This window comes from Exiguobacterium sp. s125, assembly GCF_018618605.1.
GTDB classification, from domain to species: domain Bacteria; phylum Bacillota; class Bacilli; order Exiguobacteriales; family Exiguobacteriaceae; genus Exiguobacterium_A; species Exiguobacterium_A oxidotolerans.
In genome coordinates this window covers 173,014-224,564 of sequence record NZ_JACSMI010000004.1, presented here as the reverse complement: position 1 = coordinate 224,564, position 51,551 = coordinate 173,014, and the positions used below count along the sequence as shown (strand labels likewise).

The window sequence follows — 51,551 nt, the reverse complement described above, 5'->3', positions numbered from 1 at the left end:
AAAGTCACGTTGACGAAGCTTGCGCTTCATTCATTGTTTGTATCCGAAGATACGTTTTTTGCCTCATCGTTCAGTTTTCAAAGTTCGTCGTGTCGTGTTAGCGACTTTAATAAGATATCATGGAATAACTTAACCGTCAATCCTTTTTCTTATTTTTTTAATTTGTTTTCGTCGTTCAGAGCGTGTCGCCCTGTCGACATGTATTAATATACTATCTCAAAATAGTAACGTCAACAGATTTTAATAAAAAACTTTTAATTATTTTTTTCTTCTATATATAGTATTTTCGATTCGCGATAAAAAACATATGAACCAATCGTTTAAACGACTGGTTCATATGTTACGAGTTCCACGCCCGTACCTTTTGTTTGACGATAAGAGATGCGAATTAACCCTTTACGCATAAAGAAATCGACTAAACTACCTAAATCAACCTTCAGTTCCTGCAATCGTTCATTTTCCATTAGTTCATACATCGTCCACGGGATTGTTCTTTCACGCATCACTTCAAACAAATACTTTCCACCGGATAATACTTTCGATTGAAGTAGATGTTCCAGACCAATCAAAGCTAAATGGATTCGCAATTCAAGTGTTTCTTCACTTAATAGTAATTGCTGGTATAACTTGTACACTTCCGGATCATCCATGCGAGCTTGTTCCCAAACGACAATTTCAGGATGTGCTCCTTTTTCAAGAACGGAAAGCCGTGCTAAATGATGTAAAGCATGATGCACGTGCGTGTAAGCATCATAGTAGTTACCGCGACTAAAGAGATTACGCCCGTCTTGAAAACGACGTAGTAGTTTCGCAAAAGACAGTGACATTTGCAGGCAACGTTCTGCTTCCGGGAAATTCAACAGCCTTTTTTTCATATCAGTTAAATAATCATTGCGTTCAAAAATAATTGTTCCTTCGGATATCCAATGGACAGCTCGCCGATTCGCGTTCAGTACAATCCATCGTGACAGTACATCTTCATGGACGACATGAAGTGACACCTTGAGTGTATCTAGGCGGTAGTGTTTGATTGTCCATTCAATAGAGGAGTCCCGTGTAACAACTAGTAACAGTATATCAAATTGGTCCGTCAATGAATCCTTCGGTTGCTGTTTTTCAACAGCGATGATCCCTTGCGTTTCTTGATAGGCAGCATATTCGGAATAAATTGTTCTTGTGACTTGTTCCATTCAATTCTCACCCTTCTTCACTCATACTCATCCGTTACCATTTTCGACAAAAATTCATTGTTTCCTTCTTCAGGACATAAGCTACAATATGCTAGACTGTCGTTAGGGGGAATTCAATTGAAAAAACAACGCAAGAATAAAATAAACCGCGCCCGTAACTTGGCGATGTTCCTCGTTTTTGGTGGAATGCTCGTTATGTATGGCGGTCTTCTATTAAAACAATTTGAAATCATCATGGTTATTTTAATGCTACTCGGTTTTGTCATGGTCTTAGCGAGTACTGCCTTATATTTCTTGATTGGTTTAACTTCAACGAAAGCAGCCGTCGCCACTTGTCCGAACTGTGGAAAAGAAACAAAAGTCCTCGGTCGCGTCGATTTATGTATGCATTGCGATGAGCCACTCACGATGGACCAAGAACTTGAAGGAAAAGAATTCGATGAAAAATACAATAAACACAATAAACGAGCTCCCCGTTAAAGGAAGCTCGTTTTTATTGTACGTTTGATTGGCATTCAGGACACGTCCCGTATACTTCGAGACGATGACGATCTACTTTAAATCCAGTCAAATGTGCAGCGACCGTCTCGACATCATCGAGAACCGGATAATTGAAGTCGACGATTTTACCGCACCCTTCACATATCATATGATAATGACGTGTCGTAACGAAATCGAATCGGCTCGAAGCGTCTCCATAGTTCATCTCTTCAACGATTCCTTTTTCACGGAAAACACGTAAATTATTATAAACTGTCGCCACACTCATATTTGGAAAACGATGTTCGAGCGCACGATAGATATCATCTGCCGTCGGATGCGTATGTCCTGTCGTCAAGTATTCCAAGATTGCGTGACGTTGTGGTGTCATGCGAACGCCCGAGTCCCGTAAAGATCGTACTGCGTCATCTAGCATTTCGTTAGCCACGTCCATCCCCTCATTTCTATCTTTCATTGATTATTAGATTGTAATCTTTATAATTAGTCTACCTACATTATTCCCGTCCGTCAACGGCTCTGCTTCTGATTTGACGTCCGTGATACAATCATATCGTGATATTTTTCACGAATCAACGATTGGAGGAATCATCCATGTCAACCCATTCTACACGCCCGACATCCGAGGCGTTATACGACGTTGCCCAAAAATGTATCGTCGGAGGTGTCAACAGTCCATCCCGCTCTTTTAAGGCCGTCGGAGGAGGCGCCCCCGTTTATATGGAACGTGGAGAAGGTGCTTACTTTTACGATGTCGATGGCAATCGTTATATCGATTACTTAGCCGCTTACGGTCCAATCATCACCGGGCACGGGCATCCACATATTACGGAAGCGATTACGCATGCGGCGCAAAATGGTCTCCTATATGGTACGCCTCACCGTCTAGAAATCGACTTCGCACATAAGCTTCAACAAGCGATTCCGTCTTTAGAAAAAGTTCGCTTTACGAATTCAGGAACCGAGGCGGTCATGACGACGATACGAGTCGCGCGTGCCTACACGGGTCGTGAACTCGTCGTGAAATTCAGCGGCTGTTACCACGGACATTCTGATTTAATGTTGATTGCAGCAGGAAGTGGTCCAGCAACACTCGGTTCACCGGACTCTGCCGGTGTAACGAAAGCAACAGCGAAAGAAGTCTTGACGACACCGTTCAATGATGTTGAAGCCTATCGTCAAATCATGGCTGAATGGGGCGATCAAGTTGCCTGTGTCCTCGTCGAACCGATCGTTGGGAACTTCGGGATTGTCGAACCGCATCCTGGATTCCTCGAAGCCATCAATGAGATTACTCATGAGCACGGCGCACTCGTCATCTACGATGAAGTCATCACGGCGTTCCGCTTCACATACGGCAGTACTCAAGAACTATTGAATATCCGTCCTGATATGACGGCACTCGGCAAGATCATCGGTGGTGGTCTTCCGATCGGTGCATACGGTGGTCGTAAAGACATCATGGAACACGTTGCTCCGCTCGGTCCTGCTTATCAAGCTGGAACGATGGCTGGAAATCCGGCATCGATGGCAGCAGGTATCGCTTGCCTAGAGTTACTTGAACAGCCTGGTGTCTACGAAGAATTCGAACGTCTCGGTGCGAAGCTCGAACAAGGGATTCTCGAGGCTGCTGCTACTCATGACGTCACGATTACAATCAATCGTCTAAAAGGAGCTTTGACGGTCTACTTCACGGATGAGACGGTCACTGACTACCTCGGTGCGGAGCGCGCAAATAGCGAGATGTTCGGTCGTTTCTTCAAATTGATGCTCGAGCAAGGCATTAATCTTGCCCCTTCAAAATATGAGGCGTGGTTCTTGACGACGGCTCACACGGACGCAGACATCGATGAGACGATTGCTGCCGTCAACCGTGCGTTCGCACAATTGTAAGCTGTTCATTCTTTATACAAAAAGGCTATTCCGAAAAAAACGGAATAGCCTTTTTTCATTCGACGAGCTCGAGGTTCTGAATCGCGTACAGTTCAAAATATGCGCCACGTTTACGCATCAACTCTTCATGACGACCGAGTTCCGTGATTTGACCATTTTCAATCACGACAATCTTATCGGCATCCGTAATCGTCGACAGACGGTGGGCGACAGTAAACGTCGTCCGTCCTTTCGCGAGACGCGCAAGCGAATCTTGAATCATCGATTCACTTTCTAGATCTAGCGCACTTGTTGCTTCATCCAGAATGAGAATCGGTGGGTTCTTCAAGAAGACACGGGCAATCGCCAAGCGTTGCTTTTGTCCCCCTGACAGTTTAACGCCTCGTTCTCCGACCGCCGTCTTGTACCCTTGCGGCAGCCGTTCAATGAACTCGTGTGCATTCGCCGCCTTCGCAGCAGCAATTACTTCTTCATCCGTCGCTTCCGGGTTCCCCATCTTGATGTTCATTTCGACCGATTCACTAAAGAGAATCGATTCTTGCATGACCATTCCGATTTGGTCGCGTAAGCCACGCAATTTCAAGTTTCGGATGTCGACACCGTCAAGCGTAATCCGTCCAGACGAAACATCATAAAAACGAGGAATCAGACTGACGAGCGTCGATTTCCCGCCTCCCGACATTCCGACGAAGGCGATTCGTTCCCCCGCCTGGACGTCGAGCGTCAACCGGTTGATCGCAAGTTCGCCATCTTCTTCATACGAGAAGCTGATGTCTTCGAACTGGACGTTTCCTTTAACAGCGACCGGATCTTTCGCATGTGCTTTTTCCGTAATATCATACGGTTCGTCTAAAAATTCAAACATCCGGTCCATCGAAGCAATCGATTGTGTCAACGTAGTGGACGAGTTGACGAGGCGACCGAGCGGTGCATACAGACGGTCGATGTAGCCGATGAAAGCGACCATCGTCCCGATTGTTACTTGTCCGTTCAAGACGAAAAAGGCAGCCGTACCAAAAATCAAAATCGGTGCAAAGTCGGTAATCGTCGAAACGACGACGTAGGTCCGTGCATTCCAGTTCGTCTGACGAAGTGCCGCTTTTAAGAAACCATCATTTTGACCTTTGAACGCTTTGTTTTCATGTGGTTCAAGGGCGAAACTGCGGATAACTGCCATTCCGTTGACCCGCTCCGTCAAATGTCCTTGGAGTTCCGCAAGTGCTGCTGAGCGATCGCGCGTCAAACTGCGGAGCCGCCCATAAAAGAACTTCACGGCAAAGGCATAAAACGGCAATGGGATGATTGCGACGAGCGTCAATTTCGGATTGATCGTCCACATGATGGCAATTGCGATAAAAATCGTAATCATATCGAGCCATAAGTTCATCAAACCCGTTACAACAAAATCTTTTGTTTGTTCGACATCGTTGATGATTCGGGAGATGACTTCCCCGGTTTTCGTATTTGAATAAAACCGAAGTGATAATTTCTGAACATGATCAAACAAATTATTCCGTACGTCGAACAAAATTTTCGACGCCGACCACTGTGCTAAATACTGACGGACGAATTCAAGTGGTGGTTTGACGACGAGGAAGACGAAGAAGCCCGCTCCAATCAAATACGCCAGTTCCTTACTCCGCTCTGCAAGCGGTACCGTATTATCGGTCAGGAGGTTATCGATGATGTACTTATACAGTAACGGTAATCCTAACGGAATCGAAAACTTGATGATCCCGACGAACACCGTCAAAAAGATTTGTTTTTTGTACGGCTTGACGAACTGCATGTAGCGACGAATCGAACCTGGCGCCTTATTTTTCTGTTGTTGAGTTTCCTTACCCATGATGATTCACTTCCTTCAATTAAAAAAAGACGATGGCGAACCATCATCTCCGATATCTTGTTTCATATTCACGATACCACGTTTCAACGAATGCCGGATTGAACGGACCTTTCCGACTTCGAATCCACTGGATTAAAATCTGGACGTTGTCCTTCAGGATACGATCAATCGCTTTCGGATAATTCATTTCCCGGCGATGTTTCTCGTACTCATCCTCATCCAAAATCATATACGACATGTCCGGATACACCTTAATGTCTAAATCATAATCAATGTACTTGACTGCTCGATCCTTTTCATCAAACGTCGAAGGTGACCCTAGGTTACAGTAATAGTAGATTCCATCCTCTCGAATCATACAGATTACGTTAAACCAGAGTTCTGTCGAAAAATAACAAATCGCGGGTTCGCGTGTCCGCCACTGACGACCATCCGATTCACTGACCATGATTCGATCATTGAATCCAATCAATTCTTCTTCCGTCGATTTAAGCACGAGCGTTTCTTCCCAAACTCTGTGTAAGCTGCCATTATGTTTGAAACTTTGAATCTCAATCTTGCTACCTTCTTTTGGGAATCGACTCATGTGCTACTCCTTTCTGAAGCTTTTTTATTCAATTTTTCTATACTCTCGTGCTTATTATACCCATTTTCAGAACACATGAAAAACGAAAGGGTACTTTTTCAGAAAAATGACTGTGATTTATTAACTAAAGTAGTCTAAAATCGCGCGTTTCCGTTGATTGAACATCGGTTTGAGAATCAGTAGATCGACAATCATTTTCGGAAAATAAGATTTATAGAGTAATTCATCAATCATGTAGACCCCGTCCGGACGCTGTTCGACACGGTGGAGATGACACCAAGCAGCGAACGGGAACGGGACCTTGACCCCTACATCAACGAAAGCATGTTGACCGACAATCGGAATTAGTGACTCCCACTCGACGAAAATGGGCGGAAGACCGACTTTAAGCTGAATCGTGTTTCCGGCGATTGTCCGCGTATCACCAATCGTTTTCACTTTCGGGAAAACCGTCATTCCCGTTAATGCTTTCGCATCGCCTAAAAACGTCCAAGCCTGCTCTAACGTCGCTGTTACTTTCGTTTCCGTACGAAATGTATTCATGTAGTCTCCTCCTTTAATAGACGATCGATTTTCATTTGTGCGACTGATATCGGCTGCTTGACGTACGTTGCTTCATCCATCAGTACCGTTCCTTCAGGTTGCGTCGCGACACGGTAAATACTGACTTCCCAAATCCGGTGTGAAAAGATATGTTTAATCTTCCCGACATACGTTCCGGGTACGGTTTCCGTCGATTCGACTAACGGATATTGCCACATACCCGCGAGCAGTCCCGTATCCGGTCGCTGTTCGATTGCAACTTTTCCTGCTTCTTCGTAGACGAGAGCGTCGTATTGAATCGTCTGCGTTTTTCCTTTTTTCGTTTTGACCGGTAACTCACCTTGGGCATTTCGCTCGTACGCAAAACAGACGTCATTGACGGGACATAACCCACACATCGGAGACTTCGGTGTACAGACGATTGCCCCGAGCTCCATCAATCCTTGGTTGAAGCTCGACGGATCAAGCGGATCAATCAGTTCATGGACCGCTGCCTCGAACAGTTTCCGTGTTTTCGGTGCGGCGATGTCTTCATAAATCCCAAGCACCCGCGATAAGACGCGCATGACATTTCCATCGACTGCCGGTTCCGCCTGACCATAAGCAATTGACAGGACTGCTCCCGTCGTATACGGTCCGACACCACGTAAGCTTTCAAAAATTTCTTTTTCGTCAGGAACAATTCCACCATATTTTTCAACAACTTCTTGAACGGCGATTTGAAGATTCTTAACACGGGAATAGTATCCTAAGCCTTCCCAGTATTTTAAGACTTCGCTTTGCTCTGCCGCCGCTAAATCGTGCGGCGTCGGAAAACGGTCCGTGAAGCGATTATAATAAGGGATGACGGTATCGACACGCGTCTGTTGTAACATGATTTCACTAATCCAGATGTGGTAAGGATTTTTAGTTTCTCGCCATGGTAACTGGCGTTGTTCACGTAAAAACCATGCGACCAATTCGGTTGTGAACGTTCGTTTGTTAAAGTTTATGAAATATTCTTGAACGGGGATCAAATGTCTACCTCTTTTCTACAAAAATACGTTATAGTGAATGAAAATTACCCGGAACGCTTACACTTGTTTGTTTATCCGTACCATTACTACTTTTAGAGGAGCGAATTCGCATTGGATACTGGTACACATATCGGAATGGGACTTTGTCTCGCCGCCATCGCAACACTTGAACCGGATGTCGCAGCAAGCGCAACACTCTTTGCTGCCGTCACGACCACTGCCTTAGTCGGATCGCACGCCCCCGACTTTGACACGGTTTTTAAATTTAAAGGGAACGGTGCTTACTTGACGCAACACCGTGGAAAATCCCATGGATTGATTGCCCTACTCGCTTGGCCGTTACTCTTATCAATCGTCATCGGTACCTTATTCGGCGTACCACCTACTTCATTATGGCTGATGGCGCAGATCGCTGTCGCCCTTCATGTCTTCGTCGATCTGTTTAACGCCTATGGTACACAAGCTCTGCACCCCTTCAAACAGACCTGGATTGGTTGGGGTGTCATCAATACGTTTGATCCGTATTTATTTACGATGTATTACGGCGCTTTCGGGATCTGGGTCCTGACACGCGCGACCATCGTTATTTTCCCGATTTTAATCGTCATCGTCGCGATTTATTACGCCGTGCAGTTTAAACTCCGAAATGATGCCCTGGCGACGGCAGCCCGTTACTATGGCGGGGCCCACAAGTTATTCATCTCACCCGGAATGAAGTGGGACGAGTGGCACGTCGCAGCACGACTGCGCGACGACTATTCCGTCGTCAAAATCAACTCTGGTGTCGTCGTCGAATGCGGAAACTTCCGCATCAAAGAGGAACCGCATGGGGATGTACTCTATGAAGTCGTCAAACAAAATGAGGACTTGAAAGCTTTCCTCGCCTTCTCAAAAATCCACACGTATACGGTATCCCGAAAAGACGGCATCGTCGAATATCGTTTCACGAACTTACGGTACTTCACAAAAGATGTCTACCCATTCGTTGCCGTCGTCCGAATCGATGAGGCGTCCCAACAAATCGTCAGTTCCTATACGGGTTGGGTCTTTAGCGAACGGACGCTGCAAAAGAAACTGATTATCCCTGCTTTATAAACAAAGACTCCGTGTCCGTGGTCAACCGACCAAGACAGGGAGTCTTTTTCTGTTCATTTACTGGACGTCGCGTCCGAGCATCAAGTGCTTAAACTTTTCATTCGATGTATTGAAGCGGTGCAACATCGCGCCATGTTGTTTGATTTGTTGCTCGACGAACCGGACGGCGACAGCCTCACCTTGATATTTTTCGCCTGCCCGGGCAAGCGTCGCCTCGAAATCTTCCCAAAGGACTTCGACCCATGTCAATGCCTCGATTGGCGTTAATACCGGATTGACGGCTTGTAATTCTCCTGCTAGTTGCTCTAGTGCCGCTGTGCGGTTTTCTTCCATCATACACCCTCCTCAGAATGAATCAGCGCAAGCGGAATCGCGACTTCATTGACGGTTCCTTCAAAATGCCCCCAACCCATGACGCCGTTGACGAAATGTAATTCGAATACCGCCTCTTCCCCTTCGACTTGGTAAAGTTGTCCGGTTTCGAACTGACTTGCATCGACGAGATAACTTTGTGCCATCGCGATTTTCCGAATGACGACTTCGACTTCACTCATGTTCCCATGCTGCTCCGCTTTTCTTTTTTGCTCGTTTAGTTTCGTGACGAGCATTTCTAATTCGTATTTCGATAATTGACTCATCCGTGTTTCCATCAAAAAACTCCCCCTCTTCGTCATTAGTATATACGAAAAGGAGGAGTCATATCATGGTGTTAGCTCGATTTCAGCTCAAGATTCCGTTTGCTTTGAAGGGCGTACATCTTCGCGTAAATCCCTTTTTCCGACAAGAGCACGTCATGTGTACCACGCTCCATGATTTGACCGTGATCGAGGACGATGATTTCATCGGCATCTTTAATCGTCGACAACCGGTGCGCGATGATGAAGGTCGTCCGTCCTTTCGTCAACGTCAGCAAGGCTTCTTGAATCATCGCTTCCGTCTCAGAATCGACACTTGCCGTCGCTTCGTCAAGAACGAGAATCGCGGGATCAAAGGCAAGCGCACGGGCAAAACTGATTAATTGCCGTTCCCCCGCAGACAAGGTCGCACCTTTTTCGATGACCGGTTCGTCTAAGCCATGCGGAAGTCGATCGATGAAGCGGTCTGCTCCGACGGCAACGATTGCCTGGCGGACACGTTCTTCCGAAATCGATGGATTATCCAGTGTAATGTTCGAACGAATCGTTCCTGTAAACAAGAACGGATCTTGTAAGACGATTCCCATGTGGTCACGGACCGCTTGTTTCGGTAACGTCGTAACATCTTGTCCGTCAATCAGGAGATAACCGGACGAAGGATCATAAAAACGCATCAACAGGTTCATGATTGAGCTTTTCCCACTCCCCGTATGCCCGACGAGGGCGATGGTCGCACCAGGACGTGCCTCAATCTCGATTTGACGTAAAACCGGATACCCCTCTTCATAGCTGAATCCGACGTCTTTAAACTCGACGCGCCCTGCGAAACGGGGAATCCGACCTTGTTCGACCGGTTCACCTTTTTCGTCGAGCAACTGGAACATCCGGTCGGCCGAGACGAGTGCTTGTTGGAGCGGTGACAGTTGATTCATGATTTGTGTGACCGGTTCGAACAGACGCGACACGTAATCAATGTAGGCATAGAGAATTCCGAGTGATAAAAATGTCCCGTTCGTTAAACTTTGACCGGCAACGACCCAAATCAATAAGGCGAGCGTCAAGTTTTTTAAGAAATACGATAAGTTGTGTGACATCAATGCATCGAGCCGTAACAATTTCGCACGGGTTTGATAGTTTTCTTCATTTTTCTGTTCGAATTCAGCGAGCACTTCTGCTTCACGGGCGTACGACTGAATGATCGGCATCGTCTGGATGTTTTCATTCAATTGTCCGTTCATATCCGCGACGAGTGCCCGGACTTTAAAGTTGTTTTCCGTCGCAAACTTTTGGAACAGTTGAATCCAAAAATAGACGATCGGGATAATGGCTAAGGAAACGAGACCCAGCCGGACATCCAGGAAGAACATCGCGACGAGAATCCCTGCCATCGTGATGATGCCTGAGAACACACGCGCCAGGACACCGAGGTAGAGATCCCGGATCGTCTCCGTATCGTTCGTGACACGACTGACGATTTTACCAATCGGTGTCTGATCGAAGTAACGGACCGGCAAGCGTTGTAGATGTGAAAAGACATCAAGCCGCATCCGTTTAACGATTTTATGCGCTGAGCGTTGCAATAAGATTTGTTGGACCCAGTTCAGGCCCGCTGCGATCAACAGCAAAATGATATAAAAGAACGATAACCAACCAATCGCCTTTAAGTCCGAGGCATAAAAATCATAGACTTGTCCTTGCGTGAGCTTTTCGACACCGGCGTACCGAAACGTTTCCTCTCCTCGCGTGACAGTTAACGTGTCCCCCGCGACTTGACGTTCGCCACCACTGACGACTTGTTCCGGAACGAAATAATACCCCGCCTTCGACTGGACGATCGAGATCGGACCGATGACCGCCGACTTCGGAACGTCTTGCGACTTCGCAAAACGTCGTCCGTCATAACCGACCGTCCCCCCCGATTCGACTTCCACCCAGTCTTTTTCGATTGCGACGATGTGTTCGTCGATGATGATTTTTGCGATATACGGTCCTGTCAGTTCAGCTCCGACCGCTAAAATAAGCAAGAAAAGCCCGAGAAAGATTGCGCGTTTCTCATGCATCGCATAGCGGACGAGTGAACGAATCGTCGTTTTCCGTCTGACGGGATCGAGTAAATAATTTTCTTGTTCAGTCAATTTCAGCACCTCCTGCCTTACGTTTCTTCACTTTGTCGTTCGAATTGTTCTGCATACCAGCCACGTCGTTCCATCAGCTGTTCATGCGTTCCCCGCTCACTGATCACGCCGTCTTGTAAGACGAGAATTTCATCCGCATGCGCGACGGCAGACAACCGGTGCGCAACGATCAATGTCGTTGACTGATGACGGTTCGTCCGGATCGCGTCGATGATTTGTGATTCCGTTTTCGCATCAACGGCTGACAACGAGTCGTCGAGCAACAGCAACTCCGGTTTCTTCAACATCGCCCGGGCAATCGACAAGCGTTGTTTCTGTCCACCGGAAAGCGTGACTCCCCGTTCTCCGACCATCGTTTGTAACCCTTGGTCAAGCGTCTCGACATCCGTCGTAAAGGCCGCTAAACGAATCGCTTCTTGCAACTCAGCTTCTGTTGCCTCACCCGCCCCGAACAAAATGTTATCGCGTACGGATTTTGAGAAGAGTAGATGCTCTTGCGAGACATAGCCCGTCCACCCGCGGACGGTCTCCAGTGCGACGTCTTCATAGGGGGTTCCATTTACTTTCAACATGTCTCGTCCAATCGGATACTCCCGTAAAAATTGGCGTAAGAGCGTTGTTTTCCCAGATCCAGTCGGACCGACGATTCCAATCGTCTGTCCGTGTTTGATCGTCAAATCAATCCCGTGTAACGACGGATGATTCATCTCTGGATACGTAAACGTCAAGTTAGCCAGAGTAATCATTTCCGGTCGCACAACTTCGACTTTCGGTGTCGATGTGATCAGCGGTTTGACACGCATCGTCGCTTCTAAGCGATCGAGACTCGCCGTCCCGCGCTGGATGACGTTGATGAGCTCACCGAAGGCATACATCGGCCAAATCAACATCCCGAGGTAAATATTGAAAGCGACGAGCTGACCGAGCGTAATATCGTTCGTAAAGACAAGGTACGTCCCGAACGATAGACCAATTAAATAGCTGACACCGACCAATAACTTGATGATCGGTTCGAATAAGACGTCAATTTTTGCGACATGCATGTTTTTTTCGAAGACATCCGTCGTCGTGTCATCGAATTTTTTGACATCAATCTCTTCTTGGACGAACGAGCGGATGACACGAAGTCCGGAAATCGATTCGACGACCTGGTCATTCATCGTTCCAAACGCATCTTGGGCGACGATGAAGCGGCCGTGAATTTGACTTCCGAGCTTGTTCATCGCATACGCGAGGAGCGGCATCGGAAGGAGTGCCGCGAGCGTCAGTTTCCAATCAATCGCGACCCCCATCACGACGAGGGTAATCGCCGTCATATTCAACGAATCGACAAGCGTCAACACACCGAATCCGGCTGTTCGTTCGACCGCTTTTAAGTCATTCGTCGCAAGCGCCATCAAATCTCCTGTTCGGTTCTTTTGATAAAATGTCGGCGTCAATTTCAGTAAATGTGTAAAGAATCGGCTTCGTAATGTCCGTTCGAGTAAAAATGCCGTCCCGAACAATTTCGCGAGCCATAGATACGTCAAAATAAACGAAGCGATCGAAATTACGAGCAGTCCGACGACATATTGAATCAGTGTCGTCCGGTCCATCGACCCGGACCGTAACCCGTCAATCACTTTTCCAATCAGCCACGGCGGCGTTAAATCAATAAAACCCGTGATAATTAAGAGTACGACGGCAATCAGATAAGATGTTTTGTGTTCTTTTAGAAACCAACTGAGTTGGCGAAATAATCGCACGATGGTTCCCCCCTTTGTGTCATGTTATGGTGTTCCTTTTTTCCGAACGCACAAAAAAGGCATACTGATTTCCGGAAGCAGTCCGAGAATCAATATGCCTTGAAAAGACGATATGAATCAAAAATATGGTCTGCGCGCTCGGGGAACGGATTCCCTGTCAATCGCACACTAAAATGAGTGTTTATACGAGTTCGAGAGTCTCCGTCATATTCAACTGTCCAATAGTAGATGCGATAACAAGTTGCTTTTTCATGTGACGGTTCCTCCTTTTCTTAATCTGAGCGTAGAATAGCACAATTGTCGGACAATTGTCAATTTTCCATCTTGCTATTTAGGAGAATGAGTTTTCAATTTTTTCAAAAGGAAAGACGCTTGTTAGATTCCTTCTTCTTCTTGCTTGACCTGTTCGATGACTGTTGCCACGATTGCATATGGGAACCCTTTTCGAACGAGTGCTTGTTTCGTTTTTTGTTCTCGGGCAAATGGCTCCAGTTTATGATATTTCGGATAATATTTACGCGCTTGATAGAGCGCCGCCTCTTCTTCCGCGTCGACTTCGACTTCCTCAAAGACGATTTGAAACCCTTGTTGCGTCACTTCTGACGAAAAACCACGTTGCATCAGAGTTTGTTGCAGTTTCTGTTTCAATTCCCGGACCGAACGCCGCGCTAATTCCTTTTGTTTTTGGCGCAAGAACTTGACGACCTTCTCAAGCTCTTCTTCTTCCGTAAACTGTCGTAACGCTTCATCGATAAACTCTTTTTTTACCTTCAATGCTGCTAAATCACGCCGGATTCGTCCCGGACCTTGGGGAGTCGTCGCTTTTTTCGTCGCCGTATAGGCAAGGGCAAACTGCTGGTCATCGATATACTTTTGTTCCGTCAGGCGCTGAATCGCATGTTTGATTGCGTGTTCCGGCGTTTCCTTTTCGATCAAATGCGTTTCGACTTCGCTCGTCGCCCGCATCCGGTAAGACAAATGGTTCAACGACAACCGGTAAGCTTTTTGTTCTTCTTCCGCCGTCAACACTTCCTTGACGAAGTCGTCATCGATTTCCTTATCACGCTCAAGGTTATATTTAATTAAGATGTCAACATCGACGGCAAACGCATACTCTTCTTTTCCGTCCCGTTCGATATAGATATTAAACCGTTCATTATTTTTCTTTTGGGTTGAAATCCGTTTAATCTTCAAGGGGGTATCCTCCTATATGAAACTGAATACTTAACGATAACATGCTTCCTCATGTTTGAGTGAAACTGACAAACGGGAACATATGTACAAGATTGTTGAAAGGGATGATACAGATGAAGATTGCGATTACAGGTGGGACAGGAATGATTGGGCAGGCGCTCTCGAAACGATTGATTGCGGAGGGGCATCATGTCTATATTTTGACCCGGTCCGTACAAGACAACACAGAACACACTACTTACGTTGAGTGGTTGACGTCGTCCGCCGCTCCAGAACAGCAGCTTGAAGGTATCGATGCCTTTATCCACCTGGCTGGCGCTTCCATCAATGATGGTCGCTGGACGGAAGAACGGAAACAAACGATTCTGCAAAGCCGGATCGATTCGACGAAAGAGTTAGTCCGCATCAACCAGGCATTAACAACGAAACCGGCTGTCGTCCTCTCCGCTTCCGCTGTCGGCATCTATGGACAGGACCGGCACCAGACATTCACGGAGGAACAGCCACTCCCGCCGACAAGTGACTTCCTCAGTCAAGTCTGCGTCAAGTGGGAAGCGTTAGCCCAACCAATCGCTGACCTCGGGATTCGGCTCGTCCATCCGCGGATCGGTGTCGTCCTTAGTAAAGAAGGCGGAGCCTATCCATTGATGCGCCTCCCCTACAAGCTTTTCGGCGGCGGGACGATGGGCGACGGAAAGCAATGGGTCTCTTGGGTTCATATCGACGACCTCGTTGAATTATTCATCTTTGCCCTTAAAACAAATCAACTCACTGGTCCGCTTAACATTACGGCACCGCATCCGGAAACGATGCGTCAGTTCGGAAAAACAATCGGAAAAACGTTACAGCGCCCCCACTGGTTACCGGCTCCGCGCTTTGCTCTCGAACTCGCACTCGGTGAAAAAAGCGTCATCGTCCTCGAAGGAGCACGCGTCATTCCGAAAAAAGCACTCGAAAATGGGTTCAAGTTTCGGTATGCTGAATTAAAGGATGCACTAAGCAACTTAGAGCAGACAAACTAATACAGGGGCTGACGAAACGTTGAACGTATTAATACGCAATGCACACATTTTCCCGATCACAGCAGATAGTTTTTATGGTGATATTCGCATCAAGGATGGCAAAATCCACGAAATCCACGAGTTACTTGACGTTCAAGACAACGAACGTGTCATCGAAGCCGAAGGACGCTTTTTATTGCCGGGCTTCATCGACGCCCATACCCATCTCGGGCTTTATGACGAAGGAACGGGAACGGTCGGAAATGACGCCAACGAAACGATTTTCGCAATGACACCACACCTGCGTGCGATTGACGGCGTCTATCCGCTAGATGAAGGATTCAAAGAAGCGATAGAACATGGTGTCACGACCGTCCAAGTCATGCCGGGCAGCATGAACATCATCGGTGGTGTGACGAGTGTCATCAAAACGCACGGACGCTTTATCGACGATATGATTTTACGGAAATATGCCGGTCTGAAGATTGCGCTTGGTGAAAACCCGAAACGTGTCCACAGTGCCGGACGTGCAGGAGAATTGACGCGGATGGGCATCATGGGCATGCTCCGTGAAGCGTTCCTCGAAGTGAAGATGCAACGGACGGCAGATACGTTCGCTCACCGAATGATTGAACGCGTCCTGAATAAAGAGATGCCACTTCGCGTCCATGCACACCGGGCGGATGATATCCTGTCTGCCATCCGCTTCGCTGAAGAATTTAATCTCGATGTCCGGATCGAACACTGCACGGAAGGTCATCTCGTCGCAAAAGAATTACAACAATTGCCGATTGAACACGTCACCGTCGGACCGACCTTCACCCGCAAATCAAAAATCGAGCTTAAAAATAAGACATGGGAGACGTATCGCGTTCTCCACGAACATGGTCTCGAAGTCTCGATCACGACCGATCATCCGTACACGCCTGTTCAGTACTTGAACTTGTGCGCAGGACTCGCCGCTCGTGAAGGCTTACCCGTCGACATTGCCCTCCGCGCCATCACGATCAATCCAGCTCGTTCGCTTGGCGTATCGGATCATGTCGGATCGATTGAAGTCGGAAAAGATGCTGACTTAGTGTTATGGAGCCATTTCCCACTTGATTATTTAGCAAAACCGCTCATGACGATGATTGACGGAAACGTCATTTTTGAACACACGCATTTAACCTCGATGTCTTAAAAAATCAGCCTTTGATTTTAACGCTAAAACGTTGAAAATCAAAGGCTTTTTTCTTTGTGAAAAACAGTCATTTTCATTTGCAAAATTTGTCTTGTTTTTGTATGTTTTTTCACAAAAATTATTTACTTGCATTTTTAAAAAAAGAAGGTAATATTATCTTATCCGACAACTGAAGAAGGCATACCATGCGCGGTTCAAACGAGTCAGACAGGTAGCTTTCGACAATCATTCTAGCGGTCTTAAGAAGGAGGAATGGAAGTATGCTCAAGCAACGGGAGCTGAGCGACTGCGCTGATTTGTTCGAACTGATGCAGCATCAAGACGTATATCCGTACGTCCGCCAAAAAACACAGTACTTTGATGAATTTCTGTTTACTACAAAGCAGGCAATCGAAGAGGAAGAACGTGGTGAACTTGTCTCACGTACAATCCTGGATGAATTCGATCAACCAATCGGTACAATCAGTTTACTCGATATCGAAGGACATTATGGTTTTCTCGGTACATGGTTAGGTAAACCGTATCATGGAAAAGGCTATAACAACCTTGCAAAAGAAGCATTCTTTTCCGAGCTGTTTTTCGAACTCGGTTTCGAGAGTGTCTTTATGAAGATACGCCAGACGAATATCCGTTCACAAAAAGCAGCTGAAAAATTGCCTTATGCCTTTTGTGCGGATGAACTCCGTCCAACGTTACTCGAACAATTGAATACAGGCGAGACCCAGTTCACGCTGTATGAAGTATCAAAGTCGAGTTTCCACATGTATATTCATGGTCGTGAGCTCGAAACGGTCTACGAACAACAACTCGAAGCATGAGTGGCATCGCCCACTCGTGCTTTTTTTGTCGTACTTTTGATGCGGCGTGAAACGCTCAAATGGTATGATTAAAAAAAACTCACCGGTCAACTGGGTTCAAATCCCGTTTCCCGGATGAATGAGGAGCGATTTGAATGGCAGAACAGTTTAAAATACTCGTCGTCGATGATGAAGCACAGATGCGCGATTTACTCGTATCAAACCTTGAAAAAGAAGCTTACGTCACGACAACTGCGACGAATGGACAAGAAGCAATCGATAAAATTCAACAGGATACCTTCCATCTCATTTTACTTGACGTGATGATGCCTGAAATGGATGGACTGACGGCATGCATGCGGATTCGCGAATTTTCAAATGTCCCGATCATCATGTTGACGGCACGTTCGGACGAACTCGACCGGATTCATGGTTTAAAAATCGGTGCCGATGACTACATCACGAAACCTTTTAGTCCACGGGAACTCCTTGCGCGAATCGAAGCGACGCTCCGCCGGTCGCACCGTTTCGCTGTCGATCAATCGGCGTCGTTATCGATCGGCAAACTCGAACTCGATACAGAAAGCCGAAGCGTCCACGTCAGCGGTAAACCAGTCAGCCTGACACGAAAAGAATTCGACTTGTTGCACTTGTTCGTCCAACATAACGACAAAGTTTTTTCTCGCGAACAACTGCTCGACCAGATTTGGGGAGCCGATTATATCGGAAACTTACGGACGGTCGATACGCATATCAAAACACTTCGCCTGAAACTCGGAGAAGCTGGGGGCGCCATTCAAACGGTCTGGGGCATCGGCTATAAATTCGAGGAAGTATGATTAAACGCTACACGATCCGAAAGCGGATTTGGATCACAATTTGGTTCACGAGCGTCTTTTCGGCGATTCTCTTCCTGTTACTCACGTTTTATCTGTACGACCGGTTTTATCTCCAGACACAAGAAGACATCTTGCTGAACCGCGGTGAAAAATTGATTAACATCTATGAATCGGAAGGCCTGTCCGGTGCTTTTTATGACGGAATGACCTATACGAACGAGCTGACGGAATCAAAAGTCTTTTTCATCGATTTCTTACAAAAGAATCCGGGCGGACTGCGTTTCCTGACGAACGAAGATATCGAACAGCTCCGAAACGGCCAAACGGTCGTCTCGAGCCGGACCCATCCGATTGAAGGCACTGATATTTTGATGACGGGATTTCCAATCATCGAAAACAACCGGTTAGTCGGGACGTTGATCCTCTACCTTGAACTGGGACAGATCAGTGAACCGTTCCGCCCTCTGCGGCTGATGATTTTCTTCATGATCGGCTTAATCGTCCTCAACCTCGTCATCTTCGGTCGACAAATCATCGATACGATCATTCGTCCATTGATTGACATGAAACGGGCCTCGACGGTCTATGCCCAAGGTGATTTTGATTACCGGATTCCGATTCAATCGGATGATGAAATCGGGGAGCTTGCCGAAACATTGAACAAAATGGCAGAATCACTTGGCGAAGTCGACGAACAGCGAAAAGAGTTCCTCGCGAATGTCAGCCACGAACTCCGGACACCCTTGTCCTATATCCGTGGTTATACGGAAATGATGCAAGATGAACATTTAGACACGAAGACACGCGATCAGTATTACCAAATCATCGAACGGGAGACGGAACGTCTGCAGCGTCTCGTCAACGATTTACTCGACCTCGCGCAACTTGAACGGGACTCGTATCCGATGACGAAACAACCGCTCGTTTTCAGCCAGGTCCTCGAAGATGTCGTCTACCGGATGGCACCGATCGCGCAAGCAAAAGGCATTCAACTCGTGACAGACTTTGATCCGAGTCAAATCGTCCTCGGTGACAATGACCGGTTGGAACAAGTCATCGGAAACCTGATTGACAATGCCCTTCGGTACACACCGTCTGACCGTTCGATTTACTTGACGACGAAAACGGATGGCAATTTGACCATCTGTACGATCCGTGATGAAGGAGAAGGAATTCCCCCTGAACATTTAGAGCGTTTGACGAAACGTTTTTATCGTGTCGACAAATCGCGGACACGTAAAGATGGCGGGACCGGTCTTGGCCTCGCGATCACGAAGCACATCATCGATCGCCACGATGGAACGCTTGCCTTTACGTCATCAATCGGACAAGGAACGACCGTCACAATCACGCTTCCCCTCTTACCGGATGAAGACGATGGATTTGCATAACAAAAAAAGTCATCCGTTTTCACGATTGTTTTTCAGAAGTGTTTGCTTAAAAGGAGTGTTTCTTCATCGAAACGAGATTAATTGATTTACTTCAGGGTGCGGACCATTTCGCGGTTCTGATCAGCTTGCTCGTCAGCTTCATCGTCAGTATTTTTGGTTTCTTACCGAGTGCTTTCGTCACCGCTGCAAACGTGCTTTACTTCGGTTACTGGGAAGGGTTTTTGTTATCCTTCCTAGGTGAGGCCTTTGGTGCACTCATCGCTTTTTACTTGTACCGGTTCGGCGTCAGGCATCTTACACCAAAGATTGACTCGGTCCGCGTTCGAAAATGGACCGACCGGCTCGCTGAAACGAACGGACGTGATGCGTTTTGGCTGATCGTTTTACTGCGTGTCTTGCCGTTCATTCCGTCTGGCCTCGTCACGTTACTGAGTGCGGCTAGTCGTGTCTCTCCGCTCGTTTTTTTCATCGCAAGTACTCTTGGAAAGATTCCTGCTCTCTTCATCGAGGTCGCGAGCGTCAGCTGGTTCATTAGAAGCGATGCGGTAATCCAGTGGATTGTCGTCGGTGTCGTCATCGTTCTGTATGCGGCTCACCACGTCTACAAACAGTATCAATCCAAACAAAAAACGCCGTCTTCTTGATTTACTTCAAGAAGGCGGCGTTCGTACGTATTAGAACTTTTTCTTTTTCTTTTTCTCGAGGACGACGATTGCTTCGACATGTGCCGTTTGCGGGAACATATCGTACGGTTGAATGTAACTCACTTTATAATCAGCCTTCATCAAGTGATCACAATCGCGGGCAAGCGACTGTGGATTACACGAAACGTAGACGATTTTTTTAGCTTTTGACGAAATCATCGCATTCAATAGTTGTGTATCACAACCCGACCGTGGTGGATCGACGATGAAGACATCCGGGACCCAACCTTCTTTGACCCAACGCGGAATCCAAGCTTCTGCTTTCCCGACGACGTAATGGGCGTGATTGAAACCATATTGCTTCATGTGTGCATTCGCATCTTCAACCGCTTCTTCAATGATTTCCATACCGCGGACTTCTTTTGCTCCTTTTGCAAGCCAAAGACCAATCGATCCTACTCCAGCATACGCATCGACGACACGCTCTTCACCCGTCAGCGCCGCTGCCCGAACGACTTCTTCATACATCCGTTCTGCTTGTTCCGGATTCAATTGGAAGAAGGCACGTGGCGAAAGTTGATACGTGAATTCACCCATCTGCTCTTCAATCTTTTCGACACCACGAAGAACTTCTGTTTCTTCTCCGAAGACACGTGACGTCAGTTTGTCATTGATGTTTAGCGCGACCGAGATGACACCCGGAATATTGTGAATATCACGTGATAGTCCTTCGAGATCTTTAAATCCATCTTTAAACGCGACGAGGACGACTTGAATCTCACCTGTTTTGATTCCTGTCCGGACGACGATGTTACGAATGACACCATCTTGTTTCGCAGAATTGTAGACCGGTACATTGTAGTCGTTCAATAACTTCGTCACGGCATTGTTGACGCGTAACGTTTCTTTATTTTGTACGATGCAATCATCAATCGCGACAAGACGATTTGAATTCGCTGAATACAAACCACTGACGATTTGATTGCCTTCTTTTCCGACCGCAAATTGCGATTTATTCCGGTATTCCCATTCTTTTGTACCGATTGTTGAACGGATATCTGCCTTTTCGATGTTCAACTTCGTTGATTTCGAGAATGCATTTCGTAACATCTCTTCTTTGTAACGGAGTTGTCCTGCATAGCCCATATGTTGAAGCTGGCATCCGCCGCATTGACTGTAAATCGGGCAGAGTGGTGTGACACGATCCGGCGAGCGATCATCACGTTTGACTAGTTTTGCATTTGCGAAATTGTCGTGGACTTCCGTGATTTCAATCTGTGCTGTTTCTCCGACGAGTAACCCCGGAATGAACACGATTTGTCGTTCGAGTGTCGCAATCCCCTCGCCATTGATTCCCATCCGTAGACACGTGACGGAGCGGATTTCTCCGACATTTAGTTTAATTTTCGTTGCCATTCTCTTCATCCTTTCCATGATACAAATGAAAAAGCGGTTTCGATTAACCGCTTTCTGATCCCTCATGTTCCTTCATATCTTTTGCATAACGAAGTACCTTGGCTTTTAACTGGTCCAAGGAAACTGCGAGTCGTTCTAAATCCTCGATATCTGATGTTTCATCCAGTGAATCGATCGTGTGGCATAGAAGCTGCATTCTTGATTTTAGCACATTCATCTGGCCAAGTTTATCAGTTCTTGCTTTTCCCATTATTCAGACTTCCTTTCTTCTTATAGATTCCGTCGTTATTTTAGCATACGATACGAAGTGGAGCATTTATGAAGGAGGAATATAACTATGTTACAACAATCAACGATCACGATCGAAAATGATCCGTGGGAAGCCTATCGCGATATCGAACAGTATGGTCAGGCCATGCTGACGAACATCGAAGTGACGACAACAAAACTCTGCAACATGCGGTGTGAACATTGTGCCGTCGGCTATATGTTAGCGAGTAGCGAGAACCCAGAAATCCCCGTCGAACTATTAATCAAACGTCTCGATGAAATCAAACATCTCCGGGCCTTTTCGATTACAGGGGGCGAACCGATGCTATCGACGAAATCGGTCAAGGAATATGTTGTCCCTTTACTTAAGTATGCCCACGAACGCGGCGCTAAAACCCAAATTAATTCAAATTTAACACTTCCACTCTCACGGTACGAATTAATCATCCCCTATCTCGACGTTTTACACATATCCCATAACTGGGGAACGGCGGACGATTTCATCGATGGTGGTTTTGCGATGATGGAACGGAAACCGTCACGTGAAGCGCGGACGAAGTTATTCGAACGAATGAAGGAGAATGCACGGATTTTAAATGCCCGTGGCGTCCTTGTCTCCGCCGAAACAATGATTAATAAACGGACACTCCCGCACCTCGAAGCGATTCATCAAGAAATCGTGGATATGGGTTGCGTCCGTCATGAAGTGCACCCGATGTATCCAGCAGATTTCGCTTCAATGATTGAAGCTGCCAGTCTTGATGAAATTCGCGACGGGATCCATCGTTTGCTTGACGTCCGTGACCCGAACATCTGGATGCTCTTCGGAACACTCCCGTTCTATGCCTGTTCGATGGAGGAAAAAGATTTAGCTCTTCATCGCCGTCTGCGTCAAGAAACGAATGTATCTGTCCGAAACGATCCGGATGGACGCTCACGCCTAAACGTCAATATTTTTGATGGTGAGATCATCGTCACGGACTTTGGTGATGAACTCGCTTCTCTCGGAACGATTCATGATACCTCTTTCAACGACGCCTATGCTGAATGGCAACAAACTGAACTAAATAAAAGTCTATCGTGTCATTGCCCGGCCGTTAAGTGCCTCGGACCGAATGCGCTCGTCAAGAATGCCTACTATCCAGATGTCGACTTCCTCAAGCAATCAAGTCGCTTATAACAGCCGACAGGTTTTACCTGCTTCCAAACGGGGAAAAGATTGTCACAAAGTTGACACACGTTCTTTCGCTGAAGGGAGTTTTCAAAATGGAATGGCTCGTCGGGATTGTCACCATCATCGGGATGTTCAGTATGGTACTCGGAATCATGATGATTGGAATTCGTTCTTCCCACAGCATCGAACATGATGAAGTGTTCGATCAGACGGATTGGGACGAACACCTTCTGCATATGCCACGCCCAACACGTTTTGAACAGACTGAAAAATAGGAACACAAGCGCCCCGCTGTACAATCGTGCAGGCGGGGCGTGTTATGCTTAATTCAAAAAAATGAAAGGCAGTTGTTTTGTCGTGTCTCGTCGCTTCGCCCTGATTTTATCGATTGTCTTTATCTCCGGCTTTACGCAAGGATTATTGATTCCTTTGTTGTCTATTTTACTCGAGCGTCAAGGAACACCTGCTTACATAAATGGTCTGAGTGCTGCCGTCCTTTATATCGGTGTTATCGTCGCTGCTCCATTGATGGAAAAACCTTTACGACGTCATGGCTATGTCCCCGTCATCTCTTTCGGTCTATCGTTAGTCGCCGTCGCTGTGTTCGCCTTTCCGTTGTTACCAAGCGTCCTCGCCTGGATGGTATTACGCTTCATCGTCGGGTTCGGTGATCAAACGTTACATTACGGTTCGCAAGTCTGGGTGACATCGATTACCCCCAATGAAAAGTTAGGACGGACGATGTCGCTTTACGGCATGGCATTCGGGCTTGGCTTCGCACTCGGTCCTCTTGCCGCTCCACTTGTCGATTTAATTGACTGGCTTCCGTTCGTCTTAACCGGGACATTGACCGTCATCGTCCTCGTATTGTTACGTCGCTTGCCGAATGAAAAACCAACCGACATCATGCCGGAAGAATTACAAAGTGCAGCCTCCCGCTATCGTCTCGTCCTCGCGAGTGCCTGGTTTACGTTACTGCCTGGCTTCACATACGGATTTTTGGAAGCGACATTGAATGCAAGTTTCCCCGTTTTCGCGACACGTAACGGGTATGCCTTGTCCGAAACGAGTGCATTAATCACGACATTCGTCGTCAGTTCGCTCATCATGCAACTCCCGCTCGGACGGCTAGCTGACCACTTCGGAAAACGGCGTACCTTAATTACTGTACTCTGCATCGGGGCAAGCGCGTTTCTCGCGGCTTGTTTCCTCTTTGAAAGTTACGGTGCCTTGTTTGCCATCTTCGCCTTTAGCGGCATGGCACTCGGCTCGACGTATTCATTAGGGGTCGCTTACATGACCGAACAATTACCGAGTCATTTATTACCGACCGGCAACCTCCTAGCCGGTATTTCCTTTAGTCTCGGGTCGATTCTTGGACCGATTGCAGGCAGTGTGTTCGTCTTACTTCCTCCTGCTTTTTACTTTAGTTTATTTGTCGGCGTCCTCTTTACACTGGCTTATTTATTATTTCGCTCGACAGCTAAGTCGATACAAATTAAATGAGACCCGTTCTTTCATGTACAGTAAGAAGGGAGTGCCGCTCGATGCGACACTCCCTTTATTGTTTAGCGTTTATTTTTCATTCAGTCCATCGTAATTCGATGACTCCTATTCACGAGACGGTATCACTTGACGATTCCGACTTGTCGAAAACGTTGCCAGAGCTTTTCATCGATTGCGTACGGTTGATTTTTTGCTTGCTTCAACTCTTCCGTCTCCAATAACACGATGACCTCTCGACCATTGATCGACCAAACTGAATCGTACCCCTTTTCCGCCTCAATAATTTCCACATCGACCTCGCCATGGGTTTCCTTGAGTTGCTGGCTGACGCACGTTACGACGAACCGAGCGAACTCATCCCGGGGACGGCGATTTGCCATGATCTTTCGAACGATCTCATTACGTTCCACTTTTCTCATCTCCTCTCGTTTTCTAGTCATACTAGCCTTTTTGGCAAGGCCGAATCGGTGTTTTATGACCGTACAGAAAAAGCCGAACAAGTCGGCTTCAGCAACGAACGATTAAGAATGAAACTTTAATTGAGACTATTCTCACACGATTCAGATTCTTCGTCAACCACGCTTTTGAAACCAGACTGGAAGATACGTCGAGACAAGAATCCCTGATACAACAAAAACCAATCCAAGGAGCGCTTGCGGCGGAATCGTCTCACCGAGAATCAGTGCCGATAGACTGACACCGTAAATCGGAACGAAAAACATGAATAATGAAACACGACTAACAGGATTGTACTTCATTAATAAATTCCAAAGTGTAAAGCCTGTCGCCGACAAAAAAGCAAGATAGAACAACATCCAGGCCGTCGTTTGTGTGAAGTGGAACGGGAACCATTGACCATTCAGCACCGCACCTGCGATGAACAGGCCGATCGAACCAATCACCATTGCCCAGCCCGTCATCGGTGCGACCGGATAAACAGCCGAATACTCTTTCGCAATCAAGTTAGCAAATGCCCCTGAGATCATTGCACAAATCAACAAAATCTCACCGACACCGAACGTGACACCCGCCGCCCCTTGTGGCCAGTTTGCTAAAATGACACCCGTGAACCCTAAGAACAACGCTAGTCCTTTAAAACGATTCAAGCGGTCGTCTTCATAACGAAAGTGTGCAAGTAACATCTGAAAGAACGATGTTGAACCGGCAATGATTGAGCCTTGGACACCTGTCGATAATGACAACCCGATGTAGAAGAAGACATATTGTAAAAAGGTCAAAAAGAATCCAAGACGACTATAGGCATACGCTCTCTTTTTCAAAGTAATCGGCTGTTTAAAAATCAGGACGCTGACGATGAGCAATAAAACTCCTGCCAGAAAAAAGCGATAGCTCGCAAACAATAACTGCTCTCCATATTCTGAAGATGTGATTGCTAAAAGTTCATAACTCTTTTTAATGAACGGAAAGGCGCTCCCCCATAAAAGTGTCGTAAACAATGCAAAAACAACCATCCCGACCGGATGGGTTAAGATTTTTTTCATTTTTTTCAGTTTCCTTCCCTGTTTCTTTTCACTGAGGCATGGTATAGTAACTTTACAGATAATAATAATTATAATCTAGCGACAATGAAACTCATTATCATTGACTTAAAAACGTTGGTAATAAACATTCTCATTGTTTTAATATAATGATTTCATTTCTCATTTATAATTTGGAAGGAGCTTTTTTATGACTACCTCTACTACTACCGATACTCATCAGCGTTCCGCAATTCGTCATGCTATCGAGGAGCATCACGAATTGATTTTAGCACTCTTTAGCGGAATATTAATTTTAATTGCTTACGCTTTCGAAAAACTACAAATTCCGGCAACTGTCTACGTCACACTTTACTTATCCGCCTATGTGATCGGAGGCTATGCGAAAGCTAAAGAAGGATTGACAGAAACGTATCAAGAAAGAACATTGAATGTTGAATTGTTGATGATTTTAGCAGCAATCGGTGCAGCAGCCATCGGCTACTGGATGGAAGGTGCGATCCTAATTTTCATCTTCGCGTTATCCGGTGCGCTTGAAACGTATACGATGAACAAAAACGAACGTGCTCTTCAAAGCCTGATGTCACTACAACCAGAAGAAGCAACACGATTGAACGCAGACGGAAAACTTGAAGTCATCGGAATTGAACATCTCTCGGTTGGTGATATCGTCTATGTCCGTCCTGGTGAACGAATTCCCGTAGACGGGACGATCATTCGTGGTCAAGCCGCGATTGAGGAAGCTTCGATTACGGGTGAATCCATTCCTGTCGAAAAACGGACCGGTGACACGGTTTACAACTCAACCGTCAATATGAACGGCGTCTTGACGATTGAGATGACGAAAGCCGCTGATGAATCGTTGTTCCAAAAAATCATCCATATGGTTCAAAATGCGCAAAGTGAACAATCACCTTCTGCTCAGTTCATTGAGCGGTTTGAAAGTCGTTATGTCAAGGTCGTCCTTGTCGTCGTCACATTGATGATGGTTCTCCCACATTATCTTGTCGGTTGGAGCTTTGAAACAAGCATCTATCGTGCCATGATTTTACTCGTTGTTGCGTCACCTTGCGCCCTCGTTGCCTCAATCACACCAGCTGCCCTATCAGCCATTGCAGCTTCTGCCCGGAATGGTGTCCTGTTTAAAGGGGGCGCCCATATTGAGACGTTAGGTCAAGTCAACACGATCGTCTTTGATAAGACAGGTACACTCACGACCGGTAAACCGATTGTGACCGAAAGTCATTATGCAGAGGATGCTAATCAGTTCTTGCTCAAACAAGCCGTCGCCTCGATCGAAGCGCAATCAAATCACCCGCTCGCTCAAGCGATTGTCGATCATCTTCAAATCGAGACGCAAGAACCGTCTGCTTTTAAAGACGTGACAGGATACGGCATTGAAGCGACGGTTTCCGGCGTGACGTATCGGATCGGGAAATATGGTTTCCATGAAGGCTTAAATGACCCGTTTCGCTCGATGGAACAAACATTAAAAGAAAAAGGAAATACAATGGTCTACGTCAGTAACGGCGAATCCATCGTTGCACTCTATGCACTCCGTGATACGATTCGTCCTGAAGCAAAAGCAGCCATCACTTCTCTCAACTCGCTCGGCATCACGACAATCATGCTGACAGGCGACAACCCTGTCACGGCAGCTGCAATTGCAGAAGAAGCCGGTCTTACATCGTTTGTCGCAGAATGTCTACCTGAAGATAAAGTAAACTACATCAAACAATACCAAGCAGATGGACAAACTGTCGCTATGGTTGGTGACGGAATCAATGATGCTCCTGCTCTTGCCCTTGCTCATGTCGGAATCGCGATGGGCGAAGGAACAGATGCTGCATTAGAGACTGCTGATGTAGTCTTGATGAAAAATGACTTAGGTCGTCTCGCTTACGCTGTCAATAAGGCACGGAAAATGAACCGTGTCGTCAAACAAAACATCACGCTCGCAATCGGCGTCATCTTAATCTTGATTGCCTCGAATCTCTCTCAATTTCTCATCATGCCGTTCGCTGTCGTCGGGCATGAAGGATCGACGATTCTCGTCATCCTCAACGGCTTACGTCTTTTACAAAAAGACGCTCCCACACCTGTAGAGATGACTGCCAGCTTAAAAAAAGTCGCAGCTTAATTCAGTGATTCACTAAAAAAGACTCTAAAAACCGAGCAACCGGTTTTTAGAGTCTTTTTTTTATCACCCGAACGTATTCGTCGGAATCGAGTCGAGATCCGCTTGTTCTTTCAGACGTTTTTCTTCCATTTTTTTCGGATCAGCCTTCTTCATGAAACGTTCCCATGAAGCATTTAATTCTGAACCCAGTAAAATAATCAATCCTGTGAAGTAGAGCCATAAGAGAACGATGACGACACTCCCGAGTGAACCGTACGTCTGGTTGTAATTCGAGAAGTTCGATACGTAAAATCCGAATCCAACGGACAGCAATTGCCAAACGATGACACCGAACACGGCACCTGGAATCGCCTCTTTCATCGTAATCGGACGCTTTGGTGCAACACGATAAAAGATGGATAAGATGACAATCAGTAATACTGTCGAGATTGTATACCGAAGGACCGTCAAGAGAACTTTTTGCCCCATATCAATCGGTAAAACGAAATCTGCTAAGTAACTAATGATCGGACCACCGAGGACGTTTAAGATGATTAGCAATAACATCCCAATCCCGAGAACGACCGTCAAGATTAAGGCGATTCCACGCGAAGCAACAAAGCTCCGTGGAGAAAAATCTCCATAGGCGTGATTGGCAGTTGTAATCAAACGATCGACACCTTTAGATGCTGACCAAATCGCTAAAATCGCACCAATCGAGAGCAGACCACCTTGAGGTTCTTTGATTGCTTGGAAGATGACATCCGTGAATGTATTCACTGATCCACCCGGTGCTAAATCGCGAAGTTGCGATTCAAGTGTTTGCTGGTCAATATCGAAAAATGATAATACTGAAATAACAAAAATGATACCTGGGAAAATCGATAAAAACCAATAATAGGCGAGCGTTCCAGCGTAGTCTGTAATGTTATGATCAGACATCCGCTGCTTTAAATTAAGTGCTAACCCTTTTGGGTCACGTGTATGCGCCATCCTCATCATCTCTCCTTAATTAAAAAGAGGCAGTCTAGGACTACCTCATCATCTTCCTATTTATTTCCCTGTTTAGTTCAACTAAAACCTCAAATATCTTCTAGTCGAATATCATAAAATCGTTCTGTCATCTCTGACAATTCCTTGACGAGAGAAGTCGGACGAACCGGTAACTGTTTTAGTTCGCTACGTTTGACCCAAAGCGGGGTATACCCAGATGATGTATCTTCGAACTCTTCTCCAGTCCCTGTACCAAATACTCCACCCGTGATTTTCGCCCAGTAATATGGATTGTCTAAATCGTTAAAACGAACGATTGCTGCTACCCCTTCGAGTTCGACATCGACACCTAATTCCTCATGAGCTTCCCGAATCGCCGTTTGTTCGAGCGTCGCCCCCTCTTCGAGACCACCTCCGGGGAAAACGTAATACGTCACGTCTTGTTTATCCCGGCGAATCAAGGCAACCTCATCTGCTTCATTCAAAATGATGACGGCACTTCGTTGTATTGGCATGGCTATCCTCCCCACATTTACATTAGACATAGTCCGGTTACTTATCGAATCGTCTCTAACATCTCAGGAACTAAGCCGTTTTCTGTAGAAGCGATGACTTCGGCCGCGACTTTCATTCCGAGCGTTAAGGCGTCTTCTGCTTTTTTTGCGTCTGTTAACTCCGACAAAACAGCTGAGAAGAATGAGTCTCCCGCTCCAGTCGAATCGACGACCTTCACTTTTTTTGTTCCGATGTGACCAGATGTCGCACTGCGGCGATCAACATAGACTGCACCAAGCTCGCTCATCGTCACGACTGTGAACGGTGCCCCTTTTTTCGCCAGTTCATTTGCCACATGAAGCGCATCCTGAACCGTCACGATTGATAAATCAGATAAGATTTCTGCTTCTTCGCGGCTGCAGATAAATCCTGTGAATCCTTGCAAAAGGTGACGATTCCGTTCGATGACACTGAGGTGTCCGCACACTCCGAACAACGGCAACTCCATTTTTCGGCAGAGATGAATCAACCGTTCTAAAACGGTCACGGATAAATCTAAATCGATCGCGACTGCATCGACTCCATCTAGGGCGTAGACGGACTGGCGAAGAATCGCTTCTTCTAATAATTTTGCGTCAGGTTGCTTTGAAATCGATGTCTGGAGGTCACCCTCGTTATCCATGACGGCTAACCACATACCCATTCCGTTGTCGTCAAGCATTTCGACGTGATCCACATTTGCACCGTATGATTTTAGTTCTTCCAACACGCCGACACCGATTTGGTCGTTCGTAACCGTCGAGATAAAGCGAACATCATTCCCGAGAACGGCTAAGTTCTGCGCTACATTCCGTCCTGTACCACCATTTGAAAACGTGATGTCTCCAACGTTTTTCGCATCCTTATGCAATGGAGCGAACGAAGTTCCTTTTATGTCGACGAATACTTTTCCGATTACCGCGATTTTATTCATTCCAGTTCCACCTCTAAAAAAAATTCATGATTCCCGAGTATCCACTCGAATATTTCAGGCACATTGCTTCAATTATAGTAAAATTTTAAATCTGTGACAACCAATCCTACTCTTACGAGTAACTCGTGCATGGCAAAAAAATACCCTGCTGCCCGTATTCACGGCAGTAGGATATTTTAAAGGTATTATTTTAGAAGTTAGCGAACGTCAAGCTAATCGCAAGCAACAATCCGAAAATTGTATTTACTTTTCCCGTCTGCGCCATTCCCGGCATCAATTCTTGTGGTTCAAGGTCGTCCCAAAACAGCTTCACGGCCTTGATCATCAATGGAATACTCAGTAAGGCAAGTAACGCGAACCAGGAAACGTTAAACGCAACGACGGCAACGATTAACGAAATGACGGCAGCAACAAAAAAGGCGATCAGGACGTAGACTGCCGCCCGGTGACCGACGAGGCAAGCAATCGTTTTTCTTCCGTTCACTTTATCGTTGTCGAGATCACGAATATTATTCGCTAGCAAGATCGATCCAATCAAAATCGCGACTGGCACTGAAATCGCGACCGCTTCCGTCGGGACATAGCCAATCTGGAGATAAGCCGAAATGGCGATGATGACGTACCCCATGAAGAATCCGGCGACGATTTCCCCGAACGGCGTGTATGCAATCGGGAGCGGTCCCCCGGTATAGATGTAACCGACGAACATCGAAACAAGTCCGACTAAGAGCAGCCACCATGTTGTCTCAAGACAGAGATAAATCCCAAGCAGTGCAGCAATGCCATAGAGTGATAAGGCGAAGGCAAGAATCGTCCCCGGCTTGAATCCGTCCCGGACGATTGAACCACCGATGCCGACCGACTCTTCATTGTCGAGTCCCCGCTTGTAGTCATAGTATTCATTAAATAAGTTCGTTGCGATTTGAATCAACACCGATGCGATCAACATCGCAAAAAATAGATCGAGTCGTAATGACTCGATACGTGGTGCGACGATAGCCGTCCCCACGACGACCGGTACAAAACTCGCTGTTAATGTATGTGGCCGTGTCATTCGCCAATATACGGCGATTGATTTATTCATATAATAAACCCCTTTCCCGTCTAAGTGTATCGGGTTTCGTTTTTTGCTGTCAATGCTCAATGAAAGATAGCTTATTCCTTCTTTTTTTTCAACAAAAAGTTTACACTTAGATTAAGTGAAACGTATCACAGTATCTACAGACTAGGGGGCAATGAGCGGTATGGCTTACGCTCAACAAGAGCTTAAACAACGTATTGAACAGGCCGTTGGTCATGCGAACGCATACCAGCGCTCTATAATCGCTTCTTATTCATGGGAAATCGAAGCGCAAGACGTCAATTCATTGACGTACGGAACAAAAGAACGCTATTACTTTACGACACCCGACCGATCGATGCGTGCCATCGGTTTCGGTATTGCGAAACAGTTAAAAGCGTCAGGACACGACCGATTTTTACGAATTCAATCCAAATGGTCGAATCTCAACCGCGATCATGTGGGTGATGATTTATTTGCGTTTTGCGGTTTTTCGTTCAGCGAACTCAAAAACCCCGATTATCGCTGGTCTTCCTTTGGAGAAGCCTCGATGACAGTTCCAAAGTTTTTATTCTTAGAACGGGATGGACGGACGACCGTTACACTATTCGCGATCGTCGACCCTCAGTCAAACGCTGAAAAAACACTCAATCAACTCGCTTCCGATTACGCCGAGTTACACCAACCAAAAACAAGTCGTTTCGTGACTCGGATCCGAATGACTCGCGACGGGAATGAGGCTTTTGAAGCGTCTTTCCATCAAGCGACACAACTTTTAAAAACATCGTTAAAGAAAATCGTGTTGGCCCGTGAGGTCGTGTACGAAATGGATCAGGCCGTCGACCTTGCCGGACTCGTCCGCGAACTCGAGCAGTCTCAACCGGGAAGTTATGTTTTCTTCTTCCAGCCGACCGTCGACGAGGCGTTCCTCGGAGCTACACCAGAACGACTCGTCTTAAAAGAAGGAAACCAAATTAAAACAGCTGCCGTCGCTGGTTCTGCGCCACGTCACGAAGTCGAACCAACAGATGATGCACTCGGTCTCGAGTTGCTCGAAGATAAAAAAAATCGTGTCGAACACTCAATCGTCGTTGACTCCATCACGAGTACGTTACACGATTTATCGACTCGAATCGAGAAACCGGATCAGCCGATGTTGCTTAAGAACCGCCACATCCAGCACCTGTATACACCGATTACTGCTACGTTGTCACCGGATGTGACGTTGCTGCAGATTATCGAAAAATTACACCCGACGCCTGCTTTAGGTGGCGAACCTAAACTAGAAGCAGTTCAAGCCATCCGTGAGATTGAAACATTCGAACGCGGTTGGTACGGTTCTCCTGTCGGGTGGATGGACGGTCAAGAAAACGGTGAATTCATTGTTGCCATCCGGTCAGGTCTTTTCACTGAACGGTCGGCAATTCTCTATGCCGGTTGCGGACTCGTCGACGGGTCACAACTAACGAGCGAACTAGAAGAGACGGAAACGAAACTTTCACCGATGCTTCAAGCTCTTTCACATCTGTGCACGTTAGAAAAGGATGATGTTTATGTTGACTAAGTGGATGCACACATTAATCGATACGCTCGTCGCTAGCGGGGTACGGGATTTCGTAATCAGTCCCGGCTCTCGCTCCACACCACTCGCGATTGCTGCATTTCTTCACCCGTCTAGCCGTACCCACGTCCTCGTTGACGAACGGTCGGCTAGTTTTTTTGCTTTAGGATTAACACGGACGGAAGAACAGACACGTCCCGTCGCTTTGATTTGTACGAGCGGGACAGCTGCGACGAATTATTTTTCCGCCATCACGGAAGCAAACATTTTTGAACTCCCGTTGATTGTTTTGACCGCTGACCGACCACACGAATTGCGTGGGGTTGGAGCACCACAAGTCATCGATCAAGTCGGTCTTTACGGAAAACAAGTCCGTCATGCATTCGATTTACCTTTACCCGAGGAACAAAGTCTATCGTATGTCGCTCATGTTGCAACGCGGTCCGTCCTGTTGGCGATGACCGAACCGGCCGGACCGGTCCATATCAATGTCCCGCTACGCGAACCGTTGATTCCGGAGCTTGATCCATTGCGGACTGGGCGAACTGTCGGAACACTCCCCCATTTTGCCGAGCAAATGACGACTGACGAGCTCCTAGCTCTTCTATCTACAAAGCGTCTTTTGATTGTCATCGGACCACAACTTTCGACGGTCGATACAAAAATTATTTTGGATTACGCGAAACACTCGCGAATCCCCGTATTAGCGGATCCCCTGAGTCAAGGACGTCAGTACAAAACAGACACCGTTTTTGCCTTCTATGATACGTGGCTAAAAAATGAGACAGTCAAAACAGTAGCTAAACCCGACCACATCTTACGGTTCGGAGCAATGCCGACATCAAAACCTTACTTACTTTGGTCACATGATATTCCGACGACGGTCGTCGGTCATGCGGCAAATTGGCGTGCTCCGCAACTGCATACGAATCTGTTAGCCGGGCATCCGAGTCAGCTCCTGAGGATGCCCGTGACTGAGCATGATCCTGCTTATCTCAAGACGATCCAAAGAGCTGAAGAAACAGTCGGCACTGTCTTTACGACGCTCGATCAAGACGACCTGACGGAGTATAACGTCGTTCGTGCCTTAAACACCTTGTCGTCAGGCAGCTTATTCGTCTCAAACAGCATGCCGATTCGCGACATCGATACGTTTTTGCCTGCAGGTACACCGCTTCGCCTTCTCGCCAACCGGGGTGCGAATGGAATCGATGGGATTTTATCGAGCGCAGTCGGTGCGACATACGATGCACAGGAACGCTACTTGCTCGTCGGTGACCTCGCCTTTATTCATGACGTCAATGGCTTGATGATGGCACGGACTCGTCCGATTACCATCTTGCTCATCAACAACACCGGGGGCGGAATTTTCAACTTCCTCCCACAACAGCAACAGCTTGAATCCGAGGTCTTCGAACCGTTATTCGGAACAGCCCAGCATCTCGATTTCAGTCATATCGCAGCCGGTTATGGGGTCAAACATCAAGTCGTCACGTCGATTTCCGAACTGAAAACACGGTTAACCGAACCGACGACCGTCACACGAATTCTCGAGATTCGAACAGATCGTGCGACGAACGTCCTGAAGCACCGTACGATTTGGGAACAGACGAATCATGCGCTCACGGAGTGCTTTCAATGAAGTTACGTGACCATGACTACCATCTCGAAATCGAGGGGCAAGGTCCTCCATTGTTGTTACTGCATGGGTTTACCGGCAGCAGCGGGACATGGACGATGCTCAGTGCACGACTTCAGGAAACCTACACCGTCTATCGGATTGACTTGCTTGGTCATGGAAAGACGCCGCCTGCTGCATATCAGCGGATGCGTTTGACGGAACAAGCCAAAGACTTACAAGCGTTACTTGCGACAAGAAATGAACGATGGACCGTGTTAGGCTACTCGATGGGTGGACGGATTGCCTTGATGCTTGCAGCCTGTTCAACGCAAGTCCAAAAGACGATCGCTGTCAGTACGACACCTGGCCTAAAGACAGCACACGAGCGCCGTGCCCGGCGTGCAACAGATCGGCTTTTGCAACAGATGTTGCTTGAAGACGGACTCGAAGCATTCGTCCGGCACTGGGAAGCGTTACCGCTATTCGCAAGCCAGCAGCAATTACCGTCATTTGCGCAGCAACAGATTCGGTCGGAGCGTTTGTCCCAATCAGCAGAGGGGCTAGCCGCTTCACTCGCCGCGCAAGGAACAGGGAACATGCCGTCTTTATGGACCTGTCTTCAAGACGTATCCATTGAATGGATTGTCGGGGAACATGATGAAAAATTTAAAAAAATTGCGCACCAAGCGGCGGATCCAAAAAAAATCCACCAGATTTCGCATGCAACGCATGCCCCACATATCGACCAACCGGAAAAGTTTGTTACAATAGTAGAGAAACTACTCTTAACTTAAGCAAATGGGGGAATTTAGATGAAATATGCTCCAGAATGGGCAGCAGTCCGTAGTTATGAAGACATTAAATACGAAAAATGGAATGGGATCGCTAAAATTACGATCAACCGTCCTGAAGTGCGCAACGCGTTCCGTCCACACACGGTCCATGAATTAATCGATGCGTTCTCACGTGCGCGTGACGACCAAAACGTCGGTGTCATCATCTTGACAGGTGAAGGCGATCTCGCTTTCTGTTCAGGTGGAGACCAAAAAGTTCGCGGACATGGTGGTTACGTCGGTGAAGATGAAATCCCACGCTTGAACGTCCTTGACCTTCAACGTTTGATTCGTGTTATCCCGAAACCGGTCATCGCGATGGTCGCTGGTTATGCAATTGGTGGCGGACACGTCTTACACTTAGTCTGTGACTTAACGATTGCTGCTGATAATGCGAAGTTTGGACAAACCGGTCCTAAAGTTGGATCATTTGATGCAGGGTATGGTTCTGGTTACTTGGCTCGTGTCGTCGGCCATAAAAAAGCGCGTGAAATTTGGTTCCTCTGCCGTCAGTACGGTGCTCAAGAAGCACTCGACATGGGACTCATCAACACGGTCGTTCCACTTGCTGATCTGGAGCAAGAAACAATCCAATGGTGTTCTGAGATTCTTCAACATTCACCAACAGCTCTTCGTTTCTTAAAAGGAGCGCTCAATGCAGACTCTGATGGTCTTGCTGGAATTCAGCAACTTGCTGGAGATGCAACATTACTCTACTACACAACAGACGAAGCAAAAGAAGGACGCGATGCGTTCAAAGAAAAACGTGATCCTGACTTCGGTCAATTCCCACGTTTCCCATAATACGAAAAAAGGTTCAATGTCGTGAGACGTTTGAACCTTTTTCGTATCATCTTGAAGAAAGGATGTGATTTCTGGTGTACCCTTGGATTTATACACGCGCTAAGGAACAACCTAACGACTTAGCTCTAGTCACAGATCAAGCCCGCTTATCTTGGCAGGAATTATATACGGCAGCACACAAATTAGCAAGTGCCTGGGCAAGCCACCTTTCGCGTGGTGACCGGATTGCTCTTTATGGTCCTGCAAGTCAGTCATATATCATTGCCATCCATGCGGCACAACTACTTGAATTAACAATCGTCCCACTCAACGTCCGCTTAAGTCAGCGCGAACTGGATGATCAATTAAAACGAGCACAAGTCAAATATGTCATCTCCGACCGGACGCTAGATACCGATATCAAGATTTTACCGTTCCACTATGTGAACACGGCACCTGACATCATCGTTCGACATATGCCAAAACACTATGTCCAATCGATGCTCTTTACGAGCGGAACGACAGGTCGGGCTAAGGCAGTCGAACAGACAATGCTAAATCACTTTTCAAGTGCGATGAATGCAGCACGTCATATCGGTTCCTCGACGGATGATCGCTTCTTAATTGTTACCCCACTGTTTCATATGAGTGGTCTCGCTGTCGTTTACCGTGCTGTCATCTACGGCGCCCCTATCGTCCTTGAACCTCATTTCGCCCCGACGAAAACGATTGAATGGATTAAAAATGAACGGATTACCCATGTTTCCCTCGTTTCTGTCATGTTGGATCGGCTGCTTGAAGCAGGGTTGCGTCGCTATGATTTACGTGTCGTCTTGACGGGCGGTGGACCGGTCCCTTTACCGATTTTGACTCGCGCCCTCGATCGAAAGATTCCCGTCATGCAAACATACGGGATGACAGAAACCGCTTCGCAAATTGCGACACTATTGCCGGAAGATGCGTTACGAAAAATCGGTTCTGCCGGCCAAGCAATTGCCCCGACCGATATCCGAATCACACGCCATCAAGAAATCGAAGTCAAAGGACCGACCGTCATGAAAGGTTATTTTTCAGATGAGCAAGCGACCGTAGCATCTTTTACCGCAGACGGCTATCTCAAGACAGGTGACCTTGGACGTTTAGATGAAGAAGGCTATTTATACGTTCTCGATCGGCGAAGCGATTTAATCATTTCAGGCGGTGAGAATGTCTATCCGGCTGAAGTCGAATCTGCCCTGCTCTCGATTGACGGAATCAAGGAAGCTGGTGTCGTCGGTCGCTTTGATTCGACTTGGGGACAAGTCCCTGTTGCGTTTATCGTCAGCGCTGTCGATGAATCGGTCGTCCGTCAAGCAATCAGTCAGTTGCTTGCCAAATATAAGTGTCCCGTCACCTATGTTTATCGTGACGCTTTACCGCGTAATGCGAACGGTAAACTGCTGCGCCATCAATTGAAGGACTTCGTATGAAGATCACACTTCGAAGCGCAGAATTATTTGATGTCCGATTAACATTCCGTCAGCCGATGAAAACGGCACTCACTACTTTAAGTAATCGCCGAACGACGATTCTCCGATTGACGGACACAGAAGGCAACATCGGTTACGGGGAAGGTGTCGCCTTTGAAACACCTTGGTATACCGCGGAGACACAAGATTCGATTCATGCCTTAGCTCCCGTCCTCTATCGCTTGCTTAAAGGACCGCTCAATCATCCGTCAGAAGTCGCAACACGCTTTCACCCGATTCAAGGAAACCAGATGGCAAAAGCAATGTTCGACGGCGCCGTCTATGAATTGTTTGCTCGCGCGAGTAACCAAACGCTTGCCACGTATCTCGGGGGTGACGAAAACAAAGCCATCGCTTGCGGAAAAGCACTTGGTCGCGCGGAAGCCAGCAAGACGGTACATGCCGTTGAGGACGCGTTACAGGACGGTTTTCAGCGTATCAAGCTAAAGCTAGACCCAACGGATACCTCCGTCTTAGCGCACGTTCGAAAACAATTTCCTGATGCGCCTTTAATGTTTGATGCCAACGGAAGTTTCACCCGTTCCGAGATGAATCTCCTGCAGGACTGGGATCAGTATGGATTAATCATGATGGAGCAACCATTTCGGGCAGATGATTGGTTGACGCATCAATATGCTGCGTCACTGCTCTCGACTCCTTTATGTTTGGACGAATCGATCCAAACGGTCACTGACGCTGACTTAATGCTCTCACTCGGTGCAGGTCAAATCATCAACATTAAACCGGCACGCGTCGGAGGCTTGACGAACGCCCTAGCATTAAGAGATAAAGCGACGTACTGGCTCGGTGGAATGTTCGAGAGTGGAATCGGGCGTCGGCAGACGCTTGCTTTCGCTACACTACCTGGTCTAGCGTATCCGATTGACATGGCTGGAACCGATCATTATTTCGCCGAAGATCTCCTTGAAGTCGACTATCGAATCGGGAACGGTCACATTCCATACGCCGAGCACGAGGTTTCACTCGAGCGGTTAAATCGGCTTACCCGGTCTAAAATCGTTCTTTGAAGACGCGAAGGAGCAATTGCTCCTCAAAAAAAGAATAACAACACGTAGTGCCTGTTAAACTACCGCTTTTGTCCACCGGGCATCATTTCGTCTACAAACCATTAAGAAGCGTAAACACGCGGTATCGAGATGCAATCCGTTCGCGCTTCCCTGTCTCGCCTCGTCTTCAAAGCGGCAATCGGTCACGGTATTACCTAAAAAGCGTCACGTTTCGTTGACTCCTGCGGGGAAAAGTGCGTTTTTAACGCGACTTACCAAAGGCAGGCAAGACCTGTCCGTGAGGATTAAGGAGCAACGGCTTGCTCCTCCCGAGGAAAGCAACGAAAAAAGACGCTTGATCTCCCGATAGCACTTTTTCTGCATTCTAAAAGCGCCATCCCTTTGCGGAACGACGCTTTTTTTAGTCTGCCTTCGTCAAGATTTCGTATCCATCCTTCAAGACAACGACGCTATGTTCGAACTGTGAAACCAAACTTTTATTTGGCGTGTACAGTGTCCAGCCATCCTTTTCATCTTCCATACAAAATTCGTCGCTCGTCGAGATAAACGTTTCGACTGCGATGACTTGTCCTTCTTTCAATAAATCATTTTCTTCTCGGTTGAAGTAATTCGAAATCGACTCCGGTTCACCATGCAACGTTTTTCCTAATCCATGTCCAGCTAAATTCCGAATGACCGTAAAGCCATTTTTGCGTGTTTCCGCATAGATTGCTTTACCGATTTGATTGACTTTCGTACCTGCTTTGACTTTCTCAAGTCCTTTTTCAAGGGCAGACAATGACACCTCGACCAGTCGGACGTGCTCAGGACGCTTCGCTTCTCCTGCAATCACCGTTTTACCTGTATCTGAATAGTAGCCATCTTTGACTGCCGAGACATCGACGTTGACGATATCGCCTTCTTGAATGACATATGCACCAGGAATACCATGAGCCGCGACTTCATTGACACTGATACACGTTGCTCCAGGAAAATCATACATGACGATCGGTGCTGATTCCGCTCCATGTTCCTTCAAAATACGCGCTCCGATATCATCAAGCTCTTTCGTTGTAATTCCTGGTTTGACAGCATCCGCCATTTCATCGCGCGCAATGGCGACGATGCGCCCAATCTCACGTAGTGCATCATAATCATAGTCCAACATGTTTCATTTCCTCCTTATTCACTTAACCGTTCTTGATATAAATAACTTGCTGAAATATCAGCAAATAAGAACATCCCATTATTTAGCGGCATACTGAACGTTCGCGTTTGTTCACTCGAACTGAAATCGACGTATCGATCAGAGAGGTATCCCGTATGCCGTCGTTCCATCGCAACCGTAGTCCGAATGAAGTACGGTCGAAAACTCCAGTTATAACCTTTGTAAAACGCATATGTTTTCCATCCACCGCTCTTTTTACTAACGTTTGATGATTTTTGAAAGCCATTCGCGTCTGTGATGTAAAAGCGAATGAATTCGGGTTCCATCTTTTGGGCCAGCCTAATTAGCCATTCATCCAATGCTTCATCTGCTTTTAACGACTGGCAGTACTCATTAAACCGAATCGTCCAGTCTTGTTCGAGCTGGAACAAACGATTCATCTGTTCCCGGTCATATTTATAGAACATTGGCACTTCATGTAATAAGATTTCCATGCCTGGGCATGTCGTCACCCAGTCAGGTGTCGTCTCACCGAGTAGATTTCCCATGTAATAGCGCCCACCATGTTGCCATGCATACCGAAGTTGACCAAGATGGCTGATATTTTTGTAAAGAAGTGGCGCACCGAGCTGGTCACATAAGTGTTCCATCGTTTGTAACAGGTGCGGATAGCTCGCTGAAACGGTTTTTTTCTCAATCATCGAAGATAAGTCGACAATCAGCATGTCCGGCGACATGGCAAAAACGCGTTCTAAGCTCGTCGCCTCCGCACGATCAAGCGCAACCTTTAAGCCAGAGTTTTGATAGTACGCAACGATTCGTCCGAGTCGATCAAAGTCATCCACTTGGACATCGGTCAGTGTGACATATAACCGGTCTTCCGGAAAGTCGATCTGTGCGTCACGTAAGATACTCAAAAAATCTTCACCACCATTTTCGAATAACCAATCAGGTCGACAGCGGATTAAGACAAATGAATGCGCATCGGCCGGGACTTTTTGAAAAGCATGGCGAATGACATGACTCATGACTTCTAACTGGTATTCAATTGGTACATCATCTTCTTGAAAAAATGGCTTCAGCGGCTCACCGCGAAAATGAGATTGGATTTCATACCCTTCCACTTTAAAAGGTGCCGCTCCAACAATTGGTTGGAACCACGCCTCAATCTGTTCGGGATGAACAATGACATCTAATGCATCCATTCTTCTCCCCCCCTATTCTCTTGTTCTATCTTATCAAAAAAAAGACCACCCTGTAATCAGAGAGGCCCCGTCTTTAAAATAACGTTGTATCTTTTCTTAACGCAATGTACAAATAGACACCAAATGTCGCCGTTAAATAGATAATGCTCAGAACACCGTATTGAATGCCTGTAGCACCACCCTTACCAATCGCTAAGACGAGAAAAATAATCCCGCCAAACAATAACGTCGCTAAAGGGATATAACGAAAGTGTCCTTTTGTCGTCTGCTCGCTAATTTTTTTAGTTGCGATGAGCAGTCCAATCAGACAAATGAATGCTGCTGCATAAATGGTATACACGAACGATTCAGCCCTCTCTATATCTTTCATTGCTCATTTTATCATGAGAATTCATAAAAAAGAACCGACTTGTCTGTGACAAATCGGTTCGGATTTTTTACTTTTCAAAACGTGGTTTACGTCCGCCACGGTTACGATCACTTTCGCTACGGTTGCTACGACCAGCGTATCCACCTTCACGACGATCTGATGACGATGAACTACGGTTTCCTTCAGAAGGACGACCGCCTTCACGGCGCTCCCCACCACGCGGGTTGCTGCCACGGTATCCGCCACCACGGTTAGAAGAACCAGAACCTGATCCACCTTTATTGCCGTAAGGACGACGGTTACCACCGCCACCGTTGCTACCAAAACGTTTGACACGGATTGGTTCGATTGACGAAATTTGAACTGGAGTTGCATCCGGCTCTTTCGTTAATCCTTTAAGCGCTGCTGCGATTAATTCAACCGCTTCATACTCTTCAAGAAGTTCTTGCGCGAGTGTTGTATACTCTTGTGAGTTTTTCGCTTCTACACGTTTGATGAGTTCTTGTGCAGCAAGCTTCAAGTTGCCTTCCAAGATTTCGTCAAGTGTCGGTGCGTGACGACGTGACATTTTTTTGTTTGTTACACGTTCGATTGTTTTGATTTGACCAAATTCACGTGGTGTAACAAACGTGATTGCTGATCCCGTTTTACCAGCACGTCCCGTACGACCGATACGGTGAACGTAGCTCTCTGGATCTTGTGGTACATCAAAGTTGTAAACGTGTGTAACACCAGAAATATCAAGTCCACGTGCTGCAACGTCTGTCGCAACAAGGATATCGATTGTTCCTTTTTTGAAGCGACGAATGACTTGGTCACGTTTCGCTTGTGTTAAGTCACCGTGTAAACCGTCCGCCGTGTATCCACGTTGGATAAGTCCTTCCGTCATTTCGTCAACACGTTTTTTCGTACGACCAAAGATGATTGAAAGTTCTGGAGAATCTGTATCAATCAAGCGGCAAAGCACATCGAATTTTTGGCTTTCTTTTAGTTCGATGAATGATTGGTCGATGTTTTCGACTGTCATTTCTTTTGCTTTTACTTTGATGTGCGTTGGTGTTGTCATGAAACGATCCGCGATTTTACGAATCTGTGGTGGCATCGTTGCAGAGAACAAAAGTGTTTGACGAGTTGGCGGAAGTGTACCTAAGATTTTTTCGATATCTTCCACGAAGCCCATGTTCAACATTTCATCTGCTTCATCCAAGATGACTGTTTGAACGTGGTCAAGGTTTAATGTTTTACGGTTCATGTGATCCATTAGGCGACCAGGTGTCGCAACGACGATTTGTGGGTTCTTGCGAAGCGCACGAATCTGACGATCGATTTGCTGACCACCGTATACTGGCAATGCATGAACGCGTTTCATTTCACCAATGCGGTTAAGTTCTTCTGCTACTTGAATCGCAAGTTCACGAGTCGGTGCAAGAATCAACGCTTGGATATGGCGCGATTTTGCGTCAAGACGCTCAATCGTCGGAATACCGAATGCTGCTGTTTTACCAGTACCTGTTTGTGCTTGACCGATTAAGTCAACGCCGCTAAGACCGACTGGAATTGTTTCTGCTTGGATTGGAGTTGCTTCTTCAAAGCCCATTTTTAGGACACCTTTGATAAGTGCCTCACTAAGATTTAATTCACGAAATGTTGTCAATGCTAAATACTCTCCTTTGTCATATGAAAAGCGTCTGCCACTAAACAGACGCTACCGTAACGAATACAATCGACTACCTATTATAGCAGAAGCCCGTCCTTAAAGATAGAGGCTATTTCTACTGATAATAATGTTTAGGGAAGTCACCATCATAATCGTTGCCATAAGGGCGAGGGAAAGGCATGATGCCCGGACCGTTCAACGCTTTAAATCGCGCCGCTTGCCCCCACTAGTGATGGGGTTTTATTTGGAAATGGTCGCCGGTTAAAACCAGCCGCAACCACCAAAATGATGAATTCCTAACTATTTATTCGAAACGTAGGTTCAGTTGGCTAGCTTACTTCGTTAGCCGAATACCCGTTTCATGTTTTTCTATTTTTTTATCTTTCAACAATCGACCTAGAGCACGTTTGAAGGCAGCCTTACTTAGGCCGAATACCTCATCAATCGTCTCAGGAGGTGTCTTATCACCATACGCCATCTGACCGCCATGTTCAAGTAGGTGGTTCAGGATTAAATCCGCATCGATGTCGATTGCCTCGTGAGCACGTGGTCTTGCTGAAAGTAATACTGTACCATCTGGCTTCACATTTGTCACCCGTAATTTCATAACTTCTCCGAGACGCGGCCACCGTTCCATCTCTTGTTCATGTAGAAAACCAATCGATTGATCGTTCACCCAAACGTTGACACCCGGATCACGCTGGGCAAAGACAAGTCCTTCAACGTCCATGTTATTCCACTCTTCCGGTGCCGGTTGCGCCTTAAGATTGAAATAGGCATAAGGAGCCGGGTCACCTAACAAACGTAATTTTTGATCATGTTTCAAACGAATGTAAAGTTCGTCTCCCTCTTCCGGCCAAAATGTCCGGCGTTGCGGAAGATCGTCTAGTGAGACGAGAACATCCTTTTGAATTCCGATGTTCGCAAAAACACCTGTATTGTAACGTGTTCCGTTAATCGGTGCTTTGACGTAATCCTCAAATGACGCTTCCGGAATCGTCATTGATGAGGCGAGACGCCCTTCATTGTCTTGGTAAAGGAATACTTCGACCTCTTCTTCTAGCATGAGCGATTTCGTCTGTTCATTTTTATGAAGTAAGATATCCTCCGTACCATCACTTAAAAACACACCAAATTCTGCTTCACGCTCTACTTTTAATGTGACAACCTGTCCTGCACGTAGTGCCATTTATGGTCATCTCCTTTCATTAACTTGGTTAAGCTGAAACACTCAACTAACCGTAAGTTCTTTTCATCACCTTCAATACTATACTCTTTTTCAACCTATCTCCGACATCAAATGGAAGCGAACAGTTGTGACATTTTTGTGAACGAATCTGATTTAAGTGATTTTTTTGAAAAAAACAGATATGATAAAAGAATAGGAAAAAGAAGGTTTAGTTTTGGTAAATATGGGGGAAAAACTATGTTTCATGACATTCAATCGCGTTCTTTCGCAAGACGCTTTACAAAAACGTTAGTATTCGCTTTTTTCGCATTTCTCGCAACGATTGGAATTGTATTCGCTGAAGGGTCGAGTAGCACTGATTTGTCTCCAAAGACACCTGCACTCCAACAAATCGATACACCTTAAAATCTACATCTCATCGTGTAGATTTTTTTATTTGTTTCCGAAGTTTTACTGGACGATAAAGGAAATCCTGCTTCGTTAGCGAATTGCTTTACTAGACACACTTAGTAGAGTGACACGAAGGAGGAAGTACTGTGTATTTTTACTTATTTACGACGCTTACGGGTCTCATTAGTACATACCTTAGTTTTATCACGGGATATTATACCGATTCAGTCGGGATTTTCGTCTTCACCCTATCCATTTGTCTTTCACTTTCATCTTTTAGACAATTAATTCGTACGACATATCATGGTTATCATGAATATATGCAATACCGCCGCGTCAAAAAACAGTTGGAGCGTATGAAGAAACGGGAACACTCTTATCAATTGTCTTATGAACAAAATGACACAGTCGCATCACTTGCATTATCAACGACAGAACAGCATGATAAATAAAGAGTTTGACTTCATGTTTTTAGGAGGAACCGATTCATTATGAATGAAATACCACTATCCAACGGCTGGACACTTCGTTACTCACCTGTCATCGACTTATGGCTAAAAGAAGATGGTGTTTTACTCGTCGATCATGAAGATAAGGTACGTTTGACACTCATCCTCGATGAAGAGACGATGGAAATCAAACAAATCGATAATACGAATGCCTCGTTCTCCATCGATCCGACGACGAGACGCCTGACATTCGAACTCGGCGAGAGTGAAGAGGAATCTGAACCTCGTTACTGGGAATAAAGAAGAAGACCGGGTGCGATACCTGGTCTTTTTTTGTACAATAATAATACACAGTAAAAAAGGAGTTTGATGCCATCATGTTACGCACGATCATCTGGTTCATTCATTTTGGGCTAGTATTACCTCTTACATTACCATTTTTGCCTGGCGCAAAACGTCGAACACACGCCGCTCGCTACGCGTATACACAAAAAGTAGCACACGTTTGGGCGAATTCGCTCCTTCGCTTAGCTGGAGTGAAAGTCCGTCTGACAGGGGAAGAACATATTCCGTCTGATCAACCTGTCGTCTTCATCGCCAACCACCAAGGGAATTTTGACATCCCGATTTTGCTCGGACATATCGCAAAACCCAAAGCCTTTATTTCGAAAATCGAAGTCAATAAGATTCCAATCGTCAATGTCTGGATGAATTTAATGGGATGTGTCATGATTGACCGAAAAGATCGCCGACAGTCTTTAAAGGCGATTCGTGCCGGTGTCGAGACAATCAAAGATGGGCAATCGATGATCATCTTCCCGGAAGGTACTCGCTCGAAAGGCGGACCGATTGCTGAGTTCAAAGCAGGGAGCTTCACCCTAGCAACATCTAGTGGTGCACGCGTCGTTCCGATTGCCATTTCAGGAAGCTATCGTGTCATGGAAGAGACTGGTCGGATTCGACCGGCAACTGTCGATGTGACAATCCTTCCATCCATCGACCCTGCTACAATGACCCAAAAAGAACTCGTCGCTACTGTTGAACAACAAATCAAGCATATTGTAGAAGGAGTCTGACATGCTACTTAAAGTAGATCAATTAAAAAAAGAATTTGCTGATAAAATCGTTTTTGAAGACGTAACATTTTCCGTCACACCCGGAGACCGGATTGGAATTATCGGTGTCAACGGGACAGGAAAATCGACACTGCTCCATATTTTAGCAGGAAAAGAGACAGCTGATTTCGGTGAACTGCATCATCCGAACGATTACCGGATACGTTTACTTTCACAATCGACAGATTATCCGGAAGATCAAACAGTGATGGAAGTGCTCCTCTCCGGAAACACACCGACAATCAATGCTTTACGCCATTATAAAACAGCTCGTTTAGCGCTTGAACAAGATCCGACAAATGAAACGTTACTCAAACGATTTATCGATGCCCAAACGGAAATTGATGCCGCAAATGCCTGGGATACGGAGTCTCGCCTTAAAATGATTTTAACGCGACTTGGCATTACAGATTTAGAAGCAAAAATCGGTTCGTTATCGGGCGGCCAACGGAAGCGTGTCGGCTTGGCAGAAGCTTTGCTCGACGAAGCCGATCTATTACTACTCGATGAGCCAACGAATGAACTCGATGCAGAAACGATTACTTGGCTCGAATCACAGATCAAGGAATACCGTGGAGCGATTCTGTTGATTACCCACGACCGTTATTTCTTGAATCGTGTCACGAATCACATGATGGAAATCGCGAACGGGACGGCCCATTTTTATGTCGGAAACTATGAGTCATTCCTTGAAAAGCGGGCTGAGCGCCGCGAACGGACTGCTTCAATGGAAGAGAAGCGCCAAAACATTTTACGCCGTGAACTCGCTTGGCTACGTCGTGGTGCAAAGGCACGGACGACAAAACAAAAGGCACGGATTCAGCGTGTCGATGCACTCCAAGAACTCTCTTATGAAGAAGAAGAAGCAACACTTGAAGTACAAGTCGGTTCGACACGACTCGGTAAAAAAGTCATCGAAGCAACGGAACTTGGTCATACATTTGGTGAACGAACACTGTTCGAATCATTTAGCTGGTTATTCGGTCGAAAAGAACGTTATGGCATCGTCGGTCGGAACGGGAGCGGGAAATCGACACTGTTGTCGATTTTAGCGAAACAACTTGAACCGACTCAAGGGGAAGTCGTGCACGGGGAAACGGTCAAAGTTGGGTTTTATGGACAGTTCGCCGAGTTCACGCACCCGGAACGTCGTGTCATCGATGAAGTCGAACGGATCGCCCAGGTGATCACGACACTTGATGGTCAAGAAATCACAGCCAGTCAGATGCTTGAGCAGTTCTTATTCAAACCGGAAGCACAGTATAAGCCGATTGGTAAATTATCCGGTGGCGAAAAGCGTCGACTCAAGTTGTTGACGATCTTAATGGATGAACCAAACGTCTTGTTCCTCGATGAGCCGACGAATGATTTAGATACAGAAACGCTGTCGGTTCTTGAAGATTATCTCGAGTCCTTCCCCGGGACGGTTATCACAGTCAGTCATGATCGTTATTTCCTCGACCGTGTCGTCAATCGGTTACTTGCGTTCGAGAATAGTACGATTGTCTCTTATTATGGGCAGTATACGGATTACCTGGAACAGCGTGAGGATGAGACACCTGAAGCAGCTATCGTGACTGAGGTAAAAGAAGTGGTAGCTGCTCCAACCGACATCCCGAAAAAATTGTCTTATCAGGAACAACAAGATTGGACAACGATTGAGACACAGATTGAAAACGCGGAAGCTGCGCTTGAGCAACTCGAACAACAGCTCGCTTCGGCAGGTAGCGATATCGGGCAAGTTAATGAACTCTATCAAAAGATTGAGCAAGGAAAATCCCAACTCGATCAACTGATGGACTATTGGTCTTACTTGTCCGAGAAGATAGAGGCGTACGAATCTTATAAAAAATAATTTGTTTTTGATTTATTGTCTATTTGACCGTATATTTTCCTTTCCGGAAAAATGCGGTCTTTTTTCTTCTGTTCCAAGTACGTTTTTTCCAAATTGAGGGTAATGAATTATATAGTTAAACTGTTACTTTCATTAGACAGGAGGTTTTCTCATGTCAAAAGCGTTCAAACGAATGACAGGAGGAATCGTCATTTATTTGATTATCTCGTATACCATCCTTCTTTTAATTCCAAACTCATTCGTCTTACCCACAGCCGTCTTTTCAAGCTTTGTCGGGTCTTTATTGATTACGAGTGCCGCCATTTTATTTTATAGAAAAACACCTTCACCAGAACTTAAATGGATCCTCATTGCTGTAAGTGCTTATTTCATCGGAGACTTAGGTGGAGTTGTCAGTGGTTACTTTTCGCTCACGTCTGTCAATTTGAACGTCCTACTCGACTTTCCCTATACAATCCATCTCTTGACGATTACCATTTTTTTATTCCGTCTTTTGGATATTGAACATTTCCGTTCACAAAAGCTTTTAATTCTTGATTCATTGACACTTTTTACTGTCGCGATGATTGCTGGATACTTGACAATTTTTAAATACATCCCCGAATACACAAGAACGTTCGCGGAGCAGCTCAGCTGGGATATCTATTCATTCTTGACCATTCTCCTGACTCTTTTCTTTTTCTTACTCTATGCTTCCGGTTTAAAAAAACCGGTCTCGTTGTTCGCTTTTAGTTTTTTAATGGGTGGAACGTTTTTATTAGGTATGATCAACTTTTTATTTTACAGCTTTTTATTGAACGATTTTACTTTTTACGCAATGCTTTTATTACCGCTCTATCCGCTGAGTAGCTATTTTTTCATTAGTTTCCTAGTAACTTGGCATTTACCGATCATCGCTAAACAACAATTATTGTTACTTCGGATTGAACAAATTCTTCGTCCTTCTTTTTCATACATCTTACTATTACTGTTAATTACCTATGTCACGTTTTCACCTGTCACGACACGCTTCTACTTCATCACAATCGCGACCACTTTTTTACTTTTCTTAACGCGGCAGCTTTTTTCTTATCGCGAAAATGTACGCCTTTTACGAGAAACGACTTCGCTACAAGAAAATTTGGAAACCATCGTTTCACAGAAAACGGAGTTACTTCGGTTACGCGAACAAGAATTCAAGGCACTGTTCCTCTCCTATCCGCAAATGGTACTTGAAGTAAATCAAGCGAGTCACATTCTATCCGGAAATCCTGCAGCCATTCGAGAAGGATGGATGGAGAAGTCATTGAAAGACGAACAGGTCCGTCTTTTCAAACAAGTAATGGAGGCGCTACATGCCAATAAAGGGGTCCCTTCCTTATCAAAAACGTTTTATATCCCCCATGACGAAGAGGACCTCATCTACACGATGACGTCGATTTGTATAGCCGATCAAGAACGTGTCTTTATCATTTTATCCGACGTCACAGAAGATGTTCGCCAAGAACAATGGTTGGAGAAATTAGGAAATCATGACGCTTTGACCCGTTTACCGAATCGGCGCTTTTTTGAAGAACAATTGCAGACTCTCCTCCCTACCATACGACATGGATCGTTATTGTTTGTTGATTTAGATGGTTTTAAAGCTATCAATGATACGTACGGGCATGATGCTGGAGATTTATTACTTCAAGAAACCGCAGGCCGGCTACAACAACTAATTCAAGGAGAGGAGCTTGTCGCCCGTTTAGGAGGAGACGAATTCATTTTATTCACCGTTCGAGACGAAGATGAGACGACTGCATTTGCGAGTAAGTTGCTCGCATCACTCAATGAGCCGTTTTATATTAAAGATCAAACGATGTCTGTCACACCGTCCATCGGTATTTCGCTTTATCCGAGTGATGGAAAAAGTTCGAATGTCCTTTTGATCCGCGCAGACGAAGCCATGTATCACATTAAAAATACGAACAAAAATAATTTTCAGTTCGCCGCTCAACTAAAACGCAACTAGGAGGAAACGCATATGCAACAATCCCCCTACTTCATCAGATGGTTCCCTTCACTACTAATCATTTCTTTGATTTTAATTCTCTATTCATACACGCAAGGCTCATTCATGAACCACCTTGTCAAACAAATTCTAGAGTACTTGTCATTTCTTTTAATCGGACTTTTCATCCTCATCGCCTATAAAAAAGAACGGTCACTCGTCGTGCCAAGACGAAAATTTTGGATCATCGCCTTCATTTCACTTATCTTCTCGCTAGCTGCTTCGATTTTTGAAACCATTAACTTATTCAGTAATACGCTGTCTTTTCCGAACAGTTATAGCTTAATTTGTTTCTCCATTTCGCACTATATATTTTTAATCGGACTTTTTTACCGGATTGCTTCACAAAAGAGTTTTTCACAACATCTGCTTGCATTCGTGGATGCTCTAATCATCGTCGTTTTTTTAGGACTTGCTGCTTTTCATACATTAAGCGAACTGGCCGACCCGACAGCTAGTACGTTCCCGTACGATATGATCGTCGTCCTCAACACTTCACTCGGATTGTTTGTTCTCTTCTACTTCTTTTTTGTTCAAGAAACACACTGGGTTTCCCGAACGACGTTATCTCTACTATTCTTTTCACTGTTCATTCGTGGCATGTATGAAGTATCTGCTGTATACTTTCCAGATTTCACGGAACAATATTTAGTCTTTTCTCCTGTATTGATTCGTCTTGTTCAAAGTGCAGCAATCTTATGGCACCTTGATCACATCACTGAAGGTAAACAAGCGTCTCCTGTCGTTCAGAGAACTTGGCTGCCTTTGCTCGCAATTCCACTATTTTTACATTATGTCATCGAACTCGAAGGTAAAAAATTTGATGTGTTCATCATCTTATTGTTACTAATCATTCGACAAATCATCATCGCTCGGCAACATACGTTGCTCGTGCAAAAGTTAAACGAGCGAAACGAACAGTTAGCCGAACGCATCGAACACCGGATCCGGCAAATCAAAGAAAGTGAGCAACAAGTCCTGCCACTGTTTTCAAGTCATCCTGATCCAATCATCCGCTTTGATCAAAACGAAACAGCGACGTATGCCAATCTTGCGGCTCAAGCAACGTTTA

50 protein-coding genes (1 of these 50 running past the window's edge) are annotated in these 51,551 nt (G+C 46.0%); 26 read left to right on the top strand and 24 right to left on the bottom strand.

Annotated features, from left to right (window positions below; translation table 11 throughout):
* Nucleotides 1-320: 320 nt before the first annotated feature.
* Nucleotides 321-1,190 (bottom strand): nucleotidyltransferase-like protein, encoded by an 870-nt coding sequence (locus KNQ05_RS12020; RefSeq protein WP_029332786.1) that lies wholly within the window; start codon nt 1,188-1,190, stop codon nt 321-323.
* A gap of 117 nt (nt 1,191-1,307) precedes the next feature.
* Here KNQ05_RS12020 and KNQ05_RS12015 point away from each other — a divergent pair, with 117 nt between their 5' ends.
* Nucleotides 1,308-1,670 (top strand): DUF2614 family zinc ribbon-containing protein, encoded by a 363-nt coding sequence (locus KNQ05_RS12015; protein WP_214805472.1) that lies wholly within the window; start codon nt 1,308-1,310, stop codon nt 1,668-1,670.
* A gap of 13 nt (nt 1,671-1,683) precedes the next feature.
* On the opposite strand, the gene perR is transcribed toward KNQ05_RS12015, so the two are convergent.
* Nucleotides 1,684-2,106, bottom strand: coding sequence for a peroxide-responsive transcriptional repressor PerR (gene perR, locus KNQ05_RS12010; RefSeq protein WP_369834779.1), 423 nt, complete (start codon nt 2,104-2,106; stop codon nt 1,684-1,686).
* A gap of 176 nt (nt 2,107-2,282) precedes the next feature.
* Here perR and KNQ05_RS12005 point away from each other — a divergent pair, with 176 nt between their 5' ends.
* On the top strand, nt 2,283-3,581 hold the full coding sequence (locus tag KNQ05_RS12005; RefSeq protein WP_214766610.1) for a glutamate-1-semialdehyde 2,1-aminomutase: 1,299 nt from the start codon (nt 2,283-2,285) through the stop codon (nt 3,579-3,581).
* Nucleotides 3,582-3,636: 55 nt separating this feature from the next.
* Here KNQ05_RS12005 and KNQ05_RS12000 read toward each other — a convergent pair whose 3' ends face one another.
* The 4 genes from KNQ05_RS12000 to mutY all read right to left on the bottom strand — a co-directional run bounded on the left by KNQ05_RS12000 (nt 3,637) and on the right by mutY (nt 7,572).
* Nucleotides 3,637-5,427 carry an ABC transporter ATP-binding protein gene (locus KNQ05_RS12000; RefSeq protein WP_214766612.1) on the bottom strand — a complete coding sequence of 597 codons (1,791 nt, stop codon included), beginning with the start codon at nt 5,425-5,427 and terminating at the stop codon, nt 3,637-3,639.
* Between the two features lie 43 nt (nt 5,428-5,470).
* The gene (gene ntdP, locus KNQ05_RS11995) at nt 5,471-6,013 is read right to left on the bottom strand and encodes a nucleoside tri-diphosphate phosphatase (protein WP_029332781.1); all 543 of its coding nucleotides are present in this window, start codon (nt 6,011-6,013) and stop codon (nt 5,471-5,473) included.
* Between the two features lie 120 nt (nt 6,014-6,133).
* Nucleotides 6,134-6,556 carry a hypothetical protein gene (locus KNQ05_RS11990; RefSeq protein ID WP_214802438.1) on the bottom strand — a complete coding sequence of 141 codons (423 nt, stop codon included), beginning with the start codon at nt 6,554-6,556 and terminating at the stop codon, nt 6,134-6,136.
* A complete protein-coding gene (gene mutY, locus KNQ05_RS11985) occupies nt 6,553-7,572 on the bottom strand; it encodes an A/G-specific adenine glycosylase (protein WP_214766616.1) in 1,020 nt (339 codons plus the stop codon). Before mutY ends, KNQ05_RS11990 begins: the two co-directional genes overlap by 4 nt.
* Nucleotides 7,573-7,683: 111 nt before the next feature.
* Between mutY and KNQ05_RS11980 the strand changes: the two genes are divergently transcribed.
* The gene (locus tag KNQ05_RS11980) at nt 7,684-8,667 is read left to right on the top strand and encodes a metal-dependent hydrolase (protein ID WP_088836430.1); all 984 of its coding nucleotides are present in this window, start codon (nt 7,684-7,686) and stop codon (nt 8,665-8,667) included.
* A gap of 57 nt (nt 8,668-8,724) precedes the next feature.
* Here the strand turns inward: KNQ05_RS11980 and KNQ05_RS11975 are convergent, their stop codons facing one another.
* The 5 genes from KNQ05_RS11975 to KNQ05_RS11955 form a co-directional block, all read right to left on the bottom strand.
* Nucleotides 8,725-9,000, bottom strand: coding sequence for a YfhJ family protein (locus KNQ05_RS11975; RefSeq protein WP_051667383.1), 276 nt, complete (start codon nt 8,998-9,000; stop codon nt 8,725-8,727).
* Nucleotides 9,000-9,317 (bottom strand): DUF1811 family protein, encoded by a 318-nt coding sequence (locus KNQ05_RS11970; RefSeq protein ID WP_088836429.1) that lies wholly within the window; start codon nt 9,315-9,317, stop codon nt 9,000-9,002. Before KNQ05_RS11970 ends, KNQ05_RS11975 begins: the two co-directional genes overlap by 1 nt.
* Nucleotides 9,318-9,376: 59 nt before the next feature.
* A complete protein-coding gene (locus tag KNQ05_RS11965; RefSeq protein WP_483297402.1) occupies nt 9,377-11,446 on the bottom strand; it encodes an ABC transporter ATP-binding protein in 2,070 nt (689 codons plus the stop codon).
* 8 nt (nt 11,447-11,454) lie between these two features.
* Entirely contained in the window at nt 11,455-13,182 is a 1,728-nt protein-coding gene (locus tag KNQ05_RS11960) for an ABC transporter ATP-binding protein (protein WP_088836427.1), read from the bottom strand.
* A gap of 375 nt (nt 13,183-13,557) precedes the next feature.
* Nucleotides 13,558-14,376, bottom strand: coding sequence for a RecX family transcriptional regulator (locus tag KNQ05_RS11955; RefSeq protein ID WP_214766622.1), 819 nt, complete (start codon nt 14,374-14,376; stop codon nt 13,558-13,560).
* Between the two features lie 113 nt (nt 14,377-14,489).
* On the opposite strand from KNQ05_RS11955, the gene KNQ05_RS11950 reads away from it, so the two are divergent.
* From KNQ05_RS11950 to KNQ05_RS11925, 6 genes are all read left to right on the top strand, one after another.
* Nucleotides 14,490-15,398, top strand: coding sequence for a TIGR01777 family oxidoreductase (locus KNQ05_RS11950; RefSeq protein WP_088836425.1), 909 nt, complete (start codon nt 14,490-14,492; stop codon nt 15,396-15,398).
* Nucleotides 15,399-15,417: 19 nt separating this feature from the next.
* Nucleotides 15,418-16,560, top strand: coding sequence for an amidohydrolase (locus tag KNQ05_RS11945; RefSeq protein ID WP_088836424.1), 1,143 nt, complete (start codon nt 15,418-15,420; stop codon nt 16,558-16,560).
* A 260-nt stretch (nt 16,561-16,820) separates the two neighbouring features.
* Nucleotides 16,821-17,378, top strand: coding sequence for a GNAT family N-acetyltransferase (locus KNQ05_RS11940; RefSeq protein WP_214805468.1), 558 nt, complete (start codon nt 16,821-16,823; stop codon nt 17,376-17,378).
* A gap of 134 nt (nt 17,379-17,512) precedes the next feature.
* On the top strand, nt 17,513-18,196 hold the full coding sequence (locus tag KNQ05_RS11935; protein ID WP_029332769.1) for a response regulator transcription factor: 684 nt from the start codon (nt 17,513-17,515) through the stop codon (nt 18,194-18,196).
* Nucleotides 18,193-19,587 carry a sensor histidine kinase gene (locus tag KNQ05_RS11930; RefSeq protein ID WP_088836423.1) on the top strand — a complete coding sequence of 465 codons (1,395 nt, stop codon included), beginning with the start codon at nt 18,193-18,195 and terminating at the stop codon, nt 19,585-19,587. Before KNQ05_RS11935 ends, KNQ05_RS11930 begins: the two co-directional genes overlap by 4 nt.
* Before the next feature lie 125 nt (nt 19,588-19,712).
* Nucleotides 19,713-20,231 (top strand): TVP38/TMEM64 family protein, encoded by a 519-nt coding sequence (locus KNQ05_RS11925; protein WP_251132018.1) that lies wholly within the window; start codon nt 19,713-19,715, stop codon nt 20,229-20,231.
* A 30-nt stretch (nt 20,232-20,261) separates the two neighbouring features.
* On the opposite strand, the gene rlmD is transcribed toward KNQ05_RS11925, so the two are convergent.
* Together rlmD and KNQ05_RS11915 are read right to left on the bottom strand one after the other, a co-directional pair.
* Nucleotides 20,262-21,647 carry a 23S rRNA (uracil(1939)-C(5))-methyltransferase RlmD gene (gene rlmD, locus KNQ05_RS11920; protein WP_214805466.1) on the bottom strand — a complete coding sequence of 462 codons (1,386 nt, stop codon included), beginning with the start codon at nt 21,645-21,647 and terminating at the stop codon, nt 20,262-20,264.
* A 43-nt stretch (nt 21,648-21,690) separates the two neighbouring features.
* Complete coding sequence (locus tag KNQ05_RS11915; RefSeq protein ID WP_029332765.1) at nt 21,691-21,897, bottom strand: SE1561 family protein; 207 nt, start codon at nt 21,895-21,897, stop codon at nt 21,691-21,693.
* A gap of 87 nt (nt 21,898-21,984) precedes the next feature.
* On the opposite strand from KNQ05_RS11915, the gene yfkAB reads away from it, so the two are divergent.
* The 3 genes from yfkAB to KNQ05_RS11900 all read left to right on the top strand — a co-directional run bounded on the left by yfkAB (nt 21,985) and on the right by KNQ05_RS11900 (nt 24,597).
* Nucleotides 21,985-23,097, top strand: coding sequence for a radical SAM/CxCxxxxC motif protein YfkAB (gene yfkAB, locus KNQ05_RS11910; protein ID WP_088836420.1), 1,113 nt, complete (start codon nt 21,985-21,987; stop codon nt 23,095-23,097).
* Nucleotides 23,098-23,183: 86 nt separating this feature from the next.
* A complete protein-coding gene (locus KNQ05_RS11905) occupies nt 23,184-23,366 on the top strand; it encodes a hypothetical protein (RefSeq protein ID WP_029332759.1) in 183 nt (60 codons plus the stop codon).
* Nucleotides 23,367-23,448: 82 nt separating this feature from the next.
* Nucleotides 23,449-24,597: an MFS transporter gene (locus KNQ05_RS11900; RefSeq protein WP_353048692.1), complete on the top strand. Its 1,149-nt coding sequence runs from the start codon at nt 23,449-23,451 to the stop codon at nt 24,595-24,597.
* Nucleotides 24,598-24,719: 122 nt separating this feature from the next.
* Here the strand turns inward: KNQ05_RS11900 and KNQ05_RS11895 are convergent, their stop codons facing one another.
* On the bottom strand, nt 24,720-25,016 hold the full coding sequence (locus KNQ05_RS11895; protein ID WP_235195201.1) for a hypothetical protein: 297 nt from the start codon (nt 25,014-25,016) through the stop codon (nt 24,720-24,722).
* Between the two features lie 153 nt (nt 25,017-25,169).
* Nucleotides 25,170-26,099 carry a DMT family transporter gene (locus KNQ05_RS11890; protein WP_214769992.1) on the bottom strand — a complete coding sequence of 310 codons (930 nt, stop codon included), beginning with the start codon at nt 26,097-26,099 and terminating at the stop codon, nt 25,170-25,172.
* Nucleotides 26,100-26,286: 187 nt separating this feature from the next.
* Between KNQ05_RS11890 and KNQ05_RS11885 the strand changes: the two genes are divergently transcribed.
* Complete coding sequence (locus KNQ05_RS11885) at nt 26,287-28,236, top strand: heavy metal translocating P-type ATPase (RefSeq protein ID WP_214769994.1); 1,950 nt, start codon at nt 26,287-26,289, stop codon at nt 28,234-28,236.
* A 63-nt stretch (nt 28,237-28,299) separates the two neighbouring features.
* Here the strand turns inward: KNQ05_RS11885 and KNQ05_RS11880 are convergent, their stop codons facing one another.
* The 4 genes from KNQ05_RS11880 to KNQ05_RS11865 all read right to left on the bottom strand — a co-directional run bounded on the left by KNQ05_RS11880 (nt 28,300) and on the right by KNQ05_RS11865 (nt 31,760).
* On the bottom strand, nt 28,300-29,208 hold the full coding sequence (locus KNQ05_RS11880) for a YihY/virulence factor BrkB family protein (RefSeq protein ID WP_088836414.1): 909 nt from the start codon (nt 29,206-29,208) through the stop codon (nt 28,300-28,302).
* A gap of 89 nt (nt 29,209-29,297) precedes the next feature.
* The gene (locus KNQ05_RS11875) at nt 29,298-29,723 is read right to left on the bottom strand and encodes an NUDIX hydrolase (protein WP_088836413.1); all 426 of its coding nucleotides are present in this window, start codon (nt 29,721-29,723) and stop codon (nt 29,298-29,300) included.
* 41 nt (nt 29,724-29,764) lie between these two features.
* Nucleotides 29,765-30,676 (bottom strand): guanosine-inosine kinase, encoded by a 912-nt coding sequence (locus KNQ05_RS11870; RefSeq protein WP_029332752.1) that lies wholly within the window; start codon nt 30,674-30,676, stop codon nt 29,765-29,767.
* Nucleotides 30,677-30,866: 190 nt separating this feature from the next.
* Entirely contained in the window at nt 30,867-31,760 is an 894-nt protein-coding gene (locus KNQ05_RS11865) for a 1,4-dihydroxy-2-naphthoate polyprenyltransferase (RefSeq protein ID WP_088836412.1), read from the bottom strand.
* Nucleotides 31,761-31,920: 160 nt separating this feature from the next.
* Between KNQ05_RS11865 and KNQ05_RS11860 the strand changes: the two genes are divergently transcribed.
* The 6 genes from KNQ05_RS11860 (at nt 31,921) to menC (ending at nt 39,070) form a co-directional block, all read left to right on the top strand.
* Nucleotides 31,921-33,300, top strand: a complete 1,380-nt coding sequence (locus tag KNQ05_RS11860) for an isochorismate synthase (RefSeq protein ID WP_214766632.1) — start codon at nt 31,921-31,923, stop codon at nt 33,298-33,300.
* Nucleotides 33,290-34,939 carry a 2-succinyl-5-enolpyruvyl-6-hydroxy-3-cyclohexene-1-carboxylic-acid synthase gene (gene menD, locus KNQ05_RS11855; protein WP_214805462.1) on the top strand — a complete coding sequence of 550 codons (1,650 nt, stop codon included), beginning with the start codon at nt 33,290-33,292 and terminating at the stop codon, nt 34,937-34,939. The genes KNQ05_RS11860 and menD overlap by 11 nt, the downstream gene beginning before the upstream one ends.
* Nucleotides 34,936-35,712, top strand: a complete 777-nt coding sequence (menH, locus tag KNQ05_RS11850; protein ID WP_214770003.1) for a 2-succinyl-6-hydroxy-2,4-cyclohexadiene-1-carboxylate synthase — start codon at nt 34,936-34,938, stop codon at nt 35,710-35,712. Before menD ends, menH begins: the two co-directional genes overlap by 4 nt.
* An 18-nt stretch (nt 35,713-35,730) precedes the next feature.
* Nucleotides 35,731-36,555 carry a 1,4-dihydroxy-2-naphthoyl-CoA synthase gene (gene menB / locus KNQ05_RS11845; protein ID WP_029332747.1) on the top strand — a complete coding sequence of 275 codons (825 nt, stop codon included), beginning with the start codon at nt 35,731-35,733 and terminating at the stop codon, nt 36,553-36,555.
* A gap of 74 nt (nt 36,556-36,629) precedes the next feature.
* Complete coding sequence (menE, locus tag KNQ05_RS11840) at nt 36,630-38,003, top strand: o-succinylbenzoate--CoA ligase (protein WP_214766638.1); 1,374 nt, start codon at nt 36,630-36,632, stop codon at nt 38,001-38,003.
* Nucleotides 38,000-39,070 carry an o-succinylbenzoate synthase gene (gene menC, locus KNQ05_RS11835; RefSeq protein WP_214802455.1) on the top strand — a complete coding sequence of 357 codons (1,071 nt, stop codon included), beginning with the start codon at nt 38,000-38,002 and terminating at the stop codon, nt 39,068-39,070. Before menE ends, menC begins: the two co-directional genes overlap by 4 nt.
* Nucleotides 39,071-39,470: 400 nt before the next feature.
* Here menC and map read toward each other — a convergent pair whose 3' ends face one another.
* The 5 genes from map to KNQ05_RS11810 all read right to left on the bottom strand — a co-directional run bounded on the left by map (nt 39,471) and on the right by KNQ05_RS11810 (nt 44,638).
* A complete protein-coding gene (gene map, locus KNQ05_RS11830; RefSeq protein ID WP_088836406.1) occupies nt 39,471-40,217 on the bottom strand; it encodes a type I methionyl aminopeptidase in 747 nt (248 codons plus the stop codon).
* 14 nt (nt 40,218-40,231) lie between these two features.
* Nucleotides 40,232-41,422 carry an EAL-associated domain-containing protein gene (locus KNQ05_RS11825; protein ID WP_214766642.1) on the bottom strand — a complete coding sequence of 397 codons (1,191 nt, stop codon included), beginning with the start codon at nt 41,420-41,422 and terminating at the stop codon, nt 40,232-40,234.
* Between the two features lie 73 nt (nt 41,423-41,495).
* Nucleotides 41,496-41,762 carry a hypothetical protein gene (locus KNQ05_RS11820; RefSeq protein WP_029332742.1) on the bottom strand — a complete coding sequence of 89 codons (267 nt, stop codon included), beginning with the start codon at nt 41,760-41,762 and terminating at the stop codon, nt 41,496-41,498.
* Between the two features lie 97 nt (nt 41,763-41,859).
* Nucleotides 41,860-43,446 carry a degradosome RNA helicase CshA gene (gene cshA, locus KNQ05_RS11815; RefSeq protein ID WP_088836404.1) on the bottom strand — a complete coding sequence of 529 codons (1,587 nt, stop codon included), beginning with the start codon at nt 43,444-43,446 and terminating at the stop codon, nt 41,860-41,862.
* A gap of 337 nt (nt 43,447-43,783) precedes the next feature.
* A complete protein-coding gene (locus KNQ05_RS11810) occupies nt 43,784-44,638 on the bottom strand; it encodes a S1-like domain-containing RNA-binding protein (RefSeq protein ID WP_029332740.1) in 855 nt (284 codons plus the stop codon).
* Nucleotides 44,639-44,875: 237 nt separating this feature from the next.
* On the opposite strand from KNQ05_RS11810, the gene KNQ05_RS11805 reads away from it, so the two are divergent.
* The 7 genes from KNQ05_RS11805 to KNQ05_RS11775 form a co-directional block, all read left to right on the top strand.
* Complete coding sequence (locus KNQ05_RS11805; RefSeq protein ID WP_204251421.1) at nt 44,876-45,043, top strand: hypothetical protein; 168 nt, start codon at nt 44,876-44,878, stop codon at nt 45,041-45,043.
* A gap of 131 nt (nt 45,044-45,174) precedes the next feature.
* A complete protein-coding gene (locus tag KNQ05_RS11800) occupies nt 45,175-45,480 on the top strand; it encodes a hypothetical protein (RefSeq protein ID WP_088836403.1) in 306 nt (101 codons plus the stop codon).
* Between the two features lie 39 nt (nt 45,481-45,519).
* Nucleotides 45,520-45,777, top strand: a complete 258-nt coding sequence (locus KNQ05_RS11795) for a hypothetical protein (RefSeq protein ID WP_029332738.1) — start codon at nt 45,520-45,522, stop codon at nt 45,775-45,777.
* 77 nt (nt 45,778-45,854) lie between these two features.
* Entirely contained in the window at nt 45,855-46,553 is a 699-nt protein-coding gene (locus tag KNQ05_RS11790; RefSeq protein ID WP_088836402.1) for a lysophospholipid acyltransferase family protein, read from the top strand.
* Between the two features lies 1 nt (nt 46,554).
* Nucleotides 46,555-48,447 (top strand): ABC-F family ATP-binding cassette domain-containing protein, encoded by a 1,893-nt coding sequence (locus KNQ05_RS11785; RefSeq protein WP_214805460.1) that lies wholly within the window; start codon nt 46,555-46,557, stop codon nt 48,445-48,447.
* 151 nt (nt 48,448-48,598) lie between these two features.
* A complete protein-coding gene (locus tag KNQ05_RS11780) occupies nt 48,599-50,440 on the top strand; it encodes a GGDEF domain-containing protein (protein ID WP_088836400.1) in 1,842 nt (613 codons plus the stop codon).
* A gap of 12 nt (nt 50,441-50,452) precedes the next feature.
* Nucleotides 50,453-51,551 carry the 5' portion of a GGDEF domain-containing protein gene (locus KNQ05_RS11775; RefSeq protein WP_214805458.1) on the top strand. The gene runs 692 nt beyond the window's last position, so only the first 1,099 of its 1,791 coding nucleotides appear in the window; its start codon is at nt 50,453-50,455; the stop codon falls past the right edge of the window.

What these genes read in the sequence shown, in the direction of transcription:
- KNQ05_RS11865 (WP_088836412.1), bottom strand. Translation starts at nt 31,760, where the DNA reads ATGAATAAATCAATCGCCGTATATTGGCGAATGACACGGCCACATACA.
- rlmD (WP_214805466.1), bottom strand. Translation starts at nt 21,647, where the DNA reads ATGGCAACGAAAATTAAACTAAATGTCGGAGAAATCCGCTCCGTCACG.
- KNQ05_RS11905 (WP_029332759.1), top strand. Translation starts at nt 23,184, where the DNA reads ATGGAATGGCTCGTCGGGATTGTCACCATCATCGGGATGTTCAGTATG.
- KNQ05_RS11930 (WP_088836423.1), top strand. Translation starts at nt 18,193, where the DNA reads ATGATTAAACGCTACACGATCCGAAAGCGGATTTGGATCACAATTTGG.
- KNQ05_RS11795 (WP_029332738.1), top strand. Translation starts at nt 45,520, where the DNA reads ATGAATGAAATACCACTATCCAACGGCTGGACACTTCGTTACTCACCT.
- map (WP_088836406.1), bottom strand. Translation starts at nt 40,217, where the DNA reads ATGTTGGACTATGATTATGATGCACTACGTGAGATTGGGCGCATCGTC.
- KNQ05_RS11785 (WP_214805460.1), top strand. Translation starts at nt 46,555, where the DNA reads ATGCTACTTAAAGTAGATCAATTAAAAAAAGAATTTGCTGATAAAATC.
- KNQ05_RS12005 (WP_214766610.1), top strand. Translation starts at nt 2,283, where the DNA reads ATGTCAACCCATTCTACACGCCCGACATCCGAGGCGTTATACGACGTT.
- KNQ05_RS11950 (WP_088836425.1), top strand. Translation starts at nt 14,490, where the DNA reads ATGAAGATTGCGATTACAGGTGGGACAGGAATGATTGGGCAGGCGCTC.
- KNQ05_RS11805 (WP_204251421.1), top strand. Translation starts at nt 44,876, where the DNA reads ATGTTTCATGACATTCAATCGCGTTCTTTCGCAAGACGCTTTACAAAA.
- KNQ05_RS11990 (WP_214802438.1), bottom strand. Translation starts at nt 6,556, where the DNA reads ATGAATACATTTCGTACGGAAACGAAAGTAACAGCGACGTTAGAGCAG.
- perR (WP_369834779.1), bottom strand. Translation starts at nt 2,106, where the DNA reads ATGCTAGATGACGCAGTACGATCTTTACGGGACTCGGGCGTTCGCATG.
- KNQ05_RS11780 (WP_088836400.1), top strand. Translation starts at nt 48,599, where the DNA reads ATGTCAAAAGCGTTCAAACGAATGACAGGAGGAATCGTCATTTATTTG.
- KNQ05_RS11915 (WP_029332765.1), bottom strand. Translation starts at nt 21,897, where the DNA reads ATGGGAAAAGCAAGAACTGATAAACTTGGCCAGATGAATGTGCTAAAA.
- ntdP (WP_029332781.1), bottom strand. Translation starts at nt 6,013, where the DNA reads ATGAGTCGATTCCCAAAAGAAGGTAGCAAGATTGAGATTCAAAGTTTC.
- menD (WP_214805462.1), top strand. Translation starts at nt 33,290, where the DNA reads ATGTTGACTAAGTGGATGCACACATTAATCGATACGCTCGTCGCTAGC.
- menH (WP_214770003.1), top strand. Translation starts at nt 34,936, where the DNA reads ATGAAGTTACGTGACCATGACTACCATCTCGAAATCGAGGGGCAAGGT.
- KNQ05_RS12020 (WP_029332786.1), bottom strand. Translation starts at nt 1,190, where the DNA reads ATGGAACAAGTCACAAGAACAATTTATTCCGAATATGCTGCCTATCAA.
- yfkAB (WP_088836420.1), top strand. Translation starts at nt 21,985, where the DNA reads ATGTTACAACAATCAACGATCACGATCGAAAATGATCCGTGGGAAGCC.
- KNQ05_RS11970 (WP_088836429.1), bottom strand. Translation starts at nt 9,317, where the DNA reads ATGGAAACACGGATGAGTCAATTATCGAAATACGAATTAGAAATGCTC.
- KNQ05_RS11860 (WP_214766632.1), top strand. Translation starts at nt 31,921, where the DNA reads ATGGCTTACGCTCAACAAGAGCTTAAACAACGTATTGAACAGGCCGTT.
- KNQ05_RS11895 (WP_235195201.1), bottom strand. Translation starts at nt 25,016, where the DNA reads ATGAGAAAAGTGGAACGTAATGAGATCGTTCGAAAGATCATGGCAAAT.
- menB (WP_029332747.1), top strand. Translation starts at nt 35,731, where the DNA reads ATGAAATATGCTCCAGAATGGGCAGCAGTCCGTAGTTATGAAGACATT.
- KNQ05_RS11975 (WP_051667383.1), bottom strand. Translation starts at nt 9,000, where the DNA reads ATGGAAGAAAACCGCACAGCGGCACTAGAGCAACTAGCAGGAGAATTA.
- KNQ05_RS11940 (WP_214805468.1), top strand. Translation starts at nt 16,821, where the DNA reads ATGCTCAAGCAACGGGAGCTGAGCGACTGCGCTGATTTGTTCGAACTG.
- KNQ05_RS11790 (WP_088836402.1), top strand. Translation starts at nt 45,855, where the DNA reads ATGTTACGCACGATCATCTGGTTCATTCATTTTGGGCTAGTATTACCT.
- KNQ05_RS11935 (WP_029332769.1), top strand. Translation starts at nt 17,513, where the DNA reads ATGGCAGAACAGTTTAAAATACTCGTCGTCGATGATGAAGCACAGATG.
- KNQ05_RS11880 (WP_088836414.1), bottom strand. Translation starts at nt 29,208, where the DNA reads ATGGCGCATACACGTGACCCAAAAGGGTTAGCACTTAATTTAAAGCAG.
- KNQ05_RS11810 (WP_029332740.1), bottom strand. Translation starts at nt 44,638, where the DNA reads ATGGCACTACGTGCAGGACAGGTTGTCACATTAAAAGTAGAGCGTGAA.
- KNQ05_RS11885 (WP_214769994.1), top strand. Translation starts at nt 26,287, where the DNA reads ATGACTACCTCTACTACTACCGATACTCATCAGCGTTCCGCAATTCGT.
- KNQ05_RS11875 (WP_088836413.1), bottom strand. Translation starts at nt 29,723, where the DNA reads ATGCCAATACAACGAAGTGCCGTCATCATTTTGAATGAAGCAGATGAG.
- KNQ05_RS11890 (WP_214769992.1), bottom strand. Translation starts at nt 26,099, where the DNA reads ATGAAAAAAATCTTAACCCATCCGGTCGGGATGGTTGTTTTTGCATTG.
- KNQ05_RS11825 (WP_214766642.1), bottom strand. Translation starts at nt 41,422, where the DNA reads ATGGATGCATTAGATGTCATTGTTCATCCCGAACAGATTGAGGCGTGG.
- KNQ05_RS11870 (WP_029332752.1), bottom strand. Translation starts at nt 30,676, where the DNA reads ATGAATAAAATCGCGGTAATCGGAAAAGTATTCGTCGACATAAAAGGA.
- menC (WP_214802455.1), top strand. Translation starts at nt 38,000, where the DNA reads ATGAAGATCACACTTCGAAGCGCAGAATTATTTGATGTCCGATTAACA.
- KNQ05_RS12000 (WP_214766612.1), bottom strand. Translation starts at nt 5,427, where the DNA reads ATGGGTAAGGAAACTCAACAACAGAAAAATAAGGCGCCAGGTTCGATT.